55 protein-coding genes (1 of these 55 running past the window's edge) are annotated in these 56338 nt (G+C 71.2%); 28 read left to right on the top strand and 27 right to left on the bottom strand.

The features are described 5' to 3' along the window. The 3 genes in view from QP939_RS03090 to paaI are tightly spaced (at most 2 nt apart) and all read right to left on the bottom strand, a layout consistent with a single transcriptional unit that may run on beyond the window. A protein-coding gene (locus QP939_RS03090; protein ID WP_285454990.1) for a TetR/AcrR family transcriptional regulator crosses the window boundary here: on the bottom strand, window positions 1-184 show its beginning. Its footprint begins 410 nt before the window's first position; only the first 184 of its 594 coding nucleotides appear in the window; it begins with the start codon at window positions 182-184; its stop codon lies beyond the left edge, outside the window. Further along, a complete protein-coding gene (paaK, locus tag QP939_RS03085; RefSeq protein ID WP_285454989.1) occupies window positions 181-1458 on the bottom strand; it encodes a phenylacetate--CoA ligase PaaK in 1278 nt (425 codons plus the stop codon). Before paaK ends, QP939_RS03090 begins: the two co-directional genes overlap by 4 nt. 2 nt (window positions 1459-1460) lie before the next feature. Next, a complete protein-coding gene (gene paaI, locus QP939_RS03080) occupies window positions 1461-1874 on the bottom strand; it encodes a hydroxyphenylacetyl-CoA thioesterase PaaI (protein ID WP_285454988.1) in 414 nt (137 codons plus the stop codon). 169 nt (window positions 1875-2043) lie between these two features. Between paaI and paaZ the strand changes: the two genes are divergently transcribed. From paaZ to paaE, 6 genes are read left to right on the top strand one after another with little or no spacing between them, the layout of a single operon-like run. Then, window positions 2044-4074 (top strand): phenylacetic acid degradation bifunctional protein PaaZ, encoded by a 2031-nt coding sequence (gene paaZ, locus QP939_RS03075; RefSeq protein ID WP_285454987.1) that lies wholly within the window; start codon window positions 2044-2046, stop codon window positions 4072-4074. Further along, a complete protein-coding gene (gene paaA, locus QP939_RS03070) occupies window positions 4071-5012 on the top strand; it encodes a 1,2-phenylacetyl-CoA epoxidase subunit PaaA (RefSeq protein WP_285454986.1) in 942 nt (313 codons plus the stop codon). The genes paaZ and paaA overlap by 4 nt, the downstream gene beginning before the upstream one ends. A gap of 47 nt (window positions 5013-5059) precedes the next feature. Further along, the gene (gene paaB, locus QP939_RS03065) at window positions 5060-5365 is read left to right on the top strand and encodes a 1,2-phenylacetyl-CoA epoxidase subunit PaaB (RefSeq protein ID WP_331659850.1); all 306 of its coding nucleotides are present in this window, start codon (window positions 5060-5062) and stop codon (window positions 5363-5365) included. Next, complete coding sequence (gene paaC, locus QP939_RS03060) at window positions 5362-6219, top strand: 1,2-phenylacetyl-CoA epoxidase subunit PaaC (protein WP_285454985.1); 858 nt, start codon at window positions 5362-5364, stop codon at window positions 6217-6219. The genes paaB and paaC overlap by 4 nt, the downstream gene beginning before the upstream one ends. Continuing rightward, complete coding sequence (gene paaD / locus QP939_RS03055; RefSeq protein ID WP_285454984.1) at window positions 6213-6701, top strand: 1,2-phenylacetyl-CoA epoxidase subunit PaaD; 489 nt, start codon at window positions 6213-6215, stop codon at window positions 6699-6701. Before paaC ends, paaD begins: the two co-directional genes overlap by 7 nt. Window position 6702: 1 nt before the next feature. Then, the gene (gene paaE / locus QP939_RS03050) at window positions 6703-7755 is read left to right on the top strand and encodes a 1,2-phenylacetyl-CoA epoxidase subunit PaaE (RefSeq protein ID WP_285454983.1); all 1053 of its coding nucleotides are present in this window, start codon (window positions 6703-6705) and stop codon (window positions 7753-7755) included. Window positions 7756-7758: 3 nt separating this feature from the next. Here the strand turns inward: paaE and QP939_RS03045 are convergent, their stop codons facing one another. The 4 genes from QP939_RS03045 to ccrA form a co-directional block, all read right to left on the bottom strand. Further along, window positions 7759-8892 carry an adenylate/guanylate cyclase domain-containing protein gene (locus QP939_RS03045; protein WP_285454982.1) on the bottom strand — a complete coding sequence of 378 codons (1134 nt, stop codon included), beginning with the start codon at window positions 8890-8892 and terminating at the stop codon, window positions 7759-7761. A 1-nt stretch (window position 8893) separates the two neighbouring features. Beyond that, window positions 8894-9346 (bottom strand): universal stress protein, encoded by a 453-nt coding sequence (locus QP939_RS03040; RefSeq protein WP_285454981.1) that lies wholly within the window; start codon window positions 9344-9346, stop codon window positions 8894-8896. Between the two features lie 93 nt (window positions 9347-9439). Further along, window positions 9440-10609 (bottom strand): coiled-coil domain-containing protein, encoded by a 1170-nt coding sequence (locus tag QP939_RS03035; protein WP_434219668.1) that lies wholly within the window; start codon window positions 10607-10609, stop codon window positions 9440-9442. A 155-nt stretch (window positions 10610-10764) separates the two neighbouring features. Beyond that, window positions 10765-12105, bottom strand: a complete 1341-nt coding sequence (gene ccrA, locus QP939_RS03030; protein WP_285454979.1) for a crotonyl-CoA carboxylase/reductase — start codon at window positions 12103-12105, stop codon at window positions 10765-10767. Window positions 12106-12310: 205 nt separating this feature from the next. Here ccrA and QP939_RS03025 point away from each other — a divergent pair, with 205 nt between their 5' ends. Together QP939_RS03025 and QP939_RS03020 are read left to right on the top strand one after the other, a co-directional pair. Further along, window positions 12311-12679, top strand: a complete 369-nt coding sequence (locus QP939_RS03025) for an SPW repeat domain-containing protein (RefSeq protein ID WP_285454977.1) — start codon at window positions 12311-12313, stop codon at window positions 12677-12679. 19 nt (window positions 12680-12698) lie between these two features. Then, window positions 12699-13271, top strand: a complete 573-nt coding sequence (locus tag QP939_RS03020; RefSeq protein WP_285454975.1) for a TetR/AcrR family transcriptional regulator — start codon at window positions 12699-12701, stop codon at window positions 13269-13271. Window positions 13272-13821: 550 nt separating this feature from the next. Here the strand turns inward: QP939_RS03020 and mce are convergent. Then, entirely contained in the window at window positions 13822-14277 is a 456-nt protein-coding gene (gene mce / locus QP939_RS03015; protein WP_285454974.1) for a methylmalonyl-CoA epimerase, read from the bottom strand. Window positions 14278-14414: 137 nt separating this feature from the next. Here mce and QP939_RS03010 point away from each other — a divergent pair, with 137 nt between their 5' ends. The 3 genes from QP939_RS03010 (at window position 14415) to QP939_RS03000 (ending at window position 17561) form a co-directional block, all read left to right on the top strand. Further along, entirely contained in the window at window positions 14415-15602 is a 1188-nt protein-coding gene (locus QP939_RS03010) for an acetyl-CoA C-acetyltransferase (protein WP_285454973.1), read from the top strand. Continuing rightward, entirely contained in the window at window positions 15603-16568 is a 966-nt protein-coding gene (gene meaB, locus QP939_RS03005) for a methylmalonyl Co-A mutase-associated GTPase MeaB (RefSeq protein WP_285454972.1), read from the top strand. A gap of 270 nt (window positions 16569-16838) precedes the next feature. Then, window positions 16839-17561 carry a peptidylprolyl isomerase gene (locus QP939_RS03000; protein WP_285454971.1) on the top strand — a complete coding sequence of 241 codons (723 nt, stop codon included), beginning with the start codon at window positions 16839-16841 and terminating at the stop codon, window positions 17559-17561. Window positions 17562-17616: 55 nt separating this feature from the next. Here the strand turns inward: QP939_RS03000 and pdxR are convergent, their stop codons facing one another. Next, the gene (pdxR, locus tag QP939_RS02995; RefSeq protein ID WP_285454970.1) at window positions 17617-18999 is read right to left on the bottom strand and encodes a MocR-like pyridoxine biosynthesis transcription factor PdxR; all 1383 of its coding nucleotides are present in this window, start codon (window positions 18997-18999) and stop codon (window positions 17617-17619) included. Between the two features lie 46 nt (window positions 19000-19045). Between pdxR and QP939_RS02990 the strand changes: the two genes are divergently transcribed. Then, window positions 19046-19507, top strand: coding sequence for a carboxymuconolactone decarboxylase family protein (locus QP939_RS02990; RefSeq protein ID WP_285454969.1), 462 nt, complete (start codon window positions 19046-19048; stop codon window positions 19505-19507). Beyond that, window positions 19504-20241: an isocitrate lyase/PEP mutase family protein gene (locus QP939_RS02985; RefSeq protein WP_285454968.1), complete on the top strand. Its 738-nt coding sequence runs from the start codon at window positions 19504-19506 to the stop codon at window positions 20239-20241. Before QP939_RS02990 ends, QP939_RS02985 begins: the two co-directional genes overlap by 4 nt. Window positions 20242-20313: 72 nt before the next feature. On the opposite strand, the gene QP939_RS02980 is transcribed toward QP939_RS02985, so the two are convergent. The 12 genes from QP939_RS02980 to QP939_RS02925 form a co-directional block, all read right to left on the bottom strand. Then, a complete protein-coding gene (locus tag QP939_RS02980) occupies window positions 20314-21921 on the bottom strand; it encodes a monocarboxylic acid transporter (RefSeq protein ID WP_285454967.1) in 1608 nt (535 codons plus the stop codon). Then, window positions 21918-22265, bottom strand: coding sequence for a DUF485 domain-containing protein (locus QP939_RS02975; RefSeq protein ID WP_285454965.1), 348 nt, complete (start codon window positions 22263-22265; stop codon window positions 21918-21920). The genes QP939_RS02980 and QP939_RS02975 overlap by 4 nt, the downstream gene beginning before the upstream one ends. A gap of 71 nt (window positions 22266-22336) precedes the next feature. Beyond that, entirely contained in the window at window positions 22337-24061 is a 1725-nt protein-coding gene (locus tag QP939_RS02970; RefSeq protein ID WP_285454964.1) for a sodium/solute symporter, read from the bottom strand. A gap of 112 nt (window positions 24062-24173) precedes the next feature. Beyond that, a complete protein-coding gene (locus QP939_RS02965) occupies window positions 24174-24524 on the bottom strand; it encodes a hypothetical protein (RefSeq protein ID WP_285454963.1) in 351 nt (116 codons plus the stop codon). Window positions 24525-24615: 91 nt separating this feature from the next. After that, window positions 24616-25371, bottom strand: a complete 756-nt coding sequence (locus QP939_RS02960) for a LytR/AlgR family response regulator transcription factor (protein ID WP_285454962.1) — start codon at window positions 25369-25371, stop codon at window positions 24616-24618. Beyond that, window positions 25368-26420: a sensor histidine kinase gene (locus QP939_RS02955; RefSeq protein WP_285454961.1), complete on the bottom strand. Its 1053-nt coding sequence runs from the start codon at window positions 26418-26420 to the stop codon at window positions 25368-25370. Before QP939_RS02955 ends, QP939_RS02960 begins: the two co-directional genes overlap by 4 nt. A gap of 38 nt (window positions 26421-26458) precedes the next feature. After that, entirely contained in the window at window positions 26459-27154 is a 696-nt protein-coding gene (locus QP939_RS02950) for a hypothetical protein (RefSeq protein ID WP_285454960.1), read from the bottom strand. 200 nt (window positions 27155-27354) lie between these two features. Further along, entirely contained in the window at window positions 27355-28350 is a 996-nt protein-coding gene (locus QP939_RS02945; RefSeq protein ID WP_285454959.1) for an ABC transporter substrate-binding protein, read from the bottom strand. 30 nt (window positions 28351-28380) lie between these two features. After that, a complete protein-coding gene (locus QP939_RS02940) occupies window positions 28381-29430 on the bottom strand; it encodes an ABC transporter permease (protein WP_285454958.1) in 1050 nt (349 codons plus the stop codon). Continuing rightward, window positions 29427-30191, bottom strand: coding sequence for an ATP-binding cassette domain-containing protein (locus tag QP939_RS02935; RefSeq protein WP_285454957.1), 765 nt, complete (start codon window positions 30189-30191; stop codon window positions 29427-29429). The genes QP939_RS02940 and QP939_RS02935 overlap by 4 nt, the downstream gene beginning before the upstream one ends. Then, window positions 30188-31225 (bottom strand): class I mannose-6-phosphate isomerase, encoded by a 1038-nt coding sequence (locus QP939_RS02930; protein WP_285454956.1) that lies wholly within the window; start codon window positions 31223-31225, stop codon window positions 30188-30190. The genes QP939_RS02935 and QP939_RS02930 overlap by 4 nt, the downstream gene beginning before the upstream one ends. After that, on the bottom strand, window positions 31222-32205 hold the full coding sequence (locus tag QP939_RS02925; RefSeq protein ID WP_285454955.1) for a LacI family DNA-binding transcriptional regulator: 984 nt from the start codon (window positions 32203-32205) through the stop codon (window positions 31222-31224). Before QP939_RS02925 ends, QP939_RS02930 begins: the two co-directional genes overlap by 4 nt. Before the next feature lie 300 nt (window positions 32206-32505). Here QP939_RS02925 and QP939_RS02920 point away from each other — a divergent pair, with 300 nt between their 5' ends. The 3 genes from QP939_RS02920 to QP939_RS02910 all read left to right on the top strand — a co-directional run bounded on the left by QP939_RS02920 (window position 32506) and on the right by QP939_RS02910 (window position 38719). Then, the gene (locus QP939_RS02920) at window positions 32506-35736 is read left to right on the top strand and encodes a GH92 family glycosyl hydrolase (RefSeq protein ID WP_491624960.1); all 3231 of its coding nucleotides are present in this window, start codon (window positions 32506-32508) and stop codon (window positions 35734-35736) included. A 17-nt stretch (window positions 35737-35753) separates the two neighbouring features. Then, the gene (locus QP939_RS02915) at window positions 35754-38138 is read left to right on the top strand and encodes a GH92 family glycosyl hydrolase (protein ID WP_285454953.1); all 2385 of its coding nucleotides are present in this window, start codon (window positions 35754-35756) and stop codon (window positions 38136-38138) included. 215 nt (window positions 38139-38353) lie between these two features. Beyond that, window positions 38354-38719: a DUF3817 domain-containing protein gene (locus QP939_RS02910; protein WP_285454952.1), complete on the top strand. Its 366-nt coding sequence runs from the start codon at window positions 38354-38356 to the stop codon at window positions 38717-38719. Window positions 38720-38767: 48 nt separating this feature from the next. Here QP939_RS02910 and QP939_RS02905 read toward each other — a convergent pair whose 3' ends face one another. Further along, the gene (locus QP939_RS02905; RefSeq protein ID WP_285454951.1) at window positions 38768-39268 is read right to left on the bottom strand and encodes a MarR family winged helix-turn-helix transcriptional regulator; all 501 of its coding nucleotides are present in this window, start codon (window positions 39266-39268) and stop codon (window positions 38768-38770) included. A 78-nt stretch (window positions 39269-39346) separates the two neighbouring features. Between QP939_RS02905 and QP939_RS02900 the strand changes: the two genes are divergently transcribed. Next, entirely contained in the window at window positions 39347-39652 is a 306-nt protein-coding gene (locus QP939_RS02900; protein WP_285454950.1) for a thiamine-binding protein, read from the top strand. A 43-nt stretch (window positions 39653-39695) separates the two neighbouring features. Here QP939_RS02900 and QP939_RS02895 read toward each other — a convergent pair whose 3' ends face one another. Beyond that, window positions 39696-40103, bottom strand: a complete 408-nt coding sequence (locus tag QP939_RS02895) for a hypothetical protein (RefSeq protein ID WP_285454949.1) — start codon at window positions 40101-40103, stop codon at window positions 39696-39698. Between the two features lie 91 nt (window positions 40104-40194). Here QP939_RS02895 and QP939_RS02890 point away from each other — a divergent pair, with 91 nt between their 5' ends. Beyond that, complete coding sequence (locus tag QP939_RS02890; RefSeq protein ID WP_285454948.1) at window positions 40195-41178, top strand: tetratricopeptide repeat protein; 984 nt, start codon at window positions 40195-40197, stop codon at window positions 41176-41178. 47 nt (window positions 41179-41225) lie between these two features. On the opposite strand, the gene QP939_RS02885 is transcribed toward QP939_RS02890, so the two are convergent. Beyond that, a complete protein-coding gene (locus tag QP939_RS02885) occupies window positions 41226-42659 on the bottom strand; it encodes a neutral zinc metallopeptidase (protein ID WP_285459626.1) in 1434 nt (477 codons plus the stop codon). 226 nt (window positions 42660-42885) lie between these two features. Here QP939_RS02885 and glgP point away from each other — a divergent pair, with 226 nt between their 5' ends. The 3 genes from glgP to QP939_RS02870 all read left to right on the top strand — a co-directional run bounded on the left by glgP (window position 42886) and on the right by QP939_RS02870 (window position 47806). Then, window positions 42886-45414, top strand: a complete 2529-nt coding sequence (gene glgP, locus QP939_RS02880) for an alpha-glucan family phosphorylase (protein ID WP_285454947.1) — start codon at window positions 42886-42888, stop codon at window positions 45412-45414. Window positions 45415-45529: 115 nt separating this feature from the next. Then, window positions 45530-46516 (top strand): LLM class F420-dependent oxidoreductase, encoded by a 987-nt coding sequence (locus tag QP939_RS02875; protein ID WP_285454946.1) that lies wholly within the window; start codon window positions 45530-45532, stop codon window positions 46514-46516. 93 nt (window positions 46517-46609) lie between these two features. Continuing rightward, window positions 46610-47806 carry an IS30 family transposase gene (locus tag QP939_RS02870; protein ID WP_285454945.1) on the top strand — a complete coding sequence of 399 codons (1197 nt, stop codon included), beginning with the start codon at window positions 46610-46612 and terminating at the stop codon, window positions 47804-47806. Window positions 47807-47836: 30 nt separating this feature from the next. Here QP939_RS02870 and QP939_RS02865 read toward each other — a convergent pair whose 3' ends face one another. After that, entirely contained in the window at window positions 47837-48232 is a 396-nt protein-coding gene (locus tag QP939_RS02865; protein ID WP_285454944.1) for a rhodanese-like domain-containing protein, read from the bottom strand. Next, window positions 48229-48774: a cysteine dioxygenase gene (locus QP939_RS02860; protein ID WP_285454943.1), complete on the bottom strand. Its 546-nt coding sequence runs from the start codon at window positions 48772-48774 to the stop codon at window positions 48229-48231. The genes QP939_RS02865 and QP939_RS02860 overlap by 4 nt, the downstream gene beginning before the upstream one ends. A gap of 299 nt (window positions 48775-49073) precedes the next feature. On the opposite strand from QP939_RS02860, the gene QP939_RS02855 reads away from it, so the two are divergent. The 7 genes from QP939_RS02855 (at window position 49074) to QP939_RS02825 (ending at window position 54983) form a co-directional block, all read left to right on the top strand. Next, complete coding sequence (locus QP939_RS02855) at window positions 49074-49895, top strand: ABC transporter ATP-binding protein (RefSeq protein ID WP_285454942.1); 822 nt, start codon at window positions 49074-49076, stop codon at window positions 49893-49895. Window positions 49896-49950: 55 nt separating this feature from the next. Then, a complete protein-coding gene (locus QP939_RS02850) occupies window positions 49951-50730 on the top strand; it encodes an enoyl-CoA hydratase/isomerase family protein (RefSeq protein ID WP_285454941.1) in 780 nt (259 codons plus the stop codon). A gap of 4 nt (window positions 50731-50734) precedes the next feature. Continuing rightward, complete coding sequence (locus QP939_RS02845) at window positions 50735-51700, top strand: class I SAM-dependent methyltransferase (protein WP_285454940.1); 966 nt, start codon at window positions 50735-50737, stop codon at window positions 51698-51700. Between the two features lies 1 nt (window position 51701). Continuing rightward, window positions 51702-52862 (top strand): class I SAM-dependent methyltransferase, encoded by a 1161-nt coding sequence (locus QP939_RS02840; RefSeq protein WP_285454938.1) that lies wholly within the window; start codon window positions 51702-51704, stop codon window positions 52860-52862. 81 nt (window positions 52863-52943) lie between these two features. Continuing rightward, on the top strand, window positions 52944-53708 hold the full coding sequence (locus QP939_RS02835; protein WP_285454937.1) for an HAD family acid phosphatase: 765 nt from the start codon (window positions 52944-52946) through the stop codon (window positions 53706-53708). A gap of 62 nt (window positions 53709-53770) precedes the next feature. Then, window positions 53771-54136: a DUF427 domain-containing protein gene (locus tag QP939_RS02830; protein WP_285454935.1), complete on the top strand. Its 366-nt coding sequence runs from the start codon at window positions 53771-53773 to the stop codon at window positions 54134-54136. Next, entirely contained in the window at window positions 54111-54983 is an 873-nt protein-coding gene (locus tag QP939_RS02825; protein WP_352252570.1) for a LysR family transcriptional regulator, read from the top strand. The genes QP939_RS02830 and QP939_RS02825 overlap by 26 nt, the downstream gene beginning before the upstream one ends. 1 nt (window position 54984) lies before the next feature. On the opposite strand, the gene QP939_RS02820 is transcribed toward QP939_RS02825, so the two are convergent. Next, the gene (locus QP939_RS02820) at window positions 54985-55950 is read right to left on the bottom strand and encodes a chitinase (protein WP_285454934.1); all 966 of its coding nucleotides are present in this window, start codon (window positions 55948-55950) and stop codon (window positions 54985-54987) included. Window positions 55951-56338: the final 388 nt, after the last annotated feature.

Genomic DNA, 56338 nt, shown 5'->3' with positions numbered 1-56338 from the left:
CCAGCCGCAGCAGTTCCTCCTTGCTGGGCACGTGGTGGTAGATCGCCGACTTCGTGATGCCGAGCTTGCGGGAGAGGTCCTCCATGCTCGTGCCGTCGTAGCCGCGCTCGTTGAACAGCTTCACCGCCACCTGCAGCAGCGATTCGAGGTCGTAGCCAGGCCGCCCGCGGCGGGGCGTCGTCACGCCTTTTCCCGCTGGTCGACGATGCGCCGCATCTTGCCCATCGACCGCTCCAGCGTGTCCGGGTCGACGACGTCCACCGAGACCGTCACGCCGACGCCGTCCTTCACCCCGGTGACCAGCTCCGACGCCGCCCGCGACCGGTCGTCCGCGGACGCGTCCTGGCGCGCCTCGACCCGCACCGTCAGGTGGTCGAGCCGCCCGCGCGTGGACCGGACGAGCTGGAAGTGCGGGCTCAGCCCGGCCGTCCGCAGCACGATCTCCTCGATCTGCGTCGGGAAGACGTTGACCCCGCGCAGGATGATGAGGTCGTCCGTGCGCCCGGTGACCTTGTCCATCCGCCGGAACGCCGGGCGGGCGGTGCCGGGGTGCAACGCCGTCAGGTCGCGGGTGCGGTAGCGGATGATCGGCAGCGCCTGCTTGGTCAGCGACGTGAACACCAGCTCGCCGGTCTCGCCGCCGGCCAGGACGTTCTCGTCGTAGGGGTCGATCACCTCGGGGTAGAAGTGGTCCTCCCAGATGTGCAGGCCGTCCTTCGTCTCGACGCACTCCTGCGCGACGCCCGGGCCCATCACCTCGGACAGCCCGTAGATGTCGACGGCGTCGAGCGCGAACCGCTCCTCGATCTCGGCGCGCATCTGCTCGGTCCACGGCTCGGCACCGAAGATGCCGACCTTCAGTGACGACGAACGCGGGTCGACGCCCTGGCGTTCGAACTCGTCGAGCAGCGTCAGCATGTACGACGGCGTGACCATGATGATCTCGGGCTTGAAGTCGGTGATCAGCTGGACCTGCCGCGCGGTCATCCCGCCCGACGCCGGGATCACCGTGCACCCCAGCTTCTCGGCGCCGTAGTGCGCGCCGAGCCCGCCGGTGAACAGGCCGTAGCCGTACGCGACGTGCACCTTGTGGCCCGGCCGCCCGCCCGCGGCGTGGATCGACCGGGCCATCACCGTCGCCCACGTGTCGATGTCCTGCTCGGTGTAGCCGACGACGGTGGCCTTGCCGGTGGTGCCGCTGGAGGCGTGGATGCGCCGCACCTGCTCCTGCGGCACGGCGAACATCCCGAACGGGTAGTTCTCCCGCAGGTCCTGCTTCGTCGTGAACGGGAACTTCGCCAGGTCGGCGAGCTCCTTGCAGTCGTCGGGGTGGACACCGGCCTCGTCGAACTTCCGCGTGTAGGCGGGCACGTTGGTGTAGGCGTGCCGCAGCGTCCACCGCAGACGTTCCAGCTGGAGGGCGGCCAGCTCGTCCGCGCCGATGTTCGCCTCGATCATGGTCAGTCCCGTTTCGCGGAGGAGATGGTGCGGCTGCGGCCGCGGAATTCGGCGACGACCTCGGGCCCGCCGGGGGTCTCCCGGTGCACGGTGACGTCGTAGATGCCGTTGCGGCCGTAGCGCGTGCGCTCGGTGGCCGTCGCGACGAGGTGGTCGCCGAGCCGGCCGGCCGCGACGAAGGAGATCTCGGCGCCCGCGGCGACCGTCACCGGGCCGTGGGTGTTGCAGGCGCACGCGAACGCCGTGTCGGCGAGGAGGAAGAGGTAGCCGCCGTGCGCGATGTCGTGCCCGTTGACCATCGCGCGCGTGATCGTCATGGTCGCCACGGCCCGGCCGTCACCCGCTTCGACGAGTTCGATGCCCAGCGCGCGCGACGCCTCGTCGGCGGCGAACATGGTGTGCGCGGCGTTGGTCATGTGCTCGCTTTCCAGACTGACCGAATGGACGGTCACTGCGGGGTGTCGCTCAGTAAAGGCAGTGCTCGGGGCCGTGTCAAGCACCACCCCTTCCGATCTCCGGGGTCAGCGGCTACAGTAGCAATTACTGAACGTCCGGTAGGTAATTCGGCGGGAGAGGTCGGACCAGATGGCATTGCTGCGCAGCTACGTCTCCGGGGAGTGGCACACGGCGGCGGACGAAGGCGTCCCCCTGCACGACGCCGCCACGGGCGAGGAGGTCGCCCGGGTCTCGTCGAAGGGCGTCGACTTCGCGGGGGCGCTGGCGTACGGCCGCCGGGTCGGCGGCCCGGCGCTGCGCGAGCTGACCTTCCACCAGCGCGCGGCCCTGCTGAAGGCGCTGGCCTCGCACCTGCGCGAGCACCGCGAGGAGCTGTACGCGCTGTCGGCGCGCACCGGCGCCACCCTGGGTGACTCGAAGTTCGACATCGACGGCGGCATCGGCGTGCTGTTCAGTTACGCGTCGAAGGGCAAGCGCGAACTGCCGAACGACACCGTTTACGTCGAGGGCAACGTCGAGCCGCTCTCGCGCGGCGGCACGTTCGTCGCCCAGCACATCGCGACGCCGCTGCGGGGCGTCGCGGTGCAGATCAACGCGTTCAACTTCCCGGTGTGGGGGCCGCTGGAGAAGTTCGCGCCCGCGTTCCTGGCCGGGGTCCCGAGCCTGGTCAAGCCCGCGAGCCAGACGGCCTACCTGACCGCGCGGCTGGTCGAGCTGATCATCTCCTCCGGCATCCTGCCCGAGGGCTCGCTGCAGTTCGTCGCGGGCAGCGTCGGCGACCTGCTCGACCACGTGACCGCGCAGGACCTGGTGTCCTTCACCGGCTCGGCGTCGACCGCGCAGAAGCTGCGCGCGCACCCGGCGATCGTGCGCAACGCCGTCCGGTTCAACGCCGAGGCCGACTCGCTGAACTGCTCGATCCTCGGCCCCGACGCCGTGAAGGGCACCACCGAGTTCGACCTGTTCGTCAAGCAGCTGACCACGGAGATGACGGTCAAGGCGGGCCAGAAGTGCACCGCGATCCGCCGCGCGTTCGTGCCCGCGGCGCTGCTGGACGACGTCGCCGAGGCGGCCTCGGCTCGCTTGGCGAAGGTGACGGTCGGCAACCCCACGAGCGAGGGCGTCCGGATGGGCGCGCTGGCCAGCCTGGAGCAGCGCGAGGAGGTCCGGCGGTCGCTGAAGGCCCTGCTCGACGCGGGCAGCGTCGTGTTCGGCGACCCCGAGCGGGTCGAGGTGGTCGACGCCGACGCCGAGCGCGGCGCGTTCATCTCCCCGGTGCTGCTGAAGGCCGACCCGGAGCGCTCCGAGCCGCACGAGGTCGAGGCGTTCGGCCCGGTCTCCACGCTGATGCCGTACACGTCCACCGAGCAGGTCGTCGACTTCGCGGCGCGCGGCGGCGGCAGCCTGGCCGGGTCGATCGTGTCGGCGGACCGGGAGTTCGTGCGCGAGGTCGTGCTCGGCGCGGCCCCGTTCCACGGCCGCCTGCTGGTGCTCGACGCCGACGACGCGAAGGAGTCGACCGGGCACGGCTCGCCGATGCCGCAGCTGGTCCACGGCGGCCCCGGCCGCGCGGGCGGCGGCGAGGAGATGGGCGGCGTCCGCGGCGTGCTGCACCACATGCAGCGCACCGCCGTGCAGGGCTCGCCCGCGGTGCTGTCTTCGGTGACCGGCCGCTGGGTCACCGGCGCGCCGCGCACCGAGGGCGACGTCCACCCGTTCCGGAAGTCCCTGGCCGAGCTGCGCATCGGCGACTCGGTCGTCGCCGGGCCGCGCACGGTCACGCAGGAGGACGTCGACCACTTCGCCGAGTTCACCGGCGACACGTTCTACGCCCACACCGACCCCGAGGCCGCGGCCGCGAACCCGCTGTTCGGCGGGATCGTCGCGCACGGCTACCTGGTCGTGTCGTTCGCGGCGGGCCTGTTCGTCTCGCCCGAGCCGGGCCCGGTGCTGGCCAACTACGGCCTCGAGAACCTGCGGTTCCTCACGCCGGTCAAGGTCGGCGACGCGCTGACCGTGACCCTGACCGCCAAGCAGATCACCCCGCGGATCGACCAGGACTACGGCGAGGTCCGCTGGGACGCCGACGTCACCAACGCCGAGGGCGAGTCCGTCGCCAAGTACGACGTCCTGACCCTGGTTTCGAAGGAGCAGCCGTGACCGCTGTCGCCGAACCCGGCCTCGAAGAGCACTTCGAGCACACCATCGAGCGCGACCAGCGCATCGAGCCGCGCGACTGGGTGCCCGAGGGCTACCGCAAGACGATGATCCGGCAGATCGCGCAGCACGCGCACTCCGAGATCATCGGCATGCAGCCCGAGGGCAACTGGATCACGCGGGCGCCGTCGCTGCGGCGCAAGGCGATCCTGCTCGCCAAGGTCCAGGACGAGGCCGGCCACGGGCTCTACCTGTACTCGGCGGCGGCGACGCTGGGCGCCGACCGCGCCGACCTGACCGACAAGCTGATCAGCGGCAAGCAGAAGTACTCGTCGATCTTCAACTACCCGACGCTGACCTTCGCCGACGTCGGCGTGATCGGCTGGCTGGTCGACGGCGCGGCGATCTGCAACCAGGTGCCGCTGTGCCGCTCGTCGTACGGGCCCTACGCGCGGGCGATGATCCGGATCTGCAAGGAGGAGTCCTTCCACCAGCGGCAGGGCTACGAGCTGCTGATGACCATGATGAAGGGCACCGAGCAGCAGCGGGAGATGGTCCAGGAGGCCGTGAACCGCTGGTGGTGGCCGTCGCTGATGATGTTCGGCCCGCCGGACGCCGACTCGCCGAACACCGCGCAGTCGATGGCGTGGAAGATCAAGCGCCACACGAACGACGAGCTGCGGCAGCGCTTCGTCGACATGTCGGTGCCGCAGGCCGAGGCCCTCGGCGTCACCTTCCCGGACCCCGACCTCGAGTGGAACGCCGCGCGCGGGCACTACGACTTCGGCGCGGTGGACTGGGACGAGTTCAAGAACGTGCTGAAGGGCAACGGCCCCTGCAACGCCTCGCGGATCGCGCACCGGCGTCGCGCGCACGAAGAGGGCGCGTGGGTGCGGGAAGCCGCCGTGGCGCACGCCGAAAAGAAGAAGGAGCGCAAGTGACCGACCTGACTGCCGAAGGCGGCCACGGCGCCGTCCCGCTGGAGGGGGTGCCCGCCGCCCCGGGCCCGGTCAAGCACGACTGGCCGCTGTACGAGGTGTTCGTCCGCGGCAAGCGCGGCTTGAACCACGTGCACGTCGGCTCGCTGCACGCGGCCGACGACGAGATGGCCCTGCACCACGCCCGCGACCTCTACACCCGCCGCAACGAAGGCGTGTCGATCTGGGTCGTGCGCGCCTCGGCGATCACGGCGTCCTCGCCGGACGAGAAGGACCCGTTCTTCGCGCCGAGCGGCGACAAGGTCTACCGGCACCCGACGTTCTACGACATCCCCGAGGAGGTGCCGCACATATGAGTTTCGACAACGTGTACGAGTCGCTCACCGAGGAGAACGACGCGCGCTGGGCGTTCGGCACCGGGTTCGAGGACCCGCTGTCCGGGGTGGACACGTCGGTCCCGTCCGGAATGGACGGTGCCCGGCTCGCCGCATACTGCCTGATGCTGGGCGACGACGCGCTGATCTTCTCCCACCGGCTGCAGGAGTGGTGCACGAACGCGCCCGAGCTGGAGGACGAGGTGGCGATCGCCAACATCGGCCTCGACCTGCTCGGCCAGGCCCGGCTGCTGCTGGCCCGCGCGGGCAAGGCGGACGGGACCGGGCGCACGGAAGACGCGCTGGCGTTCCTCCGCGTGGAGCACGAGTTCCGCAACGTCCGGCTCGCCGAGCTGGGCGGCGGGCACTTCGGGCACCTGATCGCGCGGCTGTTCGTGTTCTCGACCTGGCGGCTGGCGCTGTTCCAGCGGCTGGTTTCGGCCGAGGACCCGGTGCTGGCGGCGATCGCGGACAAGGGCGTCAAGGAGCTGACCTACCACCGCGACTACGCGGCGCAGTGGCTGGTCCGCCTCGGCGACGGGACGCCGTTGTCGCACGAGCGGATGCAGGACGGCCTCGACGAGGTGTGGCCGTACGTCGGCGAGCTGTTCCGCACGCACGAGGTCGAACTGGTGGACGCGGCTTCGCTGCGGCCCGAGTTCGACGCGGTGCTGGACCAGGCGCTCGCCGCGGCGACGCTCACCCGTCCGGCCGCCGGGGAGCTGGCCGGGGTGTCCGGGCGGACCGGTCGCGACGGCGTCCACACCGAGCAGTTCGGGTTCGTGCTGGCGGAGCTGCAGAGCGTCGCCCGGGCGATGCCGGACGCGAAGTGGTGACCGCCGCCGCCGTGGCCGCCACGGTCACCGACCCCGAGCTGCCGATGCTGACGCTGGCGGACCTGGGCGTGCTGCGTTCGGTGTCCGAAGAGGACGGTCGCGTCGTCGTGGCGATCACGCCGACCTACACCGGCTGCCCGGCGATGGACACCATGCGCGACGACCTGGAGCACGCGCTCGTCTCGGCGGGCTACGCGGACGTCGAGATCCGGACGCAGCTGTCGCCCGCGTGGTCGTCGGACTGGATTTCGGCCGAGGGCCGGGAAAAGCTGGCTTCGGCGGGGATCGCCCCGCCGGGCGCGGCGCCGCGGCGGTCGGGCCCGATCCCGCTGACGCTGTCGGCCCCGATGAGCGCGGTCCGCTGCCCGCTGTGCGGGTCGGCGGACACCGAGGAGCAGTCCCGCTTCGGCGCGACGGCGTGCAAGGCGCTGCGGCGCTGCCGCACGTGCGCCGAGCCGTTCGAGCACGTCAAGGAGATCTGAGGTGGCCCGGTTCCATGAGCTGAAGGTCGCGGACGTCGCGCGGTTGTGCGACGACGCGGTCGCGGTGACGTTCGACGTGCCGTCTGCGCTGGCCTCGGAGTTCGCCTTCAAGCCGGGCCAGTCGCTGACGCTGCGCCGGTCGGTCGAGGGGCGCGACGAGCGCCGCTCGTACTCGATCTGCGCGGCGGCGGGTTCGGCGCCCCGGGTGGGCGTGCGGCTGGTGCCGAGCGGGCTGTTCTCGTCGTGGCTGGTGAACGAGGTCCGCCCGGGCGACACGATCGAGGTGGCCCCGCCGACGGGCTCGTTCACCCCGGACCTGTCGGCGGGCGGGCACCACGTGCTGATCGCGGCGGGCTCGGGCATCACGCCGGTGCTGTCGATCGTGTCGTCGTTGCTGGACACGCCGGACGCGACGGTGACGGTGCTGTACGGCAACCGCCGCACGGACACGGTGATGTTCGCCGACGAGCTGGCGGACCTGAAGGACCGGGCGCCCTCGCGGCTGGAACTGATCCACGTGCTCTCGCGCGAGCCGCGCGAGGCGGAGCTGTTCACCGGGCGCCTGGACGTCCCGAAGCTGCGGTCGTTGTTCTCGACGCTGGTCCCGGTCGAGTCGGTGGACCACTGGTGGCTGTGCGGCCCGTTCGAGATGGTGACCGGCGCCCAGGAGCTGCTGGCGTCGCTGGGCGTGCCGTCGTCGCGGGTGCACCAGGAGCTGTTCTACGTGGACACCCCGCCGGCCCCGGTGACGCACGACGACCCGGCGGTGGCGGGGGAGTCGTCGGAGGTCCGCGTGGTCTTGGACGGCCGTTCGTCGACGATGACGTTGCCGAGGTCGTCGTCGGTGCTCGACGGGGCCCAGCGGTTCCGGCCGGACCTGCCGTTCGCCTGCAAGGGCGGGGTGTGCGGGACGTGCCGCGCCAAGGTGACCGACGGCAAGGTCGACTTGCGGCGCAACTTCGCGCTGGAGGAGGCGGAGGTCGAGGCGGGCTTCGTGCTGACGTGCCAGTCCTACCCGGTCTCCGAGTCGATCACGGTCGACTTCGACGCCTGAGGCTCACCGGATCCGGCGGCGCCGGCGGCGGCGAGGGCGCTCCTCCTCGTCGCCGGGGGTGTCCGGCTCGGGTTCGTCGGGCTCGGGTTCCGGCGTGGGAGCCACCAGGCCCAGCATCTGCGCGGCCAGCTCCTGCGAGCTCGCGAACGCGCCCGTCGGGCCTTCGGGCGCTCGCCGCAGCGCGGCCGGGCGCAGCCGGTTGTAGCCCCGGACCGTCACCGGTCGGCGCATCCGCAGCTCGTACGCCTTCTCCTCGGCCAGCTCCGCCGCCAGCTCGCGGTCCACGAGGATCGTGCCCGGGCGGGCCACCGACGTCAGGCGGGCCGCCAGGTTGACCACCGAGCCGTAGACGTCGCCGAAGCGCGACAGGATGCGGCCCGAGGCCATGCCCGCGCGAACCGCCGGGAGGGTTTCGTCCGCCGACGTGCGTTCGGTCAGGGCCAGGGCGATCTCCGCCGCGTCGACCGCCGCGTCCGCGACGAACAGGACCTCGTCGCCGATCATCTTCACCACGCGGCCGTGGTGCTCGGCGATCACCTCCGTCGCCAGCGTCTCGAACGCGTCGAGGACCCGGCTCAGCTCCTCCTCGTCGATCTGGCGCGTCAGCCGCGTGTAGCCGACCATGTCGACGAACCCGACGACCTCCGTGCGCGTCTCGAGGTGCTCGTCCGGCGCCGCGAACGCCCGGCCCGCGTACGCCGCCAGGTGCCGGCGCCAGACGAAGTTCTGCACCCGCTCCAGCTCCGGCAGCAGCGCGTCGACCAGCCGGGCGACCTGCCGCTCGTTGCGGCCCAGTTCGGGCTGCTCGGTGATCAGCGCCCACAGCATGTCGACCTGCCACTCGGCCAGCCGCGACAGGTGCTGGCCGAGCGCGCGCGTCACCGACACCTCGATGCTCGGGTCGATCAGGCCCGACTGGACCAGCTGGTCCGCCGTCCGCATCGCCTCGACGTCCGCGTCGGTGAAGACGACCTCGTCGTCGCGCACCGTCGCGAACCCCAGCGCGCGCCAGAGCCGGCGTGACCGCTCTTCGGGCACGCCGGCCTTTTCGGCCACTTCGAGCCGCGTGTACTTCCGCCTGCCGCCGAGCAGGACGCGCTCCAACCGCTGCTGGAGCTCCTCGCTCGCATCGGCCACGTCAGGTCGTGTGGACGATCAGCACGTCCACGCCGGACTTGCGCGCCACCTCCGACGGTACCGAGCCCAGGATGCGGCCGGCGATCGTGTTCAGGCCCCGGTTCCCGACCACCAGCAGGTCGGCCTCGCGCTCGTGGACGACCTTGCGCAGCGAGTCGACCGGGTCGCCCTTCACCGCGACCGTGTCGATCTTCTCCGCGCCCGCCCGCGCCGCCCGGTCCCGCGCGGACTGCAGGGTGTCTTCGGCCGGCGCCGAGCCGACGACCTGGTACGCCTCGTCGCCGAGGACGTCCTGGGCCTTGTCGACGTCGGACTTGCTGGCCGGGTAGTACGCACACGCGATGACGAGCGTGGCGCCCGCGTCGCCGGCCACCGCCGCCGCGCGGTCCACCGCCGCGAACGAGGACTCCGAGCCGTCCGTGCCCACCACCACGGTCCGATATGCCGCACCCATGCGCAAAACCTCCAGGTGATCCCGCGTGAGCAGGGACGATAGCCGGTCGGTACCGACCGCGCAGGCTCGTCCGCGCCCGTGTCGGGTGGAAGGTTACTCGCCAGTCGCTTTCTGCGCTCCGCTCGGCCGCGGAGTGGGCTTCGGGGCGGGCTTGGCCGCGGGCTTCGTCTTCGGCACGTCGGACGCCTTGATCCGGACGGTTTCTTCGACGTCGCTCACGGGAGCCGTCTTCCCGGTGTCGTCGGCGGCCTCGGGCTTGTCGCCCGCGACGTCGGCCTTGACCTCCGCGGGCACCTTCACCTCGTCGCCGAGGACGGTGTGCGCCTCGGCCAGCACGGCCCGCGCCGCGCGGACCTGCTCAGCGAGCCCGCCGCGGACCTTGCGCAACGCGTCGACGCGCTCGTTGGCCTGGGTGATGCGCCGGTTCGACTCCTCGGTTGCCGTGGTGACGCGGCGCCGCGCCTCGTCGGCCGCCTCCGCGAGCCGGGCGTTGGCCTCGGTGATCGAGTCCTGACGCCGCTTGTTCGCCTCCGCCACGGACTCGCGCTGACGGCGTTCGATGTCCGCCTTCGCGGCCTTCTCCTCTTCGAGGACCTTCGCGCGGATGTCGGCGGCGTCCTGCGTGGCCTCCTGGACGCGGCGCGCGGCCTCGGCCTTGCTCGCGGCCTCCTGCTCGGCCAGCACGCGCATCGCCTCGGTGCGGCGCGCGGCCATCGCGATCTCGAAGTCCTCTTCGACCTTGGTGCGGCGGTCCTGCGACTCGGTGTCGAGCCGCTTGCGCTCGGCCTCGGCGTCGTCGGTGATCTTCTTGGCCTGCGCGCGGGCGTCCTCGAGCACCTTCCGGTGCTCCGCCTCCATCTCCTTGCGGCGCAGGTCGAGCTCGGTGAGCAGCTGCTCGTAGCGGGCGCGCATGGCGCTCGCGTCCGTCTCGGCCTTGGCCCGGATGTGCCCGGCCTCGGCTTCGGCGCGGGCGCGCGTGTCGGCCGATTCGTCCTGCGCGAGGCGCAGCATCCGCTGCAGCCGCTCGGACAGGCCTTCGACGCTGGTCGGCGGTTGCGCGAGCCGGTCGACCTGCCCGCGCAGGTCCGCGATCTCGCCGCGCGCGATCTCCAGCTGGCGGGCGAGGTCGCCGGCCTGCGCGATGGCGGCGTCCCGGTCCGCGGTGAGCATCTTCAGGTCGGCGTCCAGCCGTTCGAGGTGCTCGTCGACCTGCGCTCGGCTGTACCCCCGCTTCGCCACGTCGAAGCCGGCTCCCAGCGGCACAAGCTCCCGTTCATCGCCAAGGCTCATGGCCCTACCGTAGTCGCAGCCGGGTCACGGAAGGGTGAGCACCCGTGCGGTGCGCCGAACGTGCCGTCTGCTGCGGCGAAGGGATCTTGCTCCGGCGCCGGGGGAGCCGCCCCCGGCGCCGTCGCGGATCAGGCGCCGCGGAAGGCGTTGATCCCCTCGATGTGCTTCGCGCGCTTCTCTTCGTCGCGCACGCCGAGGCCCTCCTGCGGGGCCAGGGCGAGCACGCCGACCTTGCCCTGGTGGGCGTTGCGGTGGACGTCGAGGGCGGCCTGCCCGGTCTCTTCGAGCGAGTAGGTCTTCGACAGCGTCGGGTGGATCAGGCCCTTCGCGATCAGCCGGTTCGCCTCCCAGGACTCGCGGTAGTTCGCGAAGTGGGAGCCGATGATCCGCTTGAGGTTCATCCACAGGTAGCGGTTGTCGTACTGGTGCATGTACCCGGACGTCGAGGCGCAGGTGACGATCGTGCCGCCCTTGCGCGCGGCGTAGACGGACGCGCCGAAGGTCTCCCGGCCCGGGTGCTCGAACACGATGTCCGGGTCCTCGCCGCCGGTCAGCTCGCGGATCTTCGCGCCGAAGCGCTGCCACTCCTTCGGGTCCTGCTCGGCGTCGTTCTTCCAGAACTTGTAGCCCTCGGCGCTGCGGTCGATGATCAGCTCGGCGCCGAGCTTGCGGCAGATCGCGGCCTTCTCCGGGCTGGAGACGACGCACACCGGGATCGCGCCGCCGTTCAGCGCGTACTGCGTCGCGTAGGAGCCGAGGCCCCCGGAGGCGCCCCAGATCAGGACGACGTCACCCTGCTTCATGTCCGCGCCGTTGCGCGAGACGAGCTGGCGGTAGGCGGTCGAGTTGACCAGCCCGGGGGAGGCGGCCTCTTCCCAGGTCAGGTGGTCCGGCTTCGGCATCAGCTGGTTGGCCTTGACCAGCGCGATCTCGGCGAGGCCGCCGAAGTTCGTCTCGAAGCCCCAGATCCGCTGCTCGGTGTCGAGCATCGTGTCGTTGTGCCCGTCGGGGCCCTCGAGCTCGACGTTCAGGCAGTGCGCGACGACCTCGTCGCCCGGCTTCCAGTTGTGCACGCCGACACCGGTCCGCAGCACGACGCCGGACAGGTCCGAGCCGACGACGTGGTAGGGCAGGTCGTGCCGCTTGGCCAGCGGCGAGAGCTTCCCGTACTTCTTGAGGAACTTGAACGTGGGGATCGGCTCGAAGATCGACGTCCACACGGTGTTGTAGTTGATGGCGCTGGCCATCACGGCGACGAGCGCCTCGCCCGGCCCCAGCTCGGGGACGGGGACGTCGTCGACGTGCAGGGACTTGCGCGGGTCCTTGTCCCGGCTCTCGAGGCCCTCGAACATGTCGACCTCGTCGGCGTGCACGGTCACCCCGCGGTAGCTCTCGGGCACGGGCAAGGACCCGACCGCGGCGGACTCGCCGTTCAGGATGGCCTGCTGGATCTCGCCGAGCTGCGTCATCGGTTCCTCCGCGGAGATGGGGGTCAACGGCGTTGGCGGCAGAAATTACTCGCCGGTAACTCGCGTCCACAACTGTACGAGACGGAGGGCACGATTACACGCCGAACTGTGACCGACGAATCTTGACCGGCTGGCCAGTCAAGCGGATCATCGATGGCGGGTACACCCACCCGACCAGCAGTTTCACCGACGGAGGTGAGCACGAATGAGTGAAGTCTCTACGCGCGCATGGGCCCGGCCCCACGATTGGGCCGAGGTCGTCATCGGGGTGGTCGCCGCTCTTTCACCCCTTTGGCTGAGCACGGACACGACCGCGATGTGGACGATGGTCATCTTGGGTGCCCTGATCGCCCTCGACGGCCTGGTCTCGCTGGCGATGCCGGGCATGGTCTACGGCGAAGGCATCCAGATCGCGCTCGGCGTGCTGCTCTTCATCGCGCCGTGGGTGATGGGGTACACCGAGTTCAACGGCGCGTCCTGGACGTCCTGGATCGCCGGGGTGCTGACGGTCATCGCCGGCGCGGCAGCGATGCCGGTCGCGAACGCCGCGCACCGCACGGCAGGGCAGCACTGACCGACCAGGAGGCACCGGAATGACCGAGGATTCGGCGAAGGAGCGCATCCTCTGCGCCGCCGAGGCGCTCTTCGCCGAGTCCGGCTTCGACGCCACCCCGACCTCCCGCATCGCGGAGCAGGCCGGGGTCCCGAAGGGGCTGGTGCACTACTACTTCCGGCACAAGTCGGACCTGCTGACGGCGCTGGTCGAGCGCCTGCCCGACGAGCGCATCGAGCCGGCGGTGGTCGTCGTCCCCGGCGACCTGGCGGGCAGCCTGCGGCGGCTGGTCCGCGAGCTCGACCACCGCTTCAGCCGATCATTGGGGCTCTCGCACCTGCTGTGGCGCGAGGCCGACACCCACCACGTGGTCCGCGACGCGCTGCACGAGCGCTTCCAGATCCTGGTCCGCCAGGTGAGGGCGGTGATCGTGGCGGCAACGGGCGGCGGGCTGCCGCCCGCGGATGTCGAGCGAGCGTCGGGGCTGCTGGCCCGAGCGGTCAGCCACCGCCACGCGACGGCCCGCCATTCGGAGGACGACCTGCCCGCCGAGTTCGACGGCGAGCTGACGTTCATCGCGGACGCGCTCGCCTCGAAGGCAGCGCCTGCGTAGAGGGAGGCTGGGCGCCGCGGCTGTGCGGGCGACCGCAGGCCGCGGCGCCGAGTCATGTGGCCGCGCGGGGGAGGCTGGCGGCGCGGATGCCCTGGGCCAGGCCAGCCGCGCCTGAGGCAGCCGCGCGGTACCGTGCGCGAGGTTGCCCGCATGGCCGCAGCGCCAAGGCCGCCCGTACGGCCGCGGGGCCGAGGCTGCTTGACCTGCCGCCTGAGGCGCCCGCGTGTCGCGCCGGGGCAACCCGCAGCAACCGCGCCGAGATTGGCCGCGTGGCTCGCCCGGCCGCCCGCCGCGCGGCGAGGCCGCGCGCGGCTGGGGAGGCACCGGCTTGGGCCCATGCGGCCGTGGTGCGCCGAGACCACCCGCCGTGCGGAGAGGTCGCGGCTGGCACACCCGGCCCTGGCCCGCGCGGCCGCCGCAGCGCCGAGGTCGCATCGCGGAGCGACGAGCCACCCGCTCGGCGCTCAGCGATCGCTCACCCGCGCCGGTTCTTGTCACGGCCGTGCGCCCTCCGGGCGGCGAAGTCCTTACGCCGGAACGGTTCCGTCGCTCAGTGGCTCGCGCCGTCCTTGGCCGGTTCCACCAGTTCCACCAGCACTCCTCCCGCGTCCTTCGGGTGGACGAAGTTCACCCGGCTGTTCGACGTTCCTCGCTTGGCCGCGTCGTACAGCAGGCGCAAGCCCTGCTCGCGCAGCGCTGCCGCCGCCGCGTCCACATCGGACACGCGGTACGCCAGCTGCTGCAGACCCGGGCCGCTCTTCGCCAGGAACTTGCCGATCGCCGAGTCGTCTCGCAGCGGGGCCAGGAGCTGGATCTGCGTCTCCGTGCCCGCCGTTCCCGGGGCGCGCAGCATCGCTTCCCGCACCCCCTGCTCCTCGTTCACCTCCTCGTGCGCCACTTCCAGGCCGAAGTGCGTGCGGTGGAACTCGATGGCCGCGTCCAGGTCCGGGACCGCGATGCCGACGTGGTCGATGGCCGTCACGAACGGCCGCAGGGCGTCATTCATGGAGGCAGGATAGGGGGCCCTCGGCGGGCGGCGAGCCGGAATCGTCGCGTGCCTCGGCTCACACTGGCTCCATCAAGATGGCCGCCCTCCGGGTATGGTCGAAAAAACTGCCCATGCGCCGAAGCTTGGAGGACGCCGTGTCCGGTTCCGTGATCCTGGGTGCCGCCCGTACGCCGATCGGGCGCCTGCTCGGATCCCTCAAGGACTTCACGGGGGCACAGCTGGGCGGGGTCGCGATCAAGGCGGCCCTCGAACGCGCCGGGGTCTCCCCGGACGCCGTGCAGTACACGATCATGGGCCAGGTGCTCACCGCCGGCGCCGGCCAGATCCCGGCCCGCCAGGCCGCCGTCGCCGCCGGCATCCCGATGAGCGTGCCCGCCCTGACGATCAACAAGGTCTGCCTCTCCGGCCTCGACGCCATCGCGCTCGCCGACCAGCTGATCCGGGCCGGCGAGTTCGACCTCGTCGTCGCCGGCGGCCAGGAGTCGATGACCCAGGCGCCGCACCTGCTGCCCAAGTCCCGCTCCGGCTACAAGTACGGCGACACCAGCCTCGTCGACCACATGGCCCACGACGGCCTTTTCTGCGCCTTCGACCAGGTCGCCATGGGCGCCTCGACGGAGAAGTACAACTCCCGCTACGGCCTCACCCGCGAGCAGCAGGACGCCTTCGCCGCCCGCTCCCACCAGCGCGCCGCCGAGGCCATCAAGAACGGCTACTTCGCCGACGAGATCGCGCCCGTCTCCATCCCGCAGCGCAAGGGCGACCCCGTGGTGTTCGACACCGACGAGGGCGTCCGCGCCGACACCACCGCCGAAGGCCTCGCCAAGCTGCGCCCCGCCTTCGCCTCCGACGGCACCATCACCGCGGGCTCGGCCTCGCAGATCTCCGACGGCGCCGCCGCGGTCGTCGTCGCCAGCAAGGCCAAGGCCGAGGAGCTCGGCCTCACGCCGCTCGCCGAGATCGGCGCGCACGGGGTCGTCGCCGGGCCGGACGCGAGCCTGCACGAGCAGCCCTCGAACGCCATCCTCGCCGCGCTGGCGAAGGCGAACCTCACCGCCGACGCGCTCGACCTCGTCGAGATCAACGAGGCCTTCGCCGCCGTCGGGCTCGTCTCCACCGAGAAGCTCGGCCTCGACCCGGAGAAGGTCAACGTCAACGGCGGTGCCATCGCCCTCGGCCACCCGATCGGCGCCTCCGGTGCCCGCCTCGCCGTGCACCTCATCCACGAGCTGCGCCGCCGCGGTGGCGGGCTCGGCGCGGCCGCGTTGTGCGGTGGCGGCGGCCAGGGCGACGCCCTGCTGCTGCGCGTGCCCGGCGCGTAAGTGGCCGGTGCACTCGACCTCGACGAGCTGGTCGGCCGCGCGCGGGACGGGCAACCCCGTGCCGTCGCGCGGCTGCTCTCGCTCGTCGAGGACGCCCACCCCCGCGTCGCCGAGATCGCGCGGGCGCTGACCCCGCACACCGGGCGGGCCCGGGTCGTCGGGCTCACCGGGCCGCCGGGCGTCGGCAAGTCGACTTCGACTTCGGCGCTGCTCACCGCCTTGCGCGCGGAGGGCAAGCGGGTCGGCGTGCTCGCCATCGACCCGTCTTCGCCGTTTTCGGGCGGGGCACTGCTCGGCGACCGGATCCGGATGACCGAGCACGCCACCGACCCCGGCGTGTTCATCCGCTCGATGGCCACGCGCGGGCACCTCGGCGGGCTCTCGTGGGCGACCCCGCAGGCGGTCCGCGTGCTCGACGCCGCCGGGTTCGACGTGGTGCTCATCGAGACCGTCGGCGTCGGTCAGTCCGAAGTGGACGTCGTGAAGCTCGCCGACACCACGGTGGTGCTGCTCGCGCCCGGCATGGGCGACGGCATCCAGGCCGCCAAGGCCGGGGTGCTCGAGATCGCCGACGTCTTCGTCGTGAACAAGGCCGACCGCGAGGGCGCCGACGCCACGGTGCACGACCTCAAGCAGATGATTTCCTTGGCCCGCCGGGAAATCCGGGGACCGAGCTGGCGGCAGCCGATCGTGCGGACCGTCGCGGCGAAGGGCGAGGGCGTCGACGACCTGGTGCGCGCGCTGGCCGAACACCACGACTGGCTCGTCGCCCACGACGAGCTGACCCGGCGCCGCTCGGCGCGGGCGCGCGACGAGGTCGAAGCCATCGCCGTGCGGCGATTGCGCGCGGAGCTCGCGGACTTGCGCGGCGGGGACCGGCTGGCCCAAGTGGCCGAGCGGGTCGTGGCGCGGGAGATCGACCCCTTCGCCGCCGCCGACGAGCTGATCGCCGACCTTCGGCACTAGCGCGCCCGCGATCCGCCGGAGCAACCTGCGCGGAAACCTCGCCGCCGCAACGATTCTCGCTCGCAGTCCCATGTCTTCCCCCTTCGCCGGTGCGGCGGTTTGCCGCTTGCTCGCCATCGTGCTCCGGGGGTCCGACAATTTCCGGGGTGCGGGCGCCGAGGTTCACCCGACCGGCTGACATGGACGACTTTCGCCGGTTCTGACTGTCGGTGGTGGGTCATAGACTGCGGGACGCTCCGAGACCGGGCGATCACTGGGAGGGCGTGCAGGATGAAGAGAACACTGGTCACCGCGTTGGCGGCGGGCGCGTTGTTCGTGGGCGGCACCGGCGTCGCGGCCGCGGCCGACACGCCGCCGAAGACGGCGCACGGGCCTTGCCAGTACACCGAAACCCCGGACGAGCCGCCCGCGCGGCCGGTGCCGCTGCCGCCCGACCCGCGGCACACACCGAGCCACGGCAAGGTCGACGTCGCGGTCCCGACCAGCCAGGGCGCGCTGCCGCTGCGGCTGGACCGCGCGAAGGCCCCGTGCACGGTGCAGAGCTTCCTGCACCTCGCGCGGCACCGGTTCTACGACCACACCGTGTGCCACCGGCTGACGGCCTACCCGACGTTGAAGGTCTTGCAGTGCGGCGATCCGACGGCGACCGGGGAAGGTGGGCCGGGGTACAAGTACCAGGACGAGCTGCCGGTCGACCTGCCGCCCGCCCCGACCGATCCGACCGGCGCCCGGCGGGTCTACGCGCGCGGGTTGCTGGCGATGGCCAACGCGGGGCCGGACACGAACGGCTCGCAGTTCTTCGTGGTGTACGGCGATTCCGCGCTGCGGCCGAACTACACGGTGTTCGGGACGGTCGGTGCCGAAGGGCTGGCGACGCTCGACAAGGTGGCCGCCGGCGGGATCCAGCCGACCGCCGAAGATCCCGCGCCGGTCGACGGCACACCGGTGCTGCGCACGGAACTGCTCCGCGTGCGGCCGGGCTGCTGGTTCTGACGGCTACCGCGGGCTGCCCTCCGGCCGGAAGGCAGCCCGCGGCAAGGAATTCGAGTCAGGCGGTGATCTCCCACAGAGCCTCCACCAACGTCTGGGTCGCGGACGCGAACGCGTGCTTCGGCGTCGCCGCGTAGCCGACGATCAGGCCGCCCGGGCCGTCCGGGGTCATCCACTGGCCCGACAGCCCTTCGATGCCGATCGAGCGGCGGCGGCAGGCCGCCAGTGCCGTCGCCTCCGACGGGCCGTCCGGCGGGAGCATCAACAGGAGGTGCAAGCCCGCCGCGATGCCCCGGGGGCGCACCGAGTCCGGCAAAGCCGCCAGCAGGCGAGCGCGGCGGCCGCGGTACTCCGCCCGGCTGCGGCGGACGTGCCGGTCGTACGCGCCCGAGTCGATCAGCTCGGCCAGCGTCAGCTGGTTCAGCACCGCCGGACGCGACCCGCTGTCGGCCATCGCCGCGCGGACCGGCTCCACCAGGGACCGCGGCAGCACCAGCCACGCCAACCGCAGCGCCGGGGCCATCGTCTTGCTCGCCGTGCCCGCGTACACCACCCGTTCCGGCGCCAGCGCCTGCAACGCGCCCACCTGCTGGTTGTCGAAGCGGAACTCGCCGTCGTAGTCGTCTTCCAGCACGAACGCGCCCGACTCGGTCGCCCAGCGGGCCAGCGCCGCCCGGCGGGGCGGGGCCAGTGTCACGCCCGTCGGGTACTGGTGGGCAGGCGTGACGACGACCGCCGGACTGTCCACTGCGGACACGTCGAGGCCGTGCTCGTCGACGTCCACGCCGACGATCCGCGGGCCCTGCGCCGCCGCGATCGACCGGTACATCGCCAACGACGGGTTCTCGAACGCCATCTCGTCCACGCCCAACCCGGACAGGGCGCGGGAAAGCACCGCGATCGCGTGCGAATACCCGTGGCACACCACGATCCGCGCCGGATCGGCGACCACCCCGCGGGTGCGGGCGAGGTAGCCCGCGAGCGTGTCGCGCAGCTCGGGCGCGCCCATCGCCGCCTCGTACCCGAACGCCGCCGCCGGGGTGCGCAGCAACGCGCGGCGCGTCGCCGTGATCCACGCCTGGCGGGGGAACGCCGTCAGGTCCGGGCGGCCCGGCCGCAGGTCCCAGCGTGGGGCCGGCTCGCGGGGTGCCTGGCGCGGAGCGGATTGGGGGAGCGAACCCGCCGTCGCCACCCGGGTCGGCGCGCCCTGGGCCGTGCGCAGGTAGCCCTCGGCGGCGAGGTCCGCGTACACGCGCGTGACCGTGCCGCGGGCGATGCCCAGGTCGTGGGCCAGCGCGCGGGTCGAAGGCACCGCCGCGCCCGGCTGCCAGCGGCCCTCGCGGATGGCCGTGCGGATCGCCGTCGCGAGGCCCGCGCGGCCGCTCGAAGGGTGCCAGTCGAGGTGGACGTCCAAGCCCGGACTGGACCACGAATCCGTCATGAGACTGGACCATACTCGTGGGCCAGTTCGGGCTAGCGTCGATCACATGACGAAGCGAATCGCGCTCGCGGGCGCTCCCGAGCTCTACCAGGCGATGGCGAACCTGCAGGCGGAGGTCAACAAGGCCGGTGCCAACGCCGGGCTCGACCCGAAACTGCTGGAACTGGTGAAAATGCGCGCGTCGCAGATCAACGGCTGCGCGTACTGCCTCGACATGCACGCGCGCGACGCGCTGGAGCTGGGCGAGTCGCCGCGGCGGCTGTTCGTGCTCGACGGCTGGCGCGAGACCGACCTGTTCACCGAGCAGGAGCAGGCCGCCCTCGCTCTCGCCGAGGCGATGACCAAGCTGCCGGTCACCCAGGCCGTCCCCGACGACGTCTACGAGGAGGCGACGCGGGTGCTCACCGAGGATCAGTACCGCGCCGTCGCGTGGGAGGTCATCGCGATCAACAGCTGGAACCGGATGACCATCACCAGCCACACGCCGCTCCCGAAGCGCGACGCATGACCGCCGCCGCGCTCAAGGCCCTGCACGTCCCCGGCAAGCCTCTGGTGCTGGCGAACGTGTGGGACGCCGACACGGCCAAGCTCGTCGAGGCCGCCGGGTTCCCCGCGATCGCGACCAGTTCGGTCGCCGTCGCGGCCGCGCTCGGGTTCGCCGACGGCGAGCGGGCGCCCGCCGGGGAGATGTTCGCCGCGGCCGCCCGGATCGCGAACGCCGTGGGCGTCCCGCTCACCGTCGACGCCGAGTCGGGCTACGGCCTCTCCGGCGCCGAGCTGGCCGGACGGCTGCTCGACGCGGGCGCGGTCGGCTGCAACTTCGAGGACACCGACCACGCCACCGGCCAGGTGCGGGCCGTCGCCGAGCAGGCACAACGCATCGCCGCCCTGCGTGAAGCGGCTGGTGACGGCTTGGTGATCAACGCTCGTGTCGACTCCTTCCGCGGCGTCGACGCGAAGGAGGCGCTGTCCGACGGCGTCGCGCGGGCGAAGGCGTACCTCGAGGCGGGCGCGGACTGCGTCTACCCGATCCACCTGCGTTCGCCGGAGCTGCTCGCGGAGTTCGTGCAGGGTGTCGGCGGGGCCGTCAACGCGCCCGTGTGGCCCGGCGGTCCGGGTCTGGAAGGCCTCGCGGAACTGGGAGTGGCGAGGGTTTCGCTCGGCGGCGGGCTGTGGGACCACCTGCGCAAGCAGTTCGAAAAGACCGTCGCGGCCGTGGCCGGAGGAAAGCTGCCGTACTGACCGGGGAAATGGCCGAAGGCCGCCTCGAGGGGATCGGGAACACCCTCGCGGCGGCCTTCGGTGTCGGGGGAGCTAGTGGACGACGGCCTTCTCGGCGCCCGCCCCGGTCAGGGACCGGACCTCCATCTCGGCGTACTTCTTCTCGTCGTGCTCCTTGGACAGGACCGTGCCCAGCCAGCCCAGGATGAACGCCGCCGGGATCGAGACGATGCCCGGGTTGCTCAGCGGGAACCAGGCGAAGTCCGCGGTCTTGATCATCGACGTGCTCTTGCCGGACACCGCCGGCGAGAACACGATCAGCACGATCGTGATGGCCAGGCCGCCGTAGATCGACCACAGCGCGCCCTGGGTGTTGAACCGCTTCCAGAACAGCGAGTACAGGATCGTCGGCAGGTTTGCCGACGCCGCCACCGCGAACGCCAGCGCGACCAGGAAGGCGACGTTCTGCCCGTTGGCCAGGATGCCGCCGCCGATGGCGAGGGCGCCGATCACCAGCGCGGTGATCCGGGCGACCTTGACCTCGGAGTCCGGCGACGTCTTGCCCCGCTTGACGACGTTCGCGTAGACGTCGTGTGCGAAGGACGCCGACGCCGTGATCGTCAGGCCGGCGACCACCGCGAGGATCGTCGCGAAGGCGACCGCGGAGATCAGGCCCAGCAGCACCGGCCCGCCCAGTTCGAGCGCGAGCAGCGGCGCCGCGGAGTTCACCCCGCCCGGGGCCTTCTTGATCGTGTCCGGCCCGACGAGCGCACCGGCGCCGTAGCCGAGCACCAGCGTGAACAGGTAGAACACGCCGATCAGCACGATCGCCCAGACCACCGAGCGACGCGCGTCGCGCGCGGTCGGCACGGTGTAGAAGCGCATCAGCACGTGCGGCAGACCCGCGGTGCCCAGGACCAGCGCGATGCCGAGGGAGAAGAAGTCCAGTTTGGACGTCCCGTTGGTGCCGTACTGCTTGCCCGGGCCGAGCAGCGTCTCACCCGCCTTGCCTGCCTTGTCGACGGCGGCCTGCAGCAGGCTGGAGAAGTTGAAGCCGTACTTGCCGAGCACCCACAGCGTCATCGCGAGCGCGCCGGCGATGAGCAGCGCGGCCTTGATGATCTGCACCCAGGTGGTGCCCTTCATGCCGCCGATCAGGACGTAGGCGATCATGATCACGCCGACCACGGCGATCACCAGCGCCTGCGCCCCGGAGCCTTCGACGCCGAGCAGCAGCGCGACGAGGCCGCCCGCGCCCGCCATCTGCGCGAGCAGGTAGAAGAACGACACGATCAGCGTCGACGTCGCGGCCGCGGCCCGCACCGGGCGCTGCTTCATCCGGAACGCGAGGACGTCGCCCATCGTGAACTTGCCGGTGTTGCGCAGCAGTTCCGCCACCAGCAGCAACGCGACCAGCCACGCGACCAGGAAGCCGATCGAATAGAGGAAGCCGTCGTAGCCGTTGATGGCGATCGCGCCCGCGATGCCCAGGAACGACGCCGCCGACAGGTAGTCACCCGAGATCGCGATGCCGTTCTGCGGGCCGGTGAACGCGCGGCCGGCGGCGTAGTAGTCCGACGCCGTCTTGGAGTTGCGGCTGGCCCGGAACACGATCACCAGCGTGATGATCACGAAGAGGGCGAAGATGCCGATGTTGAGGAGCGGGCTGCTGCCTTCCACGCCCGCGGCGAGCGTTTTCATGCCTGCTCCTTCTCGATGTCGTCGCGGATCTTCTCGGCCACCGGGTCGAGCTTCCGGTTGGCGTAGCGGACGTACAGCCCGGTGATGACGAACGTCGAGACGAACTGCAGCAGGCCGAAGACCAGGCCGACGTTGATGTTGCCGAACAGCTTCGTGCTCATGAAGCCGTGCGCGTAGTCGGCGAGCAGGACGTACAGCAGGTACCAGAGGAGGAACAGCGCCGTCATCGGGAAGACGAACCGGCGCAGGCGGCTGCGCAGTTCACGGAACTCTGTGCTGTCGTGCGCCTGTTCCCAGATGGTTTGAGAGGTGTCCGGGGGGCCACCGGTGTCTGTCGTGCTCATCGCTGCTCCCTCGCGACGCTGCGGAAAGTGACCTGCGACACCGTAGGGACGGGTGAGTCTCGTGTGAAGATTCAGCGGTTCAACAGCCGGGCGAGACGACGAACGGTTGACGAACGGTCGCGCGGTCCGGTCGAACGGGGCTCGTCCAGGTGCAGGCGCAGCATCGCGGCCGTCGACCAGGTGGGAGGCCTGCCTCGCAAGGAGACCAGCGCCATTACGCCGAATGCCAGCGGTACCGACCAGGGTGCCGGTTGCTGCACCAAGATCGCCACCCAGCCGTGCAGCTCGGGTCCGGCGAGCGCGAACAAGATCGACCCGGACGACGCGACGAGCCCGGTCAGCACGCCCGCGATACCACCGGCCGCCGTCAGCCGCGACCACCAGATGCCGAGCACCAGCAGCGGGCAGAACGTCGATGCGGCCACCGTGAAGCCCCACGTGACGAGCACCCCGGCGTCGAGTTCGGCCGACTGCAAGGCCAGCAGAACCATGGCACCCGCGACGGCGAACACCGCGATCCGCAGCCGTCGCAGCCCGCCGGGCACGAGGTCGTGCGCGATGGCGCCGGACATCACCAGCAGCAGGCCGAGGGACGTCGCCAGGAACGCGGCGAACGCGCCCGCCGTCAGCAGCGCCGTGAACAGGCCGCCCGCCCAGCCACTGTCCACTTGGTACGGCAGCGCGACGACCACGGTGTCGGTCGCGCCGGAGAGGTAGAGGCCGGGCACGAGGACGCGGCCGAGCACGCCGTACACGCCGGGGAAGAGGTAGAAGACGCCGAGCAGGGCGACGGTGATCGCGGCGGTGCGGCGCGCGGCGCGGCCGTCGGGGCTGGTGTGGAAGCGCATGAGCACATGGGGGAGGCCCATCGTGCCGAGCATGGTCGCGATGAGCACGGCCCAGGTGCCGAGCAGCGGGTAACCCTGGTCGCCGAGGTCGAGCAGTGGACGTTGCCAGTCGGCGCCGCCGAGGGGCGCACCGCCGCGGACCGACGGCACCGCCGCGCCCGCGCCGAACACGACGTCGTCCTGGCTGTGCGCGGTGAACTCGCCCGGTGGCAGGGTCTCGGCGACGCCGTTGCGCCGCACGGTGGTCGGTTCGCGGATCTCCATGGTGACGTCGACTTCGAACCGCACCGGAGTGTCGCGGGCGAAGTGGGTGAACTCCACCGGGTGCAGCGCGTCGGCCCGGTTGACCGCGCCCGCCTGCAGCACCAGCCAGATCGCCGGGACGAGGAACAGCAGCAGTTTCAGCACGAACTGGAACGCCTGCACGTACGTCGCCGCGCGCATCCCGCCGAGCGCGAGGGTGACGCTGACCGCGGCGCCGGCCAGCACGACGCCGACCCAGTACTGCGTGCCGCCGACGGCGGTCAGCACCAGCCCGGCGGTGCGGAACTGCGGGACGACGTAGATGGTGCCGATGACCAGCACGACGACGGCGGTGAGCCGGCGCAGCGCGGGGGAGTTGAGCCGGGCTTCGGCGAAGTCGGGGACGGTCAGCGCGCCGGAGCGGCGCATGGGCGCGGCGACCAGCACGAGCATCGCGATGTAGCCCGCGGTGAAGCCGACGGGGTACCAGAGGGCGCCGATGCCGTCCTTGACGACGAGCCCGGCGACGCCGAGGAAGGAGGCCGCGGACAGGTATTCGCCGGAGACGGCGGCGGAGTTGACCAGCGGCGAGATCCGGCGGGACGCGACGAGGAAGTCGGAGGTCGTGCGCATCGCGGCGACCCCGCGGACGCCGATGAGCAGCGTCACGAGCACAACGGGGGTGACGGCGAGCGCGACGCCCACTATCCGACTCCGCCCACGGCAAGCGCCCCAAGGCGGCCTTGGGTGCGTGTGACGCAACCAAGGCCGCCTTGGGTGCGTGTGACGCACCGAAGGCCACATTGGGGCGCTCGGGTCATCGGTCGTCCTCGAGGCGCTCGGCGCGGCGGAGCTGCCAGCGGGCCAGCAGGGCCATCGCCGGGTACGGGAGGACCGCGATCATCAGCCAGGACACCGGGATGTCCAGCAGCCGCACGGTGTCCAGGCCCGGGAAGAGTGCGAATACGCCGGGCAGGCCGAGGAGGAGCGCGAACATCAGGACAAGCGCGGGGACACCGCGGCGCCGTTGCGCGCGGTAGAGAGCGGTGGCGCGCTGGGTGTCGCTCGCGGGGAGGCGGGGTTGCCGCCAGCGGTGGCGCGACCGGCGGCGCGCGTGGGCGAGGCGGGTCTGCGGGCTGGTCACGGCCACACGGCGGATCTTGCTCATCGCGGGCCTCGCCGGAGTGGGGCGGCGGGCGGCATCCCGGGCTTGGCCAGGCTACGGCGGCTCATTCTGGGTGCGGCCGAGGTCGGGCGGCTCATCGCGGACCCGAACCGAGCTGGCCGCGCTGGGCGGCCTCCAGCAACCGGTCCCGCAGGTCGCGCGCATGACGACGGCTCACCGGAACATCACCGGCCTCCGTGTGCGCCAGCAACCCGCCCGCGCTGTCGCTTCGCAGCTCCAGCACCGCGCCCACCGCGAGCAGGAACCCGCGGTGCACCCGGCTGAACCCCGTTCCCTCCCAGTACTCCTCCAACCGCGAGATCGGCATCCGCACCAGATGCACCCCGCCCCGCGTGTGCAGCCGGACGTAATCCCCATGTGCCTCGACGAACAGCACGTCGTCACGCCGGACGTACCGCGTGCGGCCGCCCGACTCCACCGGCAGCGCCGCCATCGCGTCCGGCGTGGCACGCGGTGCGGGCGTCGCCATTCGCGTCACCTTGGCCAATGCCGCCGACAGCCGCTCCGCGCGGACCGGCTTCAGCAGGTAGTCCACCGCTCCGATGCCGTACGCCGTCACCGCGTGGCCGTCGTGGGCCGTCACGAACACGATCACCGGCGGCTCGCTCAGCTTCGCCAGCAACGATGCCAGTTCGAGGCCGTCGAGGCCCGGCATCGAGATGTCGAGGAACACCGCGTCGAACCGGTCCGCCTGAAGCAGCTTCAACGCCTTCAGCGCGTCGCCCGCGCCGACTACTTCGCCGACTTCGGGTGCTTCGCGCAGCATCGTGCACAACTCGTCGAGCGCCGGGGGCAGGTCGTCGACGGCGAGGACGCGCAGGCCCGTCACGGCAGCACCCCCGGCTGGAACCGCGGCACCCGCACGATCACCCGCGTTCCCGCGTCGACCTCGGTTTCCACCGTCAACCCGTACCAGGCGCCGTACACGTCCCGCAGCCGTCTGTCCACATTGGCCAGTCCGAGCCCGGCGGGGTCGTCGTCGCCGGTGCGGCCGGCCAGGATGTCCGCCGCCCGCTTGGGGTCCATGCCGACGCCGTCGTCCTCGACGAAGATCACGCAGTCGTTCCCTTCCGCCTGGCCGTGCACCTGGACGAAGCCGGTGCCCGACCGCGGCTCGATGCCGTGCCGGATCGCGTTCTCCACCAACGGTTCCAGGACGAGGTACGGCACCGCGACGGCGAGGATCTCCGGCGCCACCCGCACCTGCACGCGCAGCCGTTCGCCGAGCACCGCCCGCTGCAGCGCCAGGTACGTCTCGATCGCGCGGAACTCCTCGGCCACCACCGTGTACTCGCCGTGGCGCGCCAGGCTGTAGCGCGTGTAGTCGGCGAAGTCGAGCATGAGGTCGCGGGCGCGGTCCGGGTCCGAGCGCACCAGCGACGCGATCACCGTCAGTGCGTTGTAGACGAAGTGCGGCGACATCTCCGCCCGCAACGCCCGCAACTCCGCCTGCGCCGCCTGTTCCGCCGACGCCTCGAGCCGCGCGCGTTCGAGCGCCCGCACGACCAGGTCGGCGGCCTGGGCCGCGACGGCGTCCCGGACGTCGCCGACGACCAGCAGCGCCCCGGCCAGCTCGTCGCGGACGTGCAGCGGCAGCACGAGCACGTCCGGTGCGGAACCCGGCTCTTCGGTGTGCAGCACGCCGTCGAGCACCGTCGCCACGACCGCGTCCGGCCCGGGGCGTCCCGACCACAGCAGCGATCCCGACAGGTCCGTGAGCCCCAGCCCCGGGAATCCGAACAGGCGACGCAGACCGTGCGCGGCGCGGCGGGCGCGGGTGCCCGAGAGGCCGTCGCGCAGGTCGTCGGTGATCCGGCGGGCGGCGGCGAGCACCGGCAGCGGGTCGGCGCGGGACGCCGGGCGCAGGTGCACGGTCATCGGGCCTCCCCTCGGCGGCTGGGAGGTAGATCCTACGGCTACGTCGGCTCCTGGCGGTCGGCCAGCACCTGGGCGTGGCGGCGGAAACGGCGCCACGTCCGGTAGTCGTCGAGCGCCGTGACCGGGGCCAGCAGCCGCGCGTCGGCGGGGTACGGCCGGTCCGGCAGCGAGATCCAGCCCGTCGTGCGGGTCTCCTTCACGGCCACCGGCACCGGCCGGAACGTCCTCGGGTCGAGGCCGTCGCTGTGCCGGACGACCTCGTCGAAGAACCACGCCGACGTGATCAGCGCCAGCACCCCGCGTGACGACTTGAGCGCCTCCTTCAGCGGCGCGGCCTCCAGCAGCCGGAACGTCTGGTTGATCGCCGGCGCGGTGACGCCGTGGTCGTCGTAGGCCACCTCGCCCGCGTGCAGCGCCATCCGCAGCCGGATCCGGGCCTCGGCGTGGTGGGTCCGGTTGTGCCGGTGCAGCGCCACGGCCAGTGCGGTGGGCAAGAACTCGACGAAAGGTCCTTTCGGGATCTGCGGTGGGGCGAGGACGAAGACGCCGTCGCCGCAGTCCTCACGACGGCAGTCCGCCCAGGGGACGCCGGCGTCGTCGAACGCCCGGCACAGCGCGCGGTACAGCCCGTCGCGCAGTGCCAGGCGGTGTGGTGTCGTCCTGCGTTGGTCGCCGTAGCCCTCGACGTCCACGGCGAAGATCGTCCGGTGCAAAGCCGGCCGTTCGTAGTTCATCGCACCCTCCCTGCGATCATGCATGTGCCAATGCATGTGCAGATGAGTGTGACGGGGGACACCCGGCTGGGGGAATGGTGCTTGCGGTGAACGGTGCCATCACGGCGGTGACCGGCAGCCGCTGATCACCGGCGGCGAACTCGCACGTCAGGGCCCCGCGACCGGTGCGCACACCACTCGCAGGGCCCTGACGGACGAGCTCAGCAGGACTGCTTGTAGAAGTACTGCGCGTTGGCGTCCATGTCCGCCTTGGTGATCGAGTGCAGCTGCGCGGTCAGGTTCCGCGTCACCGGCTTGCCCTCGATGGCCGCGACGGCCTGCTGGACGCCCTGGGTGCCGATCGACGCCGGGTCCTGGGCGATCAGGGCCTGGTACTGGCCGTTCTTCAGGCCCTCGACCTCGGACGGGCTGGCGTCGAAGCCGATCAGGTTCACCGCGCCGACCTTGCCCGCGTTGCGCAGACCCGTCGCCGCGCCTTCACCGGTGTTGAGGTTGGTCGCGAAGACGCCGATCAGGTCGGGCGTCGACGACAAGGCCGCGGTGACCTTCGCGGCGGCCTGCTCCGGCTCGTTCTGGGTGAACTGGATGCCGATCGACTTCAGGTTCGGGGTGTTCTTCAGCTCGTCCTCGAAGCCCTTCGCGCGGGCCGCGGTGGTGGACGTGCCCGCGATCGTGTCGAGGACCAGCACCGAGCCGCTCTTGCCGTTCGCGAGCTTCGCCATCGTCTGCGCGGCGAGCTTGCCGCCCGCGGCGTTGTCCGACGAGATGGACGAGACGGCGACACCGGTGTCCTTGAGCGCGGTGTCGACCTCGACGATCTTCGTGCCGCGTGCCTTCACCTGCTGGATTGGGGCCAGCATCGCGGTGTCGTCGGTCGGGGCGATGAGCAGCGCCGCCGGCGGGTTCGCGCCGAGCGCGTTGACCAGCTGGGTCTGCAGCGGGGCGTCGAACTTCTGCGGCGCCTGCGTGGTCAGCTCGTAGCCGAGCTTCTTCGCCTCGGCCTCCGCGCCGCACTGCAGCGAGATGTAGAACGGCTCGGCCTGGACGCCCGGGATCAGGGCCAGCTTCTTGCCGCCGGTCGGCTGGGCCGAGTCACCGGACCCGGTCTGCCCCACCGTGCCGGAGCCGCACGCGGTGAGCAGCGCGGCGGCGGAGACCACGGCACCCATGGCGGTGAGGGTCTTGGTCAGCTTCATTCGTAAGCACCTCTTTGTACTCGGGGGAACTCAGCGGGAGTTGCGGCGACGGCGGCGTCGCTGGTCGAACCAGACCGCGGCGACCAGGACCCAGCTGACGATGAACATCTGCCAGAAGTCCTGGACGTGGATGATGTTGAAGCCCTTGCGCAGCACCGCGGGGATGAAGACCCCGATCACCGTGCCCAGGATCGTGCCGACGCCGCCGAAGAGGCTCGTCCCGCCCATCACGACCGCGGCGATGGCGTTGAGGTTGTCGGTGGTGTGCCCGGAGATGGTGGTCGAGTTGTAGTAGGCCAGCGACAGGAACCCGGCGATCCCGGCCAGGAACCCGGTCAGCGTGTACACCTTCAGCAGGTGCGCGGTGACGCCGATGCCCGCGCGCCGCGCGCCTTCGGCGTTCGAGCCCACCGCGAAGGTGTACCGGCCGAACTTGGTCGTCCGCAGCAGCCAGGCACCGATGAGGGTGATCACGATCGCCACGATCACCAGGTTCGGCACCACGCCGAAGGACGTGCCGTACCCGAGGGTCTGGGTGAGCGCGGTCGGCACGGTGCGCAGGTCCGAACCGCCGTTGAGGAGGTAGGCGGTGGCCAGCGCGGCGCCCATCGTGCCGAGGGTGACGATCAGCGCCGGGATCTTCGCCACGGCGACGAGGACCCCGTTGATCAGGCCCCAGATCGTGCCGGTGACCACGGCGACGAGGAGCCCGACGAGGATCACGCCCCAGCCCGCCTTCGACGCGTCGCCGCCGGACATCGCCTCCATCACCTTGCCCGCGACCATGCCCGCGAGGATCAGCACCGAGCCGACCGACAGGTCGATGCCGGAGGTGATGATCACGAACGTCATGCCGACGGACAGGATCAGCAGCACCGAGGATTCGATGAAGAGGGTCTGGAAGGTGAACAGGGTCGGGAAGCTGTCCGGCGCGATCGCGCTGAACAGCACGACGAGGGCGACGAGGACCAGCCCGATCCAGAACGTGTTGGCCTCGACCAGGCGCTTGCCCAGCGGCCGCTTGCCGAAGCCCGCCTCGGGCGACTCCTGAATATCCTTGGTGGGAGTGGACACGCTCACGCCGCCTCCTCCTGCACGAGTGCGCCGGTCATCGCGGCGACGAGGTCTTCGAGCTTCGTGTCCGCCCCGGCGAACCGGGCGACGCGCTTGCCGAGCCGCAGCACCTCGACGCGGTCGGCGACCGACAGCACCTCGGGCATGTTGTGGCTGATCAGCACGACCGCGATGCCCTTGTCGCGCACCTTCTTGATGACGTCGAGCACCCGCTCGCGCTGCACGACGCCCAGCGCCGCGGTCGGCTCGTCCATGAACACGACCTTCGACGCCCACACCACCGACCGCGCCACCGCGACGCTCTGGCGTTGCCCGCCCGACAGCGACCCGATCGGGACGTCGGTGCTCTGCAGCGTCACGCCGAGGCGCTGGAACTCCTCGACCGCCTGCCGCCGCATCTCGGCCTTGTCGAGCATGCCGAGCTTGCCGAGAATGCCCTTGCGGTGGATTTCCCGGCCCAGGAACAGGTTCGCGGCCGGGTCCAGCTCCGGCGCCACGGCCAGGTCCTGGTAGACGGTTTCGATGCCCATCCGCCGGGCGGTGGTCGGCGAGTCGAGGTGCACCTCGGCGCCGTCGAGGAGGATCTTCCCCGACGTCGGCTGCTCCGCGCCGGAGAGGCACTTGACCAAAGTGGACTTCCCGGCGCCGTTGTCGCCGATCAGCGCCGTCACCTCGCCCGCGCGGGCCTGGAACGACGCGCCGCGCAGGGCTTCGACCGACCCGTAGTGCTTGGTCAGGTCGACCGCCTCCAGCAGGACTTCGCTCATCCTCGCCTCCCTTCCGGCGCCGGCGGGCGGCAGCGGATCACCGTCGCGGTGCCGGACAGCTCGGTCTGGCCGGCGTCGAACGGCACCACGTACGTGTCGCCCTTCGCCAGCGGGCAGGTTCCGCCGTGTTCGGTGCGCAGCGTGCCTTCGCCGTCGAGGACGACGAGGACCGCGAACGACGGGTCCAATGACAACGTTGTCGCCTTGTCCGTGCGCAGCTGGTCGGCTCGGAAGAACCGCTCCGATCCGCCGGCCAGCAGGTCCACAGTGGACGCGCGGTCCCCGGCGGTGCGCTTGATGATGGTCTCGAGGCGCTCGGCGTCCCAGCCGGAGGTGTCCAGTGCCTCGATCGCGGTGTCGAAGCCCAGGCCGAGGTGGCCCTTCTCCGGCGACGCCAGGAAGTCACGCCACTCGATGGTCAGCGAGAAGTCGGTCGGCTGCTGCAGCTCGACGACGAACACGCCTTCGCCGATCGCGTGCGGCAGCCCGGCCGGGATGTAGACGGTGTCGCCCGCGGTCACCGGGATGCTGTTCAGCGCGCCCAGCATCGACGGCACGTCCTGCTCGCGCGTCCACTCGGAGACGGTCGCCTTGGACAGCGTTTCCTTGAAGCCGGGGTAGACGCGCGGGTCGTCGCCGTAGGTGCCGACCACGATCCACGCCTCGGTCTTGCCGAAGTGCGAGTCGAAGTGCCGCTTCGCGAACGCGTCGTCCGGGTGGAAGTGCACGGGCAGCCGCTGGCCCGCGTCGAGCAGCTTGACCAGCAGCCCGGTCGACGTCCCGAGCGCCTCGACGTGCTTGGCGCCGAGCCAGCCGTTCGGGTTCGCCTCGACGGCGTCGCGCAGCCACGCGCCGTCGGGCAGCCGGGTCAGGCCGTTGGTGTCCTGGCCGAACATGGTGCTCACGGAGGCGACCCAGTCCTCCGGGCCGAACTTCTTGTCCGAAGACGCGCCGCGCAGCGCCGCGATGGCGTCGCCCCCGCGGTAGAACTGCGGCGGCTGGTTGGCCGGGAGCCGGATGGGTTCGAGGGTCACGGGGCGACCTCACCGGAACCGCGGGCGACGAGATGCACGGGCAGGACTACCTTTCTGGGCGGGGACTGATCTCCTTGGACGCGCGCGAAGAGCAGTTCGGCCGCGGCGTGGCCGAGCGCGCTCACGTCGTGCGCGACGACGGTGACCGGCGGGTCGAGCAGGTCCGCCAGCTCGAAGTCGTCGAAGCCGACCATCGCCGGGCGGCGCTCGGTGTGGGCCAGCGCGCGCAGGACGTGCACGGCGACCCGGTTGTTGCCCGCGATCACCGCGGTGGCCGCGTCCGGGCCGTCCAGCAGGCGCTTCACGGCGTCGCCGATGTACTCCTGCGTCGGCGTGCGCATCGAGACGAGGGACTCGTCGTAGGAGATGCCGTTGCGGACGCAGCCCTCGCGGAAGCCGCGCAGGCGCTCGGCCGCGGTGAAGATGTCCGGGCTGTCCCCGAGGAAGGCGATCCGCCGGTGGCCGTGTTTCGCCAGGTGGGTGACGGCTTCGATGGTGCCGCCGAGGTTGTCGACCAGCACCGTGTCGGCCACGATGTCGCCGGCCGGGCGGTCGATGAACACCACCGGCGTGCCCGCGCGCATCTCCGGCACCAGGTAGCCGTGCTGCAGGCCGGCCGGGACGACGAGGATGCCGTCCACCCGCCGCGCGCAGAACTCCAGCACGAGCTCGCGCTCGCGGTCGGAGTTCTCCTCGGACGAGCCGGTGAGCACCTGGCGCCCGAACGACGTCGCGATGCGCTCGACCGCGCGGTTCAGCTCGGAGTAGAAGGGGTTGCCGACGTCCTCGACGATCAGCCCGATGGTGCCGGTGGTCGACCCGCGGCGCAGGTTGCGCGCGCCCAGGTTCCGCCGGAACCCCAGCTGCTCGATGGCCGCCATGACCCGCTCGGCGGTGTCCGGGTGCACCGCCGGTTCGTCGTTGACCACGCGCGAGACGGTCTTGATGCTGACGCCCGCCAGCCGGGCCACGTCGCTCATCGTGGCCCGCCTGCTCGCGGTGCGCGTGCTGCCGTCCCGGTCCCGGCCGGGTGGAGACAACGTTGTCATAGTGACCGGGATTGAACGCCAAGTCCCGGTGGCTTGTCAACGCCTTGCGCGTGGATTGTGCCGATTCGGCTACCGACGGCGTAGGGCAGACGGCTGATCACGCTGTCCGGAAGTGGACAGGTCTTGACGAGACCCCTTGACGGTCCGGTGAACCGCTGCCCAAGGTGACCCGGTTCGACCGACTGCGCGACAAGGTTGTCATTTCGGTCGCGCTGATGAGGTGGAGAGGCGATGGCCATGGCGCGATTGCGCTTCAGAGCCGGTTTGACCTTTTTGACACTGGCGGTGACGGCAGCGGTGGCTCCCGCTGTGCCCGCCGCGGCGGCCACGACGACGGACTTCGCGAAGTGGGTCAACCCCTTCGTGGGCACCCGGCCCGGCGGCGCCGACCACGGCACCGGGGGCGGTGCCGGCAACACGTTCCCGGGTGCGGTCGTGCCGTTCGGCATGGTCCAGTGGAGCCCGGACACGGTGAAATCCCAGCCTGGCGGCTACTTCTACGACGACAACGCCCTGACCGGGTTCAGCCTGACGCACCTCTCGGGCGCGGGTTGTTCGACCTACCAGGACATTCCGTTCATTCCGTACGTCGGTGAGGTGACGACCTCCCCGGCGACCGACCCGGCGCACTACACGTCGACGTTCTCGCACGCCAACGAACACGCGACGGCGGGCGCCTACGACGTCACCCTCGACAGCGGCGCCAAGGTCGAGCTGAGCGCGACCCAGCGCACCGGCTCCGCGCGGCTGACCTACCCGGCGGGCGCCTCCTCGACGTTGCTGGTCAACACTTCCGGCTCGGTCAACGGCACCGACGACGCGTCGATCACCATCGGCAAGGACACCATCAGCGGCTGGGCCACGAGCGGCCGCTTCTGCGGGGCCCAGAACAGCTACCGCGTCTACTTCTCGGCGAAGTTCGACACGCCGTTCGCGTCGATCGGCACCTGGAAGAACGGCGCCGTGACGCCGAACAAGGCCGCCGAAACGGGCGGCGCCAACGCGAAGGTCGCGCAGCCCAACGGCGTCGACGCGTCGATCGCGCGCACGATGACGGCCAAGCAGCAGGACACCACCGTGTCCGGGCCGGGCAGCGGCGGGTACGTCACCTTCGCGAACCTCAACGGCGCGCAGGTGAACGTCCAGGTCGGACTGTCCTTTGTGTCCGTCGACGGGGCGAAGGCGAACCTCAAGGCCGAGAACACCGGCAAGTCCTTCGACACGGTCGCGGCGGGCGCGCGGAAGGCGTGGAACGACCAGCTCGGCAAGATCGCCGTCACCGGCGGCTCGGACGAGCACCTGACGACGTTCTACACCTCGCTGTACCACTCGCTGATCCAACCGAACGTGTTCTCCGACGTCAACGGGCAGTACATCGGCTTCGACGGGCGGATCCACTCCGCCGACAAGGGCCACGCGATGTACACGAACTTCTCCGGCTGGGACATCTACCGCTCGGAGATCCCGCTGCTGGCGACGATCGCGCCGCACGAGACGTCGGACATCGTCCGGTCGATGATGGCCTACGCCGAGCAGGGCGGCTCGTGGGACCGCTGGACGGTCGCGAACGACTACACCGGCGTGATGAACGGCGACCCGTACCACATCATCGTTTCCAGCGCGTACGCGTTCGGCGCGCGGGACTTCGACGCCCAGAAGGCGTTGCTGCTCATGATCAAGGGCGCCACCCAGCCGACGCAGGGCTACACCGAGCGGCCGGGGCTCGAGGACTACCAGAACCTCGGGTACGTGCCGGGCGCCGGCGCGGACACGCTCGAGTACACCAGCGCGGACTTCGCCATCGCCCAGTTCGCCAAGCGGCTCGGCGACTCCGCGACGTACACGACGTTCATGAAGCGGGCCCAGAACTGGCAGAACCTCTACAACCCGGGGACCGGTCACCTGCAGCCGCGCAACGCCGACGGCTCCTTCGCCGGCACCTACAACCCGGCCAGCTCGCAGGGCTGGGTCGAGGGCAACGGCGCGCAGTACGACTGGATGGTGCCTTACGACCTGGGCGGTCTCGTCACGGCGTTCGGCGGCAACACCGCCGTCCAGTCACGGTTGGACACCTTCTTCACGCAGCTGAACGCGGGCACGCAGCTGCCGTACGCGTTCATGGGCAACGAGCCGAACTCGAACGCGCCTTGGGTGTACTCCTACGCGGGGGCACCGGCCAAGACGCAGTCGATCGTCCGGCGCTCGATGAACGAGCTGTACAACCCGCGTCCGGAAGGCCTGATCGGCAACGACGACCTCGGCCAGATGTCGTCCTGGTACGTCTGGGCCGCGCTCGGCATCTACCCGGAGATCCCGGGCCGCGCCGAGTTCGTGCTCAACACGCCGCTGTTCCCGAAGGCCGTGCTGACCACGGGCGCGGGCAAGAAGATCACCGTCTCCTCGTCGGGCACGGGTGACTACGTCGCGGGCCTGAAGGTCAACGGCGGGGACGCCGCCAAGGCGTGGATGCCGGAGGCGCTCGTTTCGACCGGCGGCACCCTGGACTTCGCGCTGTCGGCGACCCCGACGGCGTGGGGCAGCGCGGCGGCCGACGCCCCGCCGTCCTTCCGCGACCAGGAGAAGCCGAGTCTGTCCTTCGCGAACCCGGCTCGCGCGGTGGTCCCCGCGGGCTCGACGGCGAAGGTCTCGGTGGGCGTCCAGGACCTCTCCGGCACGGCCCGGACCTGGACGTACTCCGCGGGCAGCGCCGACGGGATCACCCTGACCCCGGCGACCGGCGGCATCGCGGTGCCCGCCGCGGGCAAGGCCCAGGCGGAGCTGACGGTCTCGGTCCCGGCGGGGCTGGCCGACGGCGCCCGCCGCATCCCGGTGACGTTCTCCGCGCCCGGCGTGGCGTCGTCGCAGGCGGTGCTGACGGTGCTCGTGGCCCAGCCGAACAGCTGGCTCGCCACGGTGAACAACGCCGGGATCTCGCCCGACTCGAAGCCCGCCGCGGCGAACTTCGACGGCGGCGGCTGGAGCTACTCGGCCGACGCGCTCGCCGCGGCCGGGGCCGCCCCGGGCGCCACGGTCACCAGCGACGGGCTGAAGTTCACCTGGCCGTCGTTCCCGGCCGGGGACCCGGACAACGTGATCGCCGGCGGCCAGACGGTCAACGTCTCCGGGGCCGGGCGGCTCGCGCTGCTCGGGTCGGCGTCCAACGGCAACGCGTCCGGCACGCTGACGGTGACCTACACCGACGGCAGCACGTCGACGGCCACCATCGGGTTCTCCGACTGGACCCTCGGTGGCGGCGGCGCGCAGCCGGCGTTCGGCAACCGGATCGTGCTGTCCACGCCGTACCGCAACGCTTCGGGCGGTGACCCGCAGCAGATCCGCACCATGGTGTTCGGCACCAACCCGATCACCCTGGACGCGGGCAAGACGGTGGCCAGCGTGACGCTGCCGTCGAACGTCAGCGGCGGCGCGCTCCACGTGTTCGCGATCGCCATCGGAGCCTGAACCAGGAGTTCTCTTCCATGAAACGCACAGTCCTGGCGGGCTTCCTGACGCTCGCCGCGGCCGCGACGGGGGTCACCCCCGCCGCGGCCGCGGCCCGCGGGGACGCCCTCGACGCCGTCAACACGTTCATCGGCACGCAGGATGAGGGCAACACGTTCCCCGGTGCTTCGGCGCCGTTCGGGATGACGCAGGTCAGCCCGATCACCTCGCACTACGCCGGGTACCGCTACACCGACACCGCGATCCGCGGCTTCGGGCACTTCTTCCTGTCCGGCGCGGGCTGCTGGGAGCAGGGCGGTCTCGTCTCGACGCTGCCGACCACCGGGGAAGTGGGGCCCGGCAAGGCGTTCGACACGGCGAAGGCGGCCACTTTCGATCAGAAGCTGTACGCCTCGCCGTTCACCCACGACGGCGAGATCGGGAAGCCCGGCTACTACAAGGTCCACCTCACCGGCTACGGCGGTGTCGACGTCGAGACGACCGCCGCGACCCGCGCGGGTGCCGAGCGGTACACCTTCACCAAACCCGGTGACGCCAACGTCTTCGTCAACGTCGGACAGGCCAACGACAAGGAACCGGTCACCGGCAGCAGCATCCGCGTCATCGACGACCGGACCGTCGAAGGCACCGTGGGGTCGCAGGCGTTCTGCGGCGGCAAGGCCTACACGACGTACTTCACGACGAAGTTCGACAAGCCGTTCAAGGCCTTCGGCACGTGGTCGCCCACCGGCGGCACGCCGGGCAGCCGCTCTTCCGAAGGCGGCGCGGGCCTGCGCGGCGCGTGGCTGACGTTCGCCGACCCGGACCAGGTCACGGCCACCACGGCGATCTCCCAGGTGGACGCGCAGGGTGCCCGGGGCAACCTGGCCGCCGAGCGCATCCGGTCGTTCGACGCCGCCAAGGCCGCCGTGCAGCAGACCTGGCGGCGCGAGCTGTCCTCTGTGGACATCAAGGGTGGCTCGACCGACGACCGCACGGTGTTCTACACCTCGCTCTACCACGCGCTGCTGCAGCCGCTGACGGCGAACGACGCCGACGGCCGCTACTACGGCTTCGACAAGAAGATCCACCGCGCGGTCGGCTGGACGTACTACGACTTCTTCTCGCTGTGGGACACCTACCGCACGCAGAACCAGCTGCTGGCGCTGCTGCGGCCCAGCCGCGCCAAGGACATCGCGAAGAGCATCCTGGCCATCCACGACCAGGGCGGCTGGCTGCCGCGGTGGGCGTACGCGAGCCAGGAGACGAACACGATGACCGGCGACCCGGTGACGCCGTTCCTCGTGGACCTCTGGCGCTTCGGCGCGCTGTCCGGTGAAGAGATGCACGCCTACCAGGCGCTGCTGCAGAACTCGACGCAGATCCCGCCCGCGTCGTCGCCGTTCCAGGGCCGGTCGGGCAACGCGAGCTACCAGAAGGACGGGTTCGTCCAGTACGACCCGAACTTCCCGAAGAAGGGCCAGGACACCGACCCGAACCACGGCGCGTCGGCCACCTTGGAGTACGCGCTCGGTGACTGTTCGCTGTCGGTCATGGCCGCGGCGCTCGGGAAGAAGGACGACGCGGCGGCGCTGGCCGAGAAGGGCCGGACCTACCGGACGCTGTGGGACGAAACGCAGACCGACCGCGGCTTCACCGGCTTCTTCCGGCCGAAGGTCCTCGGCGGCGCCTGGTTCTCGCCCGCGGACAAGCCCTACAGCCCGCAGAGCCAGGACGGCTTCCACGAGGGCACGGCCTGGCAGTACCAGTGGCTCGTCCAGCAGGACGTGCCCGGCCTGGTCGAGCGGATGGGCGGCCCGGCGGCGACCGGCCAGCGCCTCGACGACTTCTTCGCCTACGACGAGCTGGTGAAGAACCCGGCGACGGCGGTCCGCGAGAACTGGGTCGTCGGCCCGTACGACTACTACGACCAGTTCCGCTACAACCCGAACAACGAGCCGGACCTGCACTCGCCGTGGATGTACGCGCTCACCGGGCAGCCGGCGAAGACGTCGACGGTGGTGCGGGCGGCGCACACGCTGTTCACCAACGCGCCCAACGGCGTCACCGGCAACGACGACCTCGGCACCATGTCGGCGTGGTACGTCTTCAGCGCGCTCGGGCTCTACCCCGCCGTCCCGGGGACTGGGAACTTCGTGCTGAACGCGCCGCGGTTCGAGAAGTCCGTGCTGCACCTGGAGAACGGCCGGGACATCACGATCAAGGCGCCCGGCGCCGACGGCTCGAAGCTGCAGTACGTCTCGGGCCTGAAGGTCGGTTCGCAGGCCAGTGACCGCGTGTACGTCAACGTGGACCAGCTGAAGCGCGGCACGACGCTCGACTTCGGCCTGACCGCTGACGCCGCCGCGGCGACGTGGGGCACGTCACCCGCGTCCGCCCCGGCATCGCCCTGCGCGGAGTAGACAAGGGACGCTCACGGCCGTGGTCCAGACCACAGTGGACCACGGCCGTGAGCATCGTCACGGGCCCCGGTGTTCCCGTGAGGGCCGTCACGCCTCACACTGGTACCAACACGTCCGACAATGCCGTTGACGTACAAGGCGAGTCCGCCTTGGACGGTACGTCGGGCGTTTTCGTGTGTGTAGACCAACGTGGTGAGACCCCACAGGAGGAAGCAGTGTCCAGCAAGGCCGCTCTCGTGTTCCGCGTGGCCGCAGTAGCCGAAGCCCTGTCCTGGGCAGCGCTGCTGGTCGGGATGTTCCTCAAGTACGTCGTCCACTCCGCCGGCGAGGGCGGCGTGCCCGTCATCGGCATGGTGCACGGCGTGATCTTCGTCCTCTACGTGGTCGTCTCCCTGTCCGTGGCGAAGCCGCTCGGCTGGCGCCCGAAGACGCTGGTCCTCGCGCTGCTCGCCAGCGTCCCGCCGCTGTTCACGTGGCTGTTCGAGAAGTGGGCGCTGCGCAACGGCAAGCTCGACGGCCCGCAGCGGCTGTCCCACGGCGGTGTCGGCCTGTTCCAGGTCGAGGAACCCGTCGCCGCCTGATCCCGGTGCACGAGAAAGGCCCGCGCTCGACGAGCGCGGGCCTTTCCGCTATTCGGTGAAGTCCCCGGCGGCGCGGCGCACCTTCGTCAGCAGGTCCGTCAGCTGCTCGGTCTGCCGGTCGGTGAGGCCGTTGAGCCCGAAGTCGATCTCCGTCACGGCCTCGGTGGCCACCTCGCGGCGCTTGCGGCCCTCGTTGGTGATCTCGACGAGCGTCGTGCGGCGGTCGGTCGGGTGGGGGACGCGCTTGACGAGCCCGTCGCGCTCCAGCCGGTCGACTATGTTGGTGACACTGGTGGGGTGCAGCTGGAGCCGCTCGCCCATCACCCGCATCGGCAGGCTGGCGCTGCGGGCGAAGGTGAGCAGCACCAGCGCTTCGTACCGGGCGAAGGTCAGGCCGTGCGGCTTGAGCGCGCCGTCCACCGCGGACTGGATGATCTGCTGGACGCGCATCACGCCGGTCACCGCGGCCATGGTGCCGGAGGGCCCGATCCGGTCCTCCCACAGCTGTGCCGCGCGGGCGATCGGGTCGAACGGCAGCGGACGGTTCATGACACGCGAAGTTACCAGCGGGTACCGGCGGGTGTCGCACGACCGGCGGAAAGAACACCGAAGAAGGGACTTCCGAGCATGATCGTCGCGTTCAGCGTCAGCCCGTCCGGCGGGGACCCCGACGGCGGGGTGAGCGAAGCCGTCTCCCGGGCGGTGAAGGTGGTCCGCGACTCCGGGCTGCCCAACTCCACCAACGCCATGTTCACCAACATCGAGGGCGAGTGGGACGAAGTCATGGACGTCGTCAAGCGCGCGGTCGAGGCCGCGGGGGAGGGCTCGGCCCGCGTCGGCCTGGTCCTGAAAGCGGACATCCGGCCCGGTTTCACCGGCCAGCTCGAGGCCAAGGTGGACCGCGTCGAAGCCCACCTCCGCGACGGCTCGTGAGTGGAAAACAGTGTTCTAACACTGTTTTCCACTCACGAGGGGGCTACGGGAGTGGCGGGGTGAAGGCGACCGTCCAGCGGCCGTCTTCGCTCGTCACCGTCAGCGGGTAGCTGAACGGCTTGCCGTCGCCCAGCGCGCCCGAGATCGTCGCGCGGCTCGGGGCCGCCGCGTCCGGGCCCAGCTCGACGCGCACGTCGTGCACGCCGTGGTCGGCCAGCACCGCGACGTAGTCCTTGGCGAAGTCGTCGGCGCCCGAGCCGGGGTAGTCGAGCAGGTCGCCGAGCGCGTCCGAGTCGTGACCGTCGAGCGCCACGGCCAGGCGGTCGCGCAGCTCGGCGGGCGAGGCCGCGCCCGGATTCGGTTCGTGCACGATCAGCAGGGTCACCGCGCCGATCCAGACGACGGCCGCCGCGATCGACAGGCCCACCTTCACGTCACGCCGGATGTGCACCCGGCCGAGCCTGCCCCAGCTGCGCCGTCCTGCCAAGCGGACCGGCCGGGCACCCGGTGAAACAGGGAGGCGCGCGTGCCAGGATGGAGCCGTGACACACCCACGCGGATCTGCAGCGAAGTCAGCGGCCCTGTCCGCCGCCCTGTCCGGCGCGGTCGACCTGTCCGCGCTCAAGGCCCGCGCCGAAGCGGCGCGCAAGCAGCCTGCCCCGCCCGCGGGCGCCCCCGCCCCGGCCGGTGACGGGCCCCCGCCCGCGCCCGGCTCGGCCGAGGCCGTGATCGATGTCACCGAGGCCACCTTCCAGGCCGAGGTCGTGGAGCGGTCCCTGCGCCAGCTCGTGGTCGTCGACCTGTGGGCCGAGTGGTGCGGCCCGTGCAAGCAGCTGTCCCCGGTGCTGGAACGGATGGCCGCCGAGTCCGGTGGCGCCTGGGTCGTCGCGAAGGTCGACGTCGACGCGAACCCGCGCATCGCGCAGCTGTTCGGCGCGCAGTCGATCCCGACGATCGTCGCCATCGCCGGCGGCCAGCCCGTCGACGCCTTCTCCGGCGCACTGCCCGAGCCCGAGATCCGCAAGTGGATCAACGCGCTGATCGACGCCCTGCGCGACAAGCTCCCGTCGATCGCCGAGGCCGAGGCCAACGGCGGCGGCGCGGCCGAGGAGCCCGAGGACCCGCGCTTCACCGAGGCGGAAGAAGCCTTCGAGCGGGGCGACTTCGCCGCCGCGCAGGCCGCCTACGAGCGCATCCTCGACGTCGAACCGGCCAACGAGCTGGCGAAGAACGCGCTGGCCCAGGTCAAGTTCACCGCCCGCGCGGAGAGCGCGGACCCGGAGGCCCGCGCGAAGGCCGACGCCGACCCGTCCGACCTGGCCGCCCAGCTCGACGCGGCCGACCTGGAGATCGCCGAGAACGACGTCGAGGCGGGCTTCAAGCGCCTGATCGACACGGTCCGCCGCACGGCGGGCGAGGACCGCAACCGGGTGCGCGAGCACCTGGTGGCGCTGTTCGACCTGTTCGACCCGGCCGACGAGCGGGTCATGAAGGCCCGCCGCGACCTGGCGTCCGCCCTCTTCTAGACCGCATGAGAAAGGCCCCCACCGCGGTGGGGGCCTTTCTCATGCACTCAGGCGTACTGCTTCGAGCAGACCGACGAGCCTTCGAGGTAGCCGCGGCGAAGGGACTCGACGCGGTCGAAACCGCTGTCCGGGCGCTTGCCGTTGACGTCCGCCGAGACGAGGCTCTCCGGCAGCAGCAGGTCCGCGATGGCCTCGTCGAGGTCACCGGCCGAGAGCCGCAGGTCGCCGGGGCGGTTCGTGAACGCCGCCCACGCGCCCACCAGGCACGCCGTCCGCAGGCCCGCGTTCGCGTTGTCGATCGACGCGCCGACGCCCTTCTGGATGCCCAGCGCGTACCGCGACGCGACCTCGGCGAAGGCCGCGAAGTCGCCCATGCCACCCGGGTCCTCGCCCTTCTGCTCGGCCTCGCGGTCGATCGGCTGGGCCAGCTGCCTGAGCTTGGCCAGGTCGATGCTCACGGTGTTGTCGTCCGGGCAGTACGACGCGGGCGGCGTCGTCTGGCAGCTGCCGCCGTCGGTGATCTCCGGCGCGGCGACCCCGGCGCCCTTGAAGGCCTCGTCGAGGCTCTTCTTCAGCAGCTCGACGGCCGACTGGTCGAACTTCGCGTCGCCCTTGCCCTTGTCGCCCTTGTCGAACGGGCGCTCGGTGATGCGGGCCTTGACGTTCTCGGTGTTCATCGCCGCGCACTCCTTCGGGCCCTTTTCGAACCCGGCCTGGAACGCGTAGGTGCGGTCGAACGCCGTGCCGTGCGCGCCGCGGTCGGCGGCGCTCGTGCCCGCCTGGTCGCGGATCAGGAACATCGCCGCCATCACCTGGTTCAGGCCCTCGGACGTCGACACCTGGTAGTACTTGCTCTTGTCCTCGGCGACCCAGCGGAAGTAGCCGCCGGCGAAGCAGTCGGCCTGCTGCTCCTTGACCACGGTCGGGGTGCTCTTGGTGATCCCGGCCTTGTCGCCGAGCCGGTACTGCACGGCGTGGCCGAACTCGTGCGCCAGCACGACGACCACCGACATCGGCCCGAACCGCTCGCGCAGCATCGGCAGCAGCACGCCGCGGTCCCACGCCACCGAGTCGTCGACCGGGCAGTAGAACGCGTTGACGAGCTTCTTCACGCTGCCGCAGCCGGTTTCCTCGGTGTCGGAGCGCGCGTCGTAGGACAGCAGCGACTTCACCGGCTCGAACTGCTGCCCGAAGTTGGACTGGAGCATCTCGCCCCAGTACGTCTGGACGTCGTCGATCGCGGCGGTGGCGAGCTTGTCGTCCTCGCCGCCGTCGGCGTTGCGGACGTCGAGCGTCGGCGTCGGCGCGCCGGACTTGAGGCCGCTCTCGAAGTGCGTCACCGGCAGCCCGGCGACCGAGCCGGCGCCGTTGTCCTTGGCCGGGTCGCCCCCGGTGCCGCTCTTGCCGTTGCAGCCGCTCACGGCCACGGCCGCGACGGCGAGCAACGCGACCAGCGCGCGCCGTCCTCCCCCTGGGATCATCTTGTTCACTCGCTCTCGTGCCCACCCGGTACCCGACGGGCAGGACCATACCCAGGGCATTCGCGGAGCGTGCACGTTATCCCCGAACTGGTGAGGCTTGTTCAGCCGTCGGCCGCCGCATGACTTCCACGCTGATCAGCGGTATGCGGGCGGGGCGCGGCGGCCTGACCGGAACAAGCCTCACTCCCTGCGCACTTCAAGCCGGGGCCCGATATCGTCGCATCTCATGCGTGCAGTCCGCCGGTTCACCGTCCGCGCCAGTCTCCCGGAATCGCTGTCGGGCCTGGGCGCGCTGGCCACCAACCTGCGCTGGACCTGGCACCCGCCGACCCGCGACCTGTTCGCGTCGATGGACGCCGAGCTGTTCAACGCCGTGCGCGACCCGCTGCGGATGCTCACCGCGCTGCCGCCGTCGCGCCTCGACGAGCTGGCCGTGGACGACGACTTCCTCGCGCGCGCCCGCGCGGCGGCGCAGGACCTGGAGCGCTACCTGTCCGAGCCGCGCTGGTACCAGCAGCGCGACGACGCGGACCTGCCGCCCGCGGTCGCCTACTTCTCGATGGAGTTCGGTGTCACCGAAGCCCTGCCGAACTACTCCGGCGGCCTCGGCGTCCTGGCGGGCGACCACCTGAAGGCGGCGTCCGACCTGGGCGTGCCGATGGTCGGCGTCGGCCTGCTCTACCGCAACGGCTACTTCCGGCAGTCGCTGTCGCTGGACGGCTGGCAGGTCGAGCACTACCCGGTGATCGACCCGAACGCGTTCCCCCTGGAACTGCTGACCGCGGGCGGGCGGCCGGTGCTGATCGGCGTCGCCATGCCGGGCGGACGCGAGCTGTGCGCGCAGATCTGGCAGGCCCGCGTCGGCCGGGTCCCGCTGCTGCTGCTCGACACCGACACCGAGGCCAACGACGAAGACCTGCGCGGCGTCACCGACCGGCTCTACGGCGGCGACGCCGACCACCGGCTGCGGCAGGAGATCCTGGCGGGCATCGGCGGGTTCCGGGCGGTCCGCAAGTACTGCGAGCTGACCGGGCACCCGCAGCCGATGGTGTTCCACACGAACGAGGGACACGCGGGCTTCCTGGGCCTGGAGCGCGCCCGCGAGATCGTCCAGGCCGACGGCCTCGCGTTCGACGAAGCCATGCCCGCGGTCCGGGCCGGCACGCTGTTCACCACGCACACGCCGGTCAGCGCGGGCATCGACCGGTTCCCGGTGGACCTGGTGCAGCGCTACTTCGCCGACGGCAGGCTCGTCCCGGACATCGACCCGCGCCGCGTGCTCGCGCTCGGCGCCGAGGACAACCCCGGGCTGTTCAACATGGCGCACATGGGCCTGCGGCTGGCGCAGCGCGCGAACGGCGTCTCGCAGCTGCACGGGCGCGTCACGCGCAAGATGTTCTCCCGGCTGTGGCCCGGCTTCGACGACGACGAGGTGCCGATCTCGTCGGTGACGAACGGCGTCCACGGGCCGACGTGGGTGGCGCGCGAGCTGAGCACGTTGCTCGGCCGCGAGTGGGGCCTCGACGTCGGCGAGGGGCCGCTGCGCGACGGAGTGTCCGACGCGCAGCTGTGGGGCTTGCGGCGCGACCTGCGCGAGAAGCTGGTGCACGAGGTGCGGCGCCGGGTGCGCGCGGCGTGGCTGCAGCGCGGCGCGTCACCGCTGGAGCTGGGCTGGGTGGACTCGGTCTTCGACCCGGACGTGCTGACGGTCGGGTTCGCCCGCCGCGTCCCGACGTACAAGCGGCTGACGCTGATGCTGCGCGACCCCGAGCGGCTGCGCACGCTGCTGCTCGACGAAGACCGGCCGATCCAGGTGGTCGTCGCGGGCAAGTCGCACCCGGCCGACGAGAACGGCAAGCAGCTGATCCAGCAGATCGTCCGGTTCGTCGACGGCGCGGACGTGCGGCACCGGATCGTGTTCCTGCCGGACTACGACATGTCGATGGCGAGGTACCTGTACCGCGGCTGCGACGTGTGGCTGAACAACCCGGTGCGGCCGCTGGAGGCGTGCGGGACGTCGGGCATGAAGTCGGCGCTGAACGGCGGCCTCAACCTGTCGATCCGCGACGGCTGGTGGGACGAGTGCTACGACGGCAGCAACGGCTGGGCGATCCCGACGGCGGACGGCGTCACGGACCCGCTGCGCCGTGACGACCTCGAGGCGGCGGCGCTGTACGAGCTGCTGGGCCAGCAGATCGCGCCGCTGTTCTACGACCGCTCGGCCGACGGCGTGCCGACGGGCTGGCTGTCGATGGTGTGGCACACGCTGGAGACGCTGGGGCCGCGGGTCCAGGCGTCCAGGATGGTGCGGGAGTACGTGGACAACGGCTACCTCCCGGCGTCCAGGATGGTGGCGGCGGCGACCGGCGACGGCTACCGGGGTGCGCTGTCCCTGGCGGACTACCGGACGAAGCTCGAGGTGTCCTGGCCCCGGGTGCGGATCTTCGACTCGGAGCTGCTGGTCGAGGCGACGGAGCCACTGGTGGTCGGCACGGAGGTGACGATCCGCGCGCGCATCGACCTGGCCGGCCTCGATCCGTCCGAAGTGGACATCCAGGCGGTGGTCGGCCAGGTGGGCGACGACGACGAGCTGCGCGACACGGTGACGGTCCCGATGACGGCGGACGGCATCGGCGCGTTCGCCGCCCGGTTGAAGCTGCCGCGGCCGGGATCGGTCGGGTACACGGTGCGGGTGCTGCCGAAGCACGGGCTGCTGGCCGCTCCGGCCGAGCTGGCCCGCGTCGTGCTGGCCTGACCCGCGCGCCCGGCGGCCCGCCGCGGTCGGATGGCCTGTCGCCGCGGCGCTGACCTGGAGTCGCTCCAGGCGGAAATGCGCGGCGCCGACCGCTGAGCACGGCTAAGTTGTGGGCATGCGCTTCGGAATCTTCGTCCCGCAGGGCTGGCGGCTGGACCTCGCCGGCATCGATCCCGCGGACCACTGGAAGACCATGCTCGGCCTGGCGAAACACGCGGAGGCCGGGCCCTTCGAATCGATCTGGGTCTACGACCACTTCCACACCGTGCCCGTCCCGACCGAAGAGGCCACGCACGAGGCCTGGTCGCTGATCTCGGCCTTCGCCGCCGCGACCGACACCGTGCGGCTCGGGCAGATGTGCACCTGCATGGGGTACCGCAACCCCGCCTACCTCGCGAAGGTCGCCGCCACCGCCGACATCATCTCCGGCGGCCGCGTCGAGATGGGGATCGGCGCGGGCTGGTACGAGCACGAGTGGCGGGCCTACGGCTACGGCTTCCCGGGCGCCGGTGAGCGGCTCGGCCAGCTCGACGAAGGCGTGCAGATCATGCGCGACCTCTGGACCACCGGAAAGTCCACACTGGACGGCAAGCACTACCGGACGGACGGGGCCATCCTGCGTCCGCTGCCGCCGCAGGACGGCGGCATCCCGCTGTGGATCGCCGGTGGCGGGGAGAAGAAGACCCTCCGGATCGCCGCGAAGTACGCGAAGTACACGAACTTCGCCGCCGACCCGGAGACCTTCACCCGCAAGTCGGAGATCCTCGCGCAGCACTGCAAGGACGTCGGCACCGACTTCGACGCCATCGTGCGCTCGGCCAACCACAACATCGTCCTCGGCGAGACCGAAAAGGACGTTCAGGACAAGCTGGCCTGGCTGCGGTCCCACCTGGGCAAGTACATCGAGGCCGACGCCGTCGAGCGGTGGGCGGGCAACTTCGAGAACAGCCCGACCACCGGCACGCCCGAGCAGGTCACCGAGAAGCTCGCCGCCATGGGCGAGCTGGGTATGTCCTACGCGATCTTCAACTTCCCCGAAGCCGCGTACGACCGATCCGGCATCGACCTGTTCACCGAGAACGTCGCTCCGGCGCTGGCCTGACTCCGCCCGCTCGCCCTGTCGTGAGTGTTTAGGGCGGTTAGAACCGCTTGGGTTCTAGCGGTCGTTGCAACACCTGACCTGAGAGGTGTTGCCATGACCGAAAACGATCGCCGTCGGTGGCTGTCCCGCGACGTCCGGGTGGCATTCTGGGACCAGATCCGAGCAGGGCTGCCCGTAGAACACGCCGCGAGGGCCGCGGGCGTGTCGCCGGCCAGCGGAAGACGACTGTTCGAGCAGGCTGGAGGCGTGATCACCAACGCGCCGACAGCCTGCTCGAGCCGCTATCTCTCGCTGGCCGAGCGGGAGGAGATCATGGTCCTGCACGCCCAGGACGTGCCACGGGCGGAGATCGCGCGGCGGCTGGGCCGCCACCGGTCCACCATCGGGCGGGAACTGGACCGCAACAGCACCGGAGGTGGACGCTATCGGGCCAGCAGCGCCCAGCACACCGCCGAGCAACGCGCGAAACGACCGAAACCCGCGAAACTGGCCACCGACCCGGTCCTGCACGACCGTGTCCAGCAGGACCTGACCGCGCGGTGGTCGCCCGAGCAGATCGCTGCCAGGCTGAAACGGGACTTCCCCGACCAGCCGAGGATGCACGTGACCCACGAAACGATCTACCAGGCCATCTACGTCCAAGGCCGCGGTGCGCTGCGCCGGGAGCTGGCCGCGTGCCTGCGCACCGGACGCGCGATCCGCAAGCCCCAGCGCACCCCCGACGGGCGCCGGGCCCGCCAGGGCAGGATCGCCGGGATGGTCCCGATCTCCGAGCGGCCCGCCGAGGCCGCCGACCGGGCCGTCCCGGGGCACTGGGAAGGCGACCTGATCGTCGGCAAGGACGGCCGCTCGGTGATCGGGACCCTGGTCGAGCGCAGCACCCGGTTCTGCCTGCTGCTGCACCTGCCCGGCGGCAAAGACGCCGCCGCGGTCGCCGAGGCGATGATCACCGTCATCCGGGGGTTGCCGCAGGAGCTGCGCCGGTCGCTGGCCTGGGATCAGGGCACCGAGATGGCCCAGCACGCCACCATCACCCTGGCCACCGACATGGCGATCTACTTCTGTGATCCGCACTCGCCCTGGCAGCGGGGGTCGAACGAGAACACCAACGGGCTGCTGCGGCAGTACTTCCCCACAGGCACCGATCTGTCGGTGCACACCCCTGCTGACCTGGCGAAAGTCGCTGCCGAGCTCAACGGCCGTCCTCGCAAGACGCTCGGCTGGGACACCCCAGCCGAGCGCCTCGCGCTGCTACTGTCCACACAGGACCCTGTTGCGACGACCGCTTGAAACCACCCCGCCCTAAACACTCACGAGCGGCTAAGGCACCGCGGGGCTTCCGCCGGTCTGCACGGGCAGCCCGGCGGAAGCCCAGGCGCGGAAGCCGCCTTCGAGGTCGGTCGCGTTGCGCAGCCCCAGCCGCTGCAGGTCGGCCGCCGCCAGGCTGGACGCGTAGCCCTCGTTGCACAGCACGACGACCGTCGAATCCGCCGTCACACCCGGCAGCTTCCACTCGCTGTCCGGCGCCAGCCGCCACTCCAGGTGGATCCGCTCGACGACCACCGAGCCCGGGATCTCGCCCTCGGCCTCGCGGTTGGCCAGCGGCCGGATGTCGACCAGCAGCGCGCCCGCCTCCTGCAATTCGCGAGCCCGCTCCGGGCCGACCCGGTCCAGTCCGGACCGGGCCCGCTCCAGGAGAGAATCGATCGCGCTCATCCACCGACGATAACCGGCAGTGGCGGGATCTCGGCCGGCACTTCGGCGAGGGTCGTGTACTCCCGCGTCGGCACCAGCGGCGGCGAATACGCGTGGACGCTCGCCGCGGGCTGGTCACCGAGGCCGGTGACCTGGTGGGCGCGGCCCGCGCCGAAGCCGATGCCCTCGCCCGCCACGTGCGTGCGGCGCCGGATCGGGCCGCCGGGGTAGCGGTACTCCTCGCCGAGCTCGCCCTGCAGCACAGTGAACGAGCCGGACGCGCCGCCGTGGTCGTGCGGCTTCGTCCGCTGGCCGGGCAGCCACGACAGCAGCCACAGCTCGACGCCGTCGGTCAGGGCCAGCCGGGCCCACCAGCGGCGGTCCTCGTCGAACCGCAGGATCTCCCGCAGGCCGGCGGTCAGTTCGGTGGCGACGGTGGTCGTCAGGTCCGCCAGCTCCCGCGGGGTCCAGAGCAGGCGCGAAGGGTGCAGCAGCTCCGGCAGCAGCGGGTCGGTCAGGCGCGGGTGGGTTTCGATGGGCGGACGGACGAGTGACGTGGTCAACGCGGGTGCTCCTCGGACGCGAAGTGATCAGGACGCGAGGCAGCGCGGCACCGCGGGGAAGATCAGCGGAGCCGCGCCCGCGTACACCCGGCCGAAGCGACGAGGAGCAGGTCGATCGTGCGACGGCGCCAGAACGCGCCCCGGGTGACCGGGGTCGCGGGCGCGTCGGCTGACATGGTGGTGATCGTGCCACACCGGCGCCGCGCCGAGCGCGCCGTTCCACGTGGTGGACTCGCTCCGACCTGCGTGTTCACCGTCTCACCCGGGCGGGTGCGCACGCGCGCGCGACGGCAGACAGAATGGGCCTCGTGAGCGAGCCGATCCAGCCCAGCGAACTTGACGACCTCGTGGTCCGGATGGCCGGTGTCGGCGTCCGCCGGGGGACCAACGACCTCCTCGCCGGCCTCGACTGGAGCGTGGAACTGGACGAGCGCTGGGTGGTGCTCGGCCCCAACGGCGCGGGCAAGACCACGCTGCTGCGCCTCGCCGCGGCCGAGCTGCACCCGACCACCGGCGAGGTCGACCTGCTCGGCGAGCGGATCGGCCGGGTCAACATCTTCGACCTGCGCCCGCGCATCGGCTTCACCTCGGCCGCGATCGCCCAGCGCGTGCCGGGCGACGAGCTGGTCAAGGACGTCGTCGTGAGCGCCGGGTACGCGGTGCTCGGCCGCTGGCGTGAGGAATACGACACCCTCGACACCGCCCGTGCCACCGAACTGCTGGACGCGATGGGCATCGGGCACCTGGCCGAGCGCACGTTCGGCACGCTGTCGGAGGGCGAGCGCAAACGCGCGCTGATCGCCCGCTCGCTGATGACCGACCCGGAGATGCTGCTGCTCGACGAGCCCGCCGCGGGCCTCGACCTCGGCGGCCGCGAGGACCTGGTCGCGCGGCTGTCCGACCTGGCGCTCGACCCGGACGCGCCCGCGTTGGTGCTGGTCACCCACCACGTCGAGGAGATCCCGCCGGGCTTCACCCACGCGCTGCTGCTGCGTGACGGCCACGCCGTGGTGTCCGGGCTGGTCGACGACGTCATCACCAGCGAAAACCTGTCGAAGACGTTCGACCAGGACCTCGTGCTCGAGCGTTCCGGCGATCGCTTCTTCGCCCGCCGTCGCTAAGGTGTCCCTTACCGGCGGGTAGCCTGCTGGCAAGTCGTCAACGAGGAGGATGGGCGTGGGAGAGTTCGTAACCCTGGAGGTCAAGGACGGGGTCGGCACCATCCGGCTCGACCGGCCGCCGGTCAACGCCCTGAACGCCCAGGTCACCGCCGAGCTCGCGGAGCTGGCGAAGGAAGCCACCGAGCGCGACGACGTCCGCGCGGTGATCCTCTACGGCGGCGAGAAGACCTTCGCGGGCGGCGCGGACATCAAGGAGATGGCCACGCGCACCTACCCGGAGATCGCCAAGTTCGGCGCGAACCTCACCGGCACCCTCGCGGCCATCGCGAACATCCCGAAGCCGGTCGTCGCGGCCGTCACCGGCTACGCCCTCGGCGGCGGCCTGGAGCTGGCGCTGACCGCGGACTGGCGGGTCGCCGGCGACAACGTCAAGGTCGGCCAGCCGGAGATCCAGCTCGGCGTCATCCCGGGCGCGGGCGGCACTCAGCGCCTGGCGCGCCTGATCGGTCCGAGCAAGACCAAGGACATCGTCTACACCGGACGGTTCGTCAAGGCCGAAGAGGCGCTGCGGCTGGGAATCGTGGACCAGGTCGTCGCCCCCGACGACGTCTACGCGGCCGCGCACAAGTGGGCGGCCCAGTTCGCGAACGGCCCCGCCGTCGCCCTGCGCGCGGCGAAGGCGGCCATCGACGGCGGTCTCGACATGGACCTCCCGAACGCGCTCCGGCTCGAGTCGCACCTGTTCGCCGCGCTGTGGGCGACCGAAGACCAGCGGAACGGCATGAAGTCGTTCATCGAAAACGGGCCCGGCAAGGCCACTTTCGAAGGGAAATGACGCCTTGACCGACGTGAACGACCCGGCGCCCAACCCGCACGCCACCGCCGAAGAGGTCCAGGCCGCCTACGCCGACCCCAAGCTGGCGAACGTGCTCTACCACGACTGGGAAGCCGGCACCTACGACGAGAAGTGGTCGATCTCGTACGACGAGCGCTGCATCTCCTACGCCACCGACGTGTTCAACGCCGTCGCGGGCGAAGACGGCCAGCCCTACCAGCACGCGATGGAGCTGGGCAGCGGCACCGGGTTCTTCCTGCTCAACCTGATGCAGGGCGGCGTCGCCAAGAAGGGCTCGGTCACCGACCTCTCGCCCGGCATGGTCCAGGTCGCGCTGCGCAACGCCGAGAAGCTCGGCCTCGACGTCGACGGCCGGGTCGCCGACGCCGAGCGCATCCCGTACGACGACAACACGTTCGACCTGGTGGTCGGGCACGCGGTGCTGCACCACATCCCGGACGTCCAGGCGGCGTTCCGCGAGGTGCTGCGCGTGCTCAAGCCGGGCGGCCGGTTCGTCTTCGCGGGCGAGCCGACCAAGGTCGGCGACTTCTACGCCCGCAAGCTCGGCCAGCTCACCTGGTTCCTGACCACCCGCGTGACGAAGCTGCCCGCGCTGCGCGGCTGGCGCCGTCCGCAGGAGGAGCTGGACGAGTCCTCGCGCGCGGCCGCGCTGGAGGCCGTCGTCGACATCCACACCTTCGACCCGTCGGAGCTGGAGTCGTGGGCCCGCGGCGCGGGCGCCCAGGACGTCCGGGCGGTCACCGAGGAGTTCGCCGCGGCGCTCGCGGGCTGGCCGATCCGGACGTTCGAGGCCGCGGTGCCGTCGGAGAAGCTGACCGTGCGCTGGCGGATGTTCGCCTACCACCTGTGGCTGCGGCTGTCCGCCGTGGACAAGAAGGTGCTGGCCAAGATCCTGCCGCGCGAGCTGTTCTACAACGTGATGATCACCGGGACCAAGCGGCCGTCCTGAATTGGGTTATTCGTTCAGCCTCGGCGACGTCGCCTACCTGCGCTCCGACGCGGGTGTCGCGGCGCTCGCCGAGGTTTCGGCCCTGCCGCTGACCGACCGGATCGCTTCGGTCGCCGCTGTTCGCCGCCTGGTGGGCGAGGAGCACGCGGCCGCCGTGCTGGAAACCGTGCTGCTGCGCCGGAAGTCCGTCGCGAAACTGTCCGGTGAGGACTGGCTGTTCACCTCCGACGCGCTCCAGCAGGCGAGTGCGTCGATCGTGGCGCGGCACCGCGCGTCGCGACTGGCCGGGCTCGACGTCCACGACGTCACCTGCTCGGTCGGCGCGGACCTCGTCGAAATCGCGCGCGTGGCACGGCGCGCCCTGGGGTCCGATGTGGACCCGGTGCGGCTGGCGATGGCCCGCCACAACGGCGTCGCCGCCGGTGTCGCGTTCGGACTCGCGCGCGCCGACGCGCTGCGCCCGGTCAGCCGTTCCGGCGTCGTCGTCGCGGATCCGGCCCGGCGGGACTCGGCCGGACGCCGGTCGTGGAAACCCGGGGACTTCCTGCCGCCGCTCGACGGGCTCGTCGAGGCGTACCCGGGCCGCGCGCTGTCGGTGAAGTGCGCGCCCGGACTGGACTTCGCGATCACGCCGTGGGCCGACGAGGTCGAGCTGGTGTCGCTCGACGGCCAGGTGCGCGAGTCCTGCCTGTGGCGCGGCCTGGGCACCGGCGTCACGCGCCGGGCGACCGTGCTGCGTTCGGACGGGACACAGTGGACGGTCACCGACGCGGAACCGGACGAACTGCCCACGCGGGCGCCCGGGGAGTTCATCGTCGACCCGGACGGCGCGGTCGTGCGCGCCGGGCTCGTCCGCCACTACGCGGCGCGGCACGGGTTGTGGCAGCTGGACGAACGCATCGCGTACCTGACCGGTGACACCCCGCCGCCGGGCGTGCGCGCCTTCCGCGTCCTGGAGCACGGCCCGTACAGCGAGAAAGCGCTGAAAGCCGCGTTGAAAAACCACGATGTCGGGCGGCTGGAGATCCTCGTCCGCGGCCTGGACGTCGACCCGGACGCGCTGCGGCGGCGGCTGAAACCGCGTGGTGCGGCCGAAGCGTCGGTGGTGCTGACGCGGATCGGGCGGTCGCCGGTGGCGTTCCTCTGCCGCGCCGAGCGGTGAACGGAAACTTTCGAGGGGTGGAACTCCCGGTGAACGTGACGTAGGTTCCCCCGGTCGGCAAGTCAGCACTGGAGGGTCGCCGTGTTCGCAAAATGGTCAGGTCTCGTCAAGCTCGCCGCCGCCGCGGCCATCGGCGCCACCGTCGCTTCGGGAGCCACCGCGCTGGCCGGATCGGACGACTCGACTGCCGCCCGCTCGAAGGAGCCGGCCAACATCGGCCAGGTCAAGCTCGACGTCAAGGCGTACTACGGCGACTACCTCGACGCCGCGGGCAAGCACCACTACTCCGACACGAGCCAGTTCGTGAAGGACACGAACAAGATCGTCACCGACGCGAAGCGCTTCCTGCAGCAGCAGCTCGGCCGCGTGACCAACCCGGCGATCGTGCTGGACGTCGACGACACGTCCGAGGTCACCTACGGCTGGGAGGCCGACAACGACTTCGGGTTCGACCCGGTCAAGCAGCAGCAGGCGATCGACAACGGCACGTTCGTCGCGAACAAGCCGGTGCTGGAGCTGGCCAACTGGGCCGCGCAGCGCGGCGTGAAGGTGTACTTCCTGACCGGCCGCAACGAGTTCCAGGGCCCGCAGTCGCTGAAGAACCTGGCCAACGAGGGCTACCCGGCGCCGGCGGGCGCGTTCTTCAAGCCGAAGACGACCGCGCCGGACTACCTGCCGTGCGGGCTGACCTGCAACACGGTCCAGTACAAGTCGGGTACGCGCGCGCACATCGAGGCGACCGGCGCGAAGATCGTGCTCAACGTCGGTGACCAGTTCAGCGACCTCGAAGGCGGCTACGCGCTGCACCCGGTCAAGCTGCCGAACCCGATGTACTACCTGCCCTGATCCGGAATATCGGCCGGGCCCGGTGTGCTGCACCTGAGACACAGGACACTCAGGGAGCAGACATGGCCAAGCAGGTTCTGCAGCCGGGCCCGGACCACCCGATCACCGTCGAGCCGACCAAGTCCCGCGTGGTGGTCAAGGCGGGCGGGCGCGTCGTCGCGGACAGCCGCAACGCGCTCACCCTGCAGGAATCGACGTACCCGGCGGTCCAGTACATCCCGCGGGAGGACGTCGACTTCAGCGTGCTGGAGCGCACGGACCACGAGACGTACTGCCCGTACAAGGGCGAGGCGAGCTACTACTCGCTCCCGGCGGGCGAGAACTCGGTCTGGACGTACGAGAAGCCGTACGACGCGGTCGCGCCGATCAAGGACCACGTCGCGTTCTACCCGAACGTCGTGGATTCGATCGAGCTGGTCGAGGACTGACCTGGACCTCGACCTGCTGCGAACCTTCCTGGCCGTCTACCGGGCGGGTTCGCTGACGGGCGCGGCACCGTCGCTGGGGCTGTCCCAGCCGACGGTGACCGCGCAGGTCAGAAGCCTCGAAGACCAGCTGGGGCGGCAGCTGTTCGTCCGGCGCGCCCGCGGCGTGACGCCGACCCCGGCGGCCGACGAGCTGGCCGCCCGGATAGCCCCGCACGTGGACGCGCTGGCGACGGTCGCGATCGGCGAAGCGGATCCCTTCGCGACCCCGGTGCACCTGGCCGGACCGGCCGAGCTGACGACGGCCCGCGTCCTGCCCGCGCTGGCGGGCCTGGTCGCGTCCGGGCTGAAGCTGCGGGTGACGTTCGGCCTGGCCGAAGACCTCCTGGCGGGCCTGGCACAACGTAGGTTCGACCTGGTGGTGTCGACGATCCGTCCGCGCGGCCGCGGGTTCGCGGCAACGCCGTTGACGGACGAGGAGTTCGTCTTGGTCGGCCCCCGCGGCTTCGACGGCGACCCGCGGACGGCACCGCTGGTGGCCTACGCCGAGGAGTTGCCGATCATCCGCCGTTACTGGCGTTCGGTGCTGGGCGTCCGGCCACCGGCGGGGCCCGCGGTCGTCGTCCCGGACCTGCGCGGAGTGCTGACGTGCGTGCGCGCGGGGATGGGCGTGAGCGTGCTGCCGAGGTACCTGTGCGCGGCGGAACTGGCCGCGGGAGACCTGGTGCCGCTGCTCGATCCACCGGAGCCACCGATCAACACGCTGTTCGCGGTGACCAGGGCGGAGCCGTGCCGGGCGGGGCCCGCCGCGGTGCGGGACGCACTGCTCGCGGACGCCGCCCAGTGGTGACTCAGCCCGTGTAACCCGCGAAGATCTTCGCGAACTCGTACGGCGACTGCGGCACATTGGTGCACTTGTAGAGCGCCCCGGTGCACGCGTTGGCGTCGCGGCCCGCTTCCCAGAACGACAGCATGCCCAGGTGCACGGTCTTGGCGAAGGCGACCAGGGCCTGCGCGTCCTTCTGGTAGAAGATCTCGTTCTGCGAGTCGTTGACGCCGATCATCGGGGTCACGCCGACCTTCTTCCACGCCGCCGCGTCGGTCAGCCCGAACAGGGACTTGAGCTGCGCCTGCGTCGCGTTGGCCGCCGAGATCGCCTTCGCGCCCTGGTCGCCCGCGCCCTGGTAGTAGTCCATCGCCATGATGTTGACCAGGTCCAGGGTCACCCCGGCGTCCTTGGCCGCCTTGACGACGTTGAGCCCGTCGGCCGTGAGGCCGGTCGGCAGCACCGGCAGCGTCAGCGAGATCTTCAAGCCGGGGTTGTTGTTCTGCAGTGTTTTCAACGCCTGGGAGCGCCGGGCGATCGTCGTCGGGTCCGCGATCGCCGCGCCTTCGATGTCGAAGTCCGCGTACTTCAGTCCGTACGCCTTGACGACGGCGTCGTACTCGGCCGCGACCTGGGCGGACGTGCTGCACGCCTGGGCCAGCTCGATGCCCGACGCCCCGCCGAAGGAGATCTTGACGTCGCCGCCCGCGGTTCGGATCTTGGCGATCTCCTCCTTCTGCCACGCCGTGCGCGGGTCGTAGGCGCCGAACCAGCTGGCCTTGCAGCCGTAGGAGTTGACGAACGCCAGCGTGAAGCCTTTGACGCCGCTCGCGGCCGACATCGCCGACAGGCTGGGTGTCGGCCAGGCGCCCATGTCGACGTAGGGCCCGACCGGGATCGGCGACCCGGCCGCGGCGTCCGCGGGCGCGGCGAGCCCGGTGGTGAGCAGGGCCAGACCGCCCACGGCGGCCAGCAGGGAACGGAGACGCATGGTGGGACCTCCACGACGACGAGCGCGGCGGCGGGACTTCCTGACCTGATTGGTATAGACCATTAATGTGGTCCGGACCATAGACCGAACGGGGTACCCCGGTCACCCCGGGTGATCGACGGAACCGGAGATCATTCCTGCGAGTCCCAGGCCGGTAAGGCAACGCCGACGACAGGGAGCCCGATGCACACCTCGACCAGGAAGGCCTCGGTCACCGCGATGGCGGTGGCCCTCGCCTTCGGCGCCACGGCGGTGGCGGCCGGACCGGCGTCCGCGGCGATCAGCTGCGAAACGTCGTCGAGCGGGAAGCTCGCGTCGTTCTACTCCGGACTTTCCGCGTCCTACGCCTACGACGGCCGCTTCGCGAAGGGCCCGGCCGTGCCGGAGC

Origin of the sequence: Amycolatopsis nalaikhensis, from assembly GCF_030264295.1 — a bacterium.
GTDB classification, from domain to species: Bacteria; Actinomycetota; Actinomycetes; order Mycobacteriales; family Pseudonocardiaceae; genus Amycolatopsis; species Amycolatopsis nalaikhensis.
The sequence above is the reverse complement of the archived record's forward strand: the minus strand, read 5'-3'. Positions and strand labels throughout refer to the sequence as shown.

Bases quoted from the DNA above. Each gene is read 5' to 3' on its own strand.
- paaK (WP_285454989.1), bottom strand. From the start codon at position 1,458: ATGATCGAGGCGAACATCGGCGCGGACGAGCTGGCCGCCCTCCAGCTG.
- paaI (WP_285454988.1), bottom strand. From the start codon at position 1,874: ATGACCAACGCCGCGCACACCATGTTCGCCGCCGACGAGGCGTCGCGC.
- paaZ (WP_285454987.1), top strand. From the start codon at position 2,044: ATGGCATTGCTGCGCAGCTACGTCTCCGGGGAGTGGCACACGGCGGCG.
- paaC (WP_285454985.1), top strand. From the start codon at position 5,362: ATGAGTTTCGACAACGTGTACGAGTCGCTCACCGAGGAGAACGACGCG.
- QP939_RS03040 (WP_285454981.1), bottom strand. From the start codon at position 9,346: ATGGGTGCGGCATATCGGACCGTGGTGGTGGGCACGGACGGCTCGGAG.
- ccrA (WP_285454979.1), bottom strand. From the start codon at position 12,105: ATGACGCAGCTCGGCGAGATCCAGCAGGCCATCCTGAACGGCGAGTCC.
- QP939_RS03025 (WP_285454977.1), top strand. From the start codon at position 12,311: ATGAGTGAAGTCTCTACGCGCGCATGGGCCCGGCCCCACGATTGGGCC.
- QP939_RS03020 (WP_285454975.1), top strand. From the start codon at position 12,699: ATGACCGAGGATTCGGCGAAGGAGCGCATCCTCTGCGCCGCCGAGGCG.
- mce (WP_285454974.1), bottom strand. From the start codon at position 14,277: ATGAATGACGCCCTGCGGCCGTTCGTGACGGCCATCGACCACGTCGGC.
- QP939_RS03000 (WP_285454971.1), top strand. From the start codon at position 16,839: ATGAAGAGAACACTGGTCACCGCGTTGGCGGCGGGCGCGTTGTTCGTG.
- pdxR (WP_285454970.1), bottom strand. From the start codon at position 18,999: ATGACGGATTCGTGGTCCAGTCCGGGCTTGGACGTCCACCTCGACTGG.
- QP939_RS02990 (WP_285454969.1), top strand. From the start codon at position 19,046: ATGACGAAGCGAATCGCGCTCGCGGGCGCTCCCGAGCTCTACCAGGCG.
- QP939_RS02985 (WP_285454968.1), top strand. From the start codon at position 19,504: ATGACCGCCGCCGCGCTCAAGGCCCTGCACGTCCCCGGCAAGCCTCTG.
- QP939_RS02980 (WP_285454967.1), bottom strand. From the start codon at position 21,921: ATGAAAACGCTCGCCGCGGGCGTGGAAGGCAGCAGCCCGCTCCTCAAC.
- QP939_RS02975 (WP_285454965.1), bottom strand. From the start codon at position 22,265: ATGAGCACGACAGACACCGGTGGCCCCCCGGACACCTCTCAAACCATC.
- QP939_RS02965 (WP_285454963.1), bottom strand. From the start codon at position 24,524: ATGAGCAAGATCCGCCGTGTGGCCGTGACCAGCCCGCAGACCCGCCTC.
- QP939_RS02955 (WP_285454961.1), bottom strand. From the start codon at position 26,420: ATGACCGTGCACCTGCGCCCGGCGTCCCGCGCCGACCCGCTGCCGGTG.
- QP939_RS02950 (WP_285454960.1), bottom strand. From the start codon at position 27,154: ATGAACTACGAACGGCCGGCTTTGCACCGGACGATCTTCGCCGTGGAC.
- QP939_RS02945 (WP_285454959.1), bottom strand. From the start codon at position 28,350: ATGAAGCTGACCAAGACCCTCACCGCCATGGGTGCCGTGGTCTCCGCC.
- QP939_RS02935 (WP_285454957.1), bottom strand. From the start codon at position 30,191: ATGAGCGAAGTCCTGCTGGAGGCGGTCGACCTGACCAAGCACTACGGG.
- QP939_RS02925 (WP_285454955.1), bottom strand. From the start codon at position 32,205: ATGAGCGACGTGGCCCGGCTGGCGGGCGTCAGCATCAAGACCGTCTCG.
- QP939_RS02920 (WP_491624960.1), top strand. From the start codon at position 32,506: ATGGCCATGGCGCGATTGCGCTTCAGAGCCGGTTTGACCTTTTTGACA.
- QP939_RS02915 (WP_285454953.1), top strand. From the start codon at position 35,754: ATGAAACGCACAGTCCTGGCGGGCTTCCTGACGCTCGCCGCGGCCGCG.
- QP939_RS02905 (WP_285454951.1), bottom strand. From the start codon at position 39,268: ATGAACCGTCCGCTGCCGTTCGACCCGATCGCCCGCGCGGCACAGCTG.
- QP939_RS02900 (WP_285454950.1), top strand. From the start codon at position 39,347: ATGATCGTCGCGTTCAGCGTCAGCCCGTCCGGCGGGGACCCCGACGGC.
- QP939_RS02885 (WP_285459626.1), bottom strand. From the start codon at position 42,659: ATGATCCCAGGGGGAGGACGGCGCGCGCTGGTCGCGTTGCTCGCCGTC.
- glgP (WP_285454947.1), top strand. From the start codon at position 42,886: ATGCGTGCAGTCCGCCGGTTCACCGTCCGCGCCAGTCTCCCGGAATCG.
- QP939_RS02875 (WP_285454946.1), top strand. From the start codon at position 45,530: ATGCGCTTCGGAATCTTCGTCCCGCAGGGCTGGCGGCTGGACCTCGCC.
- QP939_RS02870 (WP_285454945.1), top strand. From the start codon at position 46,610: ATGACCGAAAACGATCGCCGTCGGTGGCTGTCCCGCGACGTCCGGGTG.
- QP939_RS02865 (WP_285454944.1), bottom strand. From the start codon at position 48,232: ATGAGCGCGATCGATTCTCTCCTGGAGCGGGCCCGGTCCGGACTGGAC.
- QP939_RS02855 (WP_285454942.1), top strand. From the start codon at position 49,074: ATGGGCCTCGTGAGCGAGCCGATCCAGCCCAGCGAACTTGACGACCTC.
- QP939_RS02830 (WP_285454935.1), top strand. From the start codon at position 53,771: ATGGCCAAGCAGGTTCTGCAGCCGGGCCCGGACCACCCGATCACCGTC.
- QP939_RS02820 (WP_285454934.1), bottom strand. From the start codon at position 55,950: ATGCGTCTCCGTTCCCTGCTGGCCGCCGTGGGCGGTCTGGCCCTGCTC.